The organism is Nostoc sp. UIC 10630, from assembly GCF_010747425.1.
In the GTDB taxonomy this organism is placed as follows: domain Bacteria; phylum Cyanobacteriota; class Cyanobacteriia; order Cyanobacteriales; family Nostocaceae; genus Nostoc.
The window spans coordinates 1-57,671 of sequence record NZ_JAAGOG010000013.1 but is presented as its reverse complement, the minus strand read 5'-3'; the positions used below and the strand labels follow the sequence as shown (position 1 = coordinate 57,671).

46 protein-coding genes and 2 pseudogenes (1 of these 48 running past the window's edge) are annotated in these 57,671 nt (G+C 41.7%); 22 read left to right on the top strand and 26 right to left on the bottom strand.

Annotation, left to right across the window (positions count from 1 at the left end):
• A protein-coding gene (locus tag G1O98_RS05770) for a PAS domain S-box protein (RefSeq protein ID WP_163927693.1) crosses the window boundary here: on the top strand, nt 1–3,661 show its 3' portion. Its footprint begins 80 nt before the window's first position; only the last 3,661 of its 3,741 coding nucleotides appear in the window; its start codon lies off the left edge, out of view; the stop codon is at nt 3,659–3,661.
• Nucleotides 3,662–3,840: 179 nt separating this feature from the next.
• Here the strand turns inward: G1O98_RS05770 and G1O98_RS05765 are convergent, their stop codons facing one another.
• From G1O98_RS05765 to G1O98_RS05745, 5 genes and pseudogenes are all read right to left on the bottom strand, one after another.
• Nucleotides 3,841–3,984 carry a hypothetical protein gene (locus G1O98_RS05765; RefSeq protein ID WP_163927692.1) on the bottom strand — a complete coding sequence of 48 codons (144 nt, stop codon included), beginning with the start codon at nt 3,982–3,984 and terminating at the stop codon, nt 3,841–3,843.
• 292 nt (nt 3,985–4,276) lie between these two features.
• Nucleotides 4,277–4,501, bottom strand: a pseudogene (locus tag G1O98_RS05760) (metalloregulator ArsR/SmtB family transcription factor); the annotation flags it as partial.
• A 26-nt stretch (nt 4,502–4,527) separates the two neighbouring features.
• Entirely contained in the window at nt 4,528–5,739 is a 1,212-nt protein-coding gene (locus G1O98_RS05755) for an aspartate aminotransferase (protein WP_163927690.1), read from the bottom strand.
• Complete coding sequence (locus G1O98_RS05750; RefSeq protein WP_163927689.1) at nt 5,736–6,926, bottom strand: iron-containing alcohol dehydrogenase family protein; 1,191 nt, start codon at nt 6,924–6,926, stop codon at nt 5,736–5,738. Before G1O98_RS05750 ends, G1O98_RS05755 begins: the two co-directional genes overlap by 4 nt.
• A gap of 599 nt (nt 6,927–7,525) precedes the next feature.
• Nucleotides 7,526–8,047, bottom strand: a complete 522-nt coding sequence (locus G1O98_RS05745) for a Ycf51 family protein (protein WP_163927688.1) — start codon at nt 8,045–8,047, stop codon at nt 7,526–7,528.
• 238 nt (nt 8,048–8,285) lie between these two features.
• Between G1O98_RS05745 and G1O98_RS38715 the strand changes: the two genes are divergently transcribed.
• Nucleotides 8,286–8,450 carry a hypothetical protein gene (locus G1O98_RS38715; RefSeq protein WP_167306184.1) on the top strand — a complete coding sequence of 55 codons (165 nt, stop codon included), beginning with the start codon at nt 8,286–8,288 and terminating at the stop codon, nt 8,448–8,450.
• 444 nt (nt 8,451–8,894) lie between these two features.
• Here G1O98_RS38715 and G1O98_RS05740 read toward each other — a convergent pair whose 3' ends face one another.
• Nucleotides 8,895–10,223, bottom strand: a complete 1,329-nt coding sequence (locus tag G1O98_RS05740; protein ID WP_163927687.1) for an O-antigen ligase family protein — start codon at nt 10,221–10,223, stop codon at nt 8,895–8,897.
• Entirely contained in the window at nt 10,205–11,047 is an 843-nt protein-coding gene (locus tag G1O98_RS05735) for a hypothetical protein (protein WP_163927686.1), read from the bottom strand. Before G1O98_RS05735 ends, G1O98_RS05740 begins: the two co-directional genes overlap by 19 nt.
• A gap of 330 nt (nt 11,048–11,377) precedes the next feature.
• Here G1O98_RS05735 and G1O98_RS05730 point away from each other — a divergent pair, with 330 nt between their 5' ends.
• From G1O98_RS05730 to G1O98_RS05710, 5 genes are all read left to right on the top strand, one after another.
• On the top strand, nt 11,378–12,442 hold the full coding sequence (locus G1O98_RS05730) for an NAD(P)/FAD-dependent oxidoreductase (RefSeq protein WP_163927685.1): 1,065 nt from the start codon (nt 11,378–11,380) through the stop codon (nt 12,440–12,442).
• 517 nt (nt 12,443–12,959) lie between these two features.
• Complete coding sequence (locus G1O98_RS05725) at nt 12,960–13,337, top strand: hypothetical protein (protein WP_163927684.1); 378 nt, start codon at nt 12,960–12,962, stop codon at nt 13,335–13,337.
• A gap of 101 nt (nt 13,338–13,438) precedes the next feature.
• Nucleotides 13,439–14,341 carry an SIMPL domain-containing protein gene (locus G1O98_RS05720; protein ID WP_163927683.1) on the top strand — a complete coding sequence of 301 codons (903 nt, stop codon included), beginning with the start codon at nt 13,439–13,441 and terminating at the stop codon, nt 14,339–14,341.
• 650 nt (nt 14,342–14,991) lie between these two features.
• Complete coding sequence (locus G1O98_RS05715) at nt 14,992–15,390, top strand: VOC family protein (protein WP_163927682.1); 399 nt, start codon at nt 14,992–14,994, stop codon at nt 15,388–15,390.
• 469 nt (nt 15,391–15,859) lie between these two features.
• Nucleotides 15,860–16,780, top strand: a complete 921-nt coding sequence (locus tag G1O98_RS05710; protein WP_163927681.1) for a bestrophin family ion channel — start codon at nt 15,860–15,862, stop codon at nt 16,778–16,780.
• A gap of 55 nt (nt 16,781–16,835) precedes the next feature.
• Here the strand turns inward: G1O98_RS05710 and G1O98_RS05705 are convergent, their stop codons facing one another.
• Entirely contained in the window at nt 16,836–17,483 is a 648-nt protein-coding gene (locus tag G1O98_RS05705; RefSeq protein WP_163927680.1) for an MOSC domain-containing protein, read from the bottom strand.
• A 372-nt stretch (nt 17,484–17,855) separates the two neighbouring features.
• Between G1O98_RS05705 and G1O98_RS05700 the strand changes: the two genes are divergently transcribed.
• Together G1O98_RS05700 and G1O98_RS05695 are read left to right on the top strand one after the other, a co-directional pair.
• The gene (locus G1O98_RS05700) at nt 17,856–18,692 is read left to right on the top strand and encodes an alpha/beta hydrolase (RefSeq protein ID WP_163927713.1); all 837 of its coding nucleotides are present in this window, start codon (nt 17,856–17,858) and stop codon (nt 18,690–18,692) included.
• A gap of 334 nt (nt 18,693–19,026) precedes the next feature.
• Nucleotides 19,027–20,913, top strand: a complete 1,887-nt coding sequence (locus G1O98_RS05695) for a serine/threonine-protein kinase (RefSeq protein ID WP_163927679.1) — start codon at nt 19,027–19,029, stop codon at nt 20,911–20,913.
• 73 nt (nt 20,914–20,986) lie between these two features.
• On the opposite strand, the gene G1O98_RS05690 is transcribed toward G1O98_RS05695, so the two are convergent.
• From G1O98_RS05690 to G1O98_RS05670, 5 genes are all read right to left on the bottom strand, one after another.
• Complete coding sequence (locus G1O98_RS05690; protein ID WP_163927678.1) at nt 20,987–21,775, bottom strand: ABC-2 family transporter protein; 789 nt, start codon at nt 21,773–21,775, stop codon at nt 20,987–20,989.
• A gap of 47 nt (nt 21,776–21,822) precedes the next feature.
• The gene (locus tag G1O98_RS05685) at nt 21,823–22,803 is read right to left on the bottom strand and encodes an ATP-binding cassette domain-containing protein (RefSeq protein ID WP_163927677.1); all 981 of its coding nucleotides are present in this window, start codon (nt 22,801–22,803) and stop codon (nt 21,823–21,825) included.
• A gap of 600 nt (nt 22,804–23,403) precedes the next feature.
• Nucleotides 23,404–25,047: an AarF/ABC1/UbiB kinase family protein gene (locus tag G1O98_RS05680; RefSeq protein ID WP_163927676.1), complete on the bottom strand. Its 1,644-nt coding sequence runs from the start codon at nt 25,045–25,047 to the stop codon at nt 23,404–23,406.
• 30 nt (nt 25,048–25,077) lie between these two features.
• Nucleotides 25,078–25,365: a membrane protein insertion efficiency factor YidD gene (gene yidD, locus G1O98_RS05675; RefSeq protein WP_163927675.1), complete on the bottom strand. Its 288-nt coding sequence runs from the start codon at nt 25,363–25,365 to the stop codon at nt 25,078–25,080.
• Nucleotides 25,366–25,443: 78 nt separating this feature from the next.
• Entirely contained in the window at nt 25,444–26,565 is a 1,122-nt protein-coding gene (locus G1O98_RS05670; protein WP_163927674.1) for a mannose-1-phosphate guanylyltransferase, read from the bottom strand.
• A gap of 115 nt (nt 26,566–26,680) precedes the next feature.
• Between G1O98_RS05670 and G1O98_RS05665 the strand changes: the two genes are divergently transcribed.
• Both G1O98_RS05665 and G1O98_RS05660 read left to right on the top strand, forming a co-directional pair.
• Entirely contained in the window at nt 26,681–28,201 is a 1,521-nt protein-coding gene (locus tag G1O98_RS05665) for an LCP family protein (protein WP_163927673.1), read from the top strand.
• Nucleotides 28,202–28,293: 92 nt separating this feature from the next.
• Complete coding sequence (locus G1O98_RS05660; RefSeq protein ID WP_163927672.1) at nt 28,294–28,800, top strand: pentapeptide repeat-containing protein; 507 nt, start codon at nt 28,294–28,296, stop codon at nt 28,798–28,800.
• 72 nt (nt 28,801–28,872) lie between these two features.
• On the opposite strand, the gene G1O98_RS05655 is transcribed toward G1O98_RS05660, so the two are convergent.
• A complete protein-coding gene (locus tag G1O98_RS05655) occupies nt 28,873–31,890 on the bottom strand; it encodes a GAF domain-containing protein (protein WP_163927671.1) in 3,018 nt (1,005 codons plus the stop codon).
• 393 nt (nt 31,891–32,283) lie between these two features.
• Between G1O98_RS05655 and murJ the strand changes: the two genes are divergently transcribed.
• The 3 genes from murJ to G1O98_RS05640 all read left to right on the top strand — a co-directional run bounded on the left by murJ (nt 32,284) and on the right by G1O98_RS05640 (nt 35,281).
• Nucleotides 32,284–33,888, top strand: a complete 1,605-nt coding sequence (gene murJ, locus G1O98_RS05650; RefSeq protein ID WP_163927670.1) for a murein biosynthesis integral membrane protein MurJ — start codon at nt 32,284–32,286, stop codon at nt 33,886–33,888.
• Nucleotides 33,889–34,270: 382 nt separating this feature from the next.
• A complete protein-coding gene (locus tag G1O98_RS05645; protein WP_163927669.1) occupies nt 34,271–34,783 on the top strand; it encodes an outer membrane beta-barrel protein in 513 nt (170 codons plus the stop codon).
• Between the two features lie 219 nt (nt 34,784–35,002).
• On the top strand, nt 35,003–35,281 hold the full coding sequence (locus G1O98_RS05640) for a hypothetical protein (protein WP_163927668.1): 279 nt from the start codon (nt 35,003–35,005) through the stop codon (nt 35,279–35,281).
• A gap of 342 nt (nt 35,282–35,623) precedes the next feature.
• Here G1O98_RS05640 and G1O98_RS05635 read toward each other — a convergent pair whose 3' ends face one another.
• From G1O98_RS05635 to G1O98_RS05620, 4 genes are all read right to left on the bottom strand, one after another.
• Nucleotides 35,624–38,491 (bottom strand): DUF3769 domain-containing protein, encoded by a 2,868-nt coding sequence (locus G1O98_RS05635; protein ID WP_163927667.1) that lies wholly within the window; start codon nt 38,489–38,491, stop codon nt 35,624–35,626.
• 195 nt (nt 38,492–38,686) lie between these two features.
• A complete protein-coding gene (locus G1O98_RS05630; protein WP_041566417.1) occupies nt 38,687–38,803 on the bottom strand; it encodes a photosystem II reaction center protein I in 117 nt (38 codons plus the stop codon).
• A 502-nt stretch (nt 38,804–39,305) separates the two neighbouring features.
• Nucleotides 39,306–40,007: an acyltransferase gene (locus tag G1O98_RS05625; protein ID WP_163927666.1), complete on the bottom strand. Its 702-nt coding sequence runs from the start codon at nt 40,005–40,007 to the stop codon at nt 39,306–39,308.
• A 649-nt stretch (nt 40,008–40,656) separates the two neighbouring features.
• Complete coding sequence (locus G1O98_RS05620; protein ID WP_159402498.1) at nt 40,657–40,821, bottom strand: hypothetical protein; 165 nt, start codon at nt 40,819–40,821, stop codon at nt 40,657–40,659.
• 542 nt (nt 40,822–41,363) lie between these two features.
• On the opposite strand from G1O98_RS05620, the gene G1O98_RS05615 reads away from it, so the two are divergent.
• On the top strand, nt 41,364–41,687 hold the full coding sequence (locus G1O98_RS05615) for a hypothetical protein (protein WP_163927665.1): 324 nt from the start codon (nt 41,364–41,366) through the stop codon (nt 41,685–41,687).
• Nucleotides 41,688–42,257: 570 nt separating this feature from the next.
• Nucleotides 42,258–44,822, top strand: coding sequence for an alpha-glucan family phosphorylase (glgP, locus tag G1O98_RS05610; protein WP_163927664.1), 2,565 nt, complete (start codon nt 42,258–42,260; stop codon nt 44,820–44,822).
• Nucleotides 44,823–44,890: 68 nt separating this feature from the next.
• Here the strand turns inward: glgP and G1O98_RS05605 are convergent, their stop codons facing one another.
• Both G1O98_RS05605 and G1O98_RS05600 read right to left on the bottom strand, forming a co-directional pair.
• Nucleotides 44,891–45,358 (bottom strand): DUF29 domain-containing protein, encoded by a 468-nt coding sequence (locus tag G1O98_RS05605; protein ID WP_163927663.1) that lies wholly within the window; start codon nt 45,356–45,358, stop codon nt 44,891–44,893.
• 37 nt (nt 45,359–45,395) lie between these two features.
• Nucleotides 45,396–46,136, bottom strand: a complete 741-nt coding sequence (locus G1O98_RS05600; protein ID WP_163927712.1) for a DUF429 domain-containing protein — start codon at nt 46,134–46,136, stop codon at nt 45,396–45,398.
• Between the two features lie 151 nt (nt 46,137–46,287).
• On the opposite strand from G1O98_RS05600, the gene G1O98_RS05595 reads away from it, so the two are divergent.
• Together G1O98_RS05595 and G1O98_RS05590 are read left to right on the top strand one after the other, a co-directional pair.
• Nucleotides 46,288–47,553, top strand: a complete 1,266-nt coding sequence (locus G1O98_RS05595) for a glycosyltransferase family 4 protein (protein ID WP_163927662.1) — start codon at nt 46,288–46,290, stop codon at nt 47,551–47,553.
• A gap of 250 nt (nt 47,554–47,803) precedes the next feature.
• Nucleotides 47,804–48,568, top strand: coding sequence for an ABC transporter ATP-binding protein (locus G1O98_RS05590; protein ID WP_163927661.1), 765 nt, complete (start codon nt 47,804–47,806; stop codon nt 48,566–48,568).
• A 92-nt stretch (nt 48,569–48,660) separates the two neighbouring features.
• On the opposite strand, the gene G1O98_RS05585 is transcribed toward G1O98_RS05590, so the two are convergent.
• Complete coding sequence (locus tag G1O98_RS05585) at nt 48,661–49,191, bottom strand: orange carotenoid protein N-terminal domain-containing protein (RefSeq protein WP_163927660.1); 531 nt, start codon at nt 49,189–49,191, stop codon at nt 48,661–48,663.
• Nucleotides 49,192–49,408: 217 nt separating this feature from the next.
• On the opposite strand from G1O98_RS05585, the gene G1O98_RS05580 reads away from it, so the two are divergent.
• Nucleotides 49,409–49,783 carry a hypothetical protein gene (locus G1O98_RS05580; RefSeq protein ID WP_163927659.1) on the top strand — a complete coding sequence of 125 codons (375 nt, stop codon included), beginning with the start codon at nt 49,409–49,411 and terminating at the stop codon, nt 49,781–49,783.
• Nucleotides 49,784–49,899: 116 nt separating this feature from the next.
• Here the strand turns inward: G1O98_RS05580 and G1O98_RS39730 are convergent, their stop codons facing one another.
• Nucleotides 49,900–50,535, bottom strand: coding sequence for an HAD-IA family hydrolase (locus G1O98_RS39730; protein ID WP_243458348.1), 636 nt, complete (start codon nt 50,533–50,535; stop codon nt 49,900–49,902).
• Nucleotides 50,510–51,507 (bottom strand): annotated as a pseudogene (queG, locus tag G1O98_RS39725) (tRNA epoxyqueuosine(34) reductase QueG). The gene G1O98_RS39730 and the pseudogene queG overlap by 26 nt, the downstream one beginning before the upstream one ends.
• A 308-nt stretch (nt 51,508–51,815) precedes the next feature.
• Here queG and G1O98_RS05570 point away from each other — a divergent pair.
• Nucleotides 51,816–52,247, top strand: a complete 432-nt coding sequence (locus G1O98_RS05570) for a ketosteroid isomerase family protein (protein ID WP_163927657.1) — start codon at nt 51,816–51,818, stop codon at nt 52,245–52,247.
• A gap of 95 nt (nt 52,248–52,342) precedes the next feature.
• On the opposite strand, the gene G1O98_RS05565 is transcribed toward G1O98_RS05570, so the two are convergent.
• From G1O98_RS05565 to G1O98_RS05555, 3 genes are all read right to left on the bottom strand, one after another.
• Nucleotides 52,343–52,768 carry an anti-sigma regulatory factor gene (locus G1O98_RS05565; RefSeq protein WP_012411419.1) on the bottom strand — a complete coding sequence of 142 codons (426 nt, stop codon included), beginning with the start codon at nt 52,766–52,768 and terminating at the stop codon, nt 52,343–52,345.
• A 3-nt stretch (nt 52,769–52,771) separates the two neighbouring features.
• The gene (locus G1O98_RS05560; protein WP_163927656.1) at nt 52,772–54,445 is read right to left on the bottom strand and encodes a SpoIIE family protein phosphatase; all 1,674 of its coding nucleotides are present in this window, start codon (nt 54,443–54,445) and stop codon (nt 52,772–52,774) included.
• Nucleotides 54,446–54,609: 164 nt separating this feature from the next.
• The gene (locus G1O98_RS05555) at nt 54,610–55,329 is read right to left on the bottom strand and encodes a response regulator transcription factor (protein WP_163927655.1); all 720 of its coding nucleotides are present in this window, start codon (nt 55,327–55,329) and stop codon (nt 54,610–54,612) included.
• A gap of 493 nt (nt 55,330–55,822) precedes the next feature.
• On the opposite strand from G1O98_RS05555, the gene G1O98_RS05550 reads away from it, so the two are divergent.
• Together G1O98_RS05550 and ftsE are read left to right on the top strand one after the other, a co-directional pair.
• Nucleotides 55,823–56,578, top strand: a complete 756-nt coding sequence (locus G1O98_RS05550; RefSeq protein ID WP_163927654.1) for a WecB/TagA/CpsF family glycosyltransferase — start codon at nt 55,823–55,825, stop codon at nt 56,576–56,578.
• Nucleotides 56,579–56,772: 194 nt separating this feature from the next.
• The gene (gene ftsE, locus G1O98_RS05545; RefSeq protein WP_163927653.1) at nt 56,773–57,519 is read left to right on the top strand and encodes a cell division ATP-binding protein FtsE; all 747 of its coding nucleotides are present in this window, start codon (nt 56,773–56,775) and stop codon (nt 57,517–57,519) included.
• Nucleotides 57,520–57,671: the final 152 nt, after the last annotated feature.

Sequence of the window (57,671 nt, the reverse complement as noted above, 5' to 3'; positions counted from 1 at the left end):
AGCGGCACTGCTGCTGACACAACTATTGCTACCAGTTTTTGATCCGAGCGTATTTACATTATTTTATGCTGCTGTGGCAGTCAGCGCTTGGTACGGCGGCATGAGACTTGGAGTATTAGCGATCGCATTATCTGTTACAACTGCGCTGTATTTTTTGCTGGAGCCAGTCTACTCGTTCGATTTTCTCAGCCTAAACGTTTTAGTACAATTAACCACATTCTCACTAGTATCCTTCTTAATTACCGCCCTCTCTTCAGAGTTGCGAAATGCCAGACGCAAGGCCGAGACAAGCCTGAAATTGTTGCAAAATAGCGAAATGCGGTTTAGTCGCCTGGCAAAATCCAACATCATTGGAGTCATTGTTACTGATATTAAGAACGGCTCCATCATAGAAGCAAATGATGCTTTTCTAAAAATGGTCGGCTATACGCGAGAAGATTTGGCGGCTAACCAAATAAAGTGGCGTGAAATTACCCCACCTGAATATCTTCTATCGAGTGAACGTTCAGTAGAAGAAGTAAGAACGACCGGAGTATGTAAACCCTTTGAGAAGGAATATATCTGCAAAGATGGCACAAGAGTTCCCGTTTTGCTCGGTTCTGTCCTTGTGCAAGAAACAGAAGAAACTGTCATTGGCTTTGTTGTTGATTTGAGCGAACGCAAACAAGCCGAACAAATCTTGCGGGAGAAGGAAGAACGTCTGAGGTTAGCTAACGAGCGTTTTCAGTTAGCAGCATCGGCGGTCAATTGTCTTATTTATGACTGGAATGTAGAACAGGATACTGTTGAAAGAACCGATGGGTTAACCCGGATTTTGGGCTATTCTCTTGATATTGCAGAACCAACAGGTAATTGGTGGCGAGAACTTGTCCATCCAGAGGATTTGCAACGCGTACAAGAGGAGTCGGCCATCGCTTTGGCAAATAGCGATCGCTATACTGCTGAGTATCGCATTCGCAACCAAGATAACCAGTACGTCTATGTACTGGATCAAGGAATAGTGGTGCAACGGGATGCTGATGGAAAACCATTACGCATTATTGGCAGCACTACAGATATTAGCGATGTCTATGACGAGCTTCGTTTACGCAAGCAAGCAGAGAAAGCAGTCCAAGAAAGTGAAGAACGACTCAGGAGTTTTGTCAAAGCAAATATAGTTGGCATTATCTTTGGTGATGTGAATGGTAGTATCACTGAAGCCAACGACGAGTTCTTGAGAATTGTAGGCTATACCCAAGCAGATATCCAGGCAGGCAGACTACGCTGGAGTGATATTACGCTTTCTGAGTATCAATATTTAGATGAACTGGCTATTGCTGAGGCAACAGTAAAGGGAACCTGTACACCTTATGAGAAGGAATGTATTCGCAAAGATGGTTCTATTGTCCCAGTTGTCGTTGGCTACTCCCTTTTAGGAGAATCTGGGCAGAAATCAGTTGCATTTATTCTTGATATTAGTGACCTCAAGCAAGCTAAAAAAGCGCTGAGTCAGAGTCAAGAGCAATTTCAAGCTTTTATGGACAATATTCCTGCCGCCGCATGGATTACGAATGCAGACGGGCGTATACTCTACCTCAGCCCAACTTACCTGAGCATATTTGATGTAGCAACCAAAAAAGCGATTAATAAAAACATTTTTGACCTATATCCAGCCCAAATCGCTCAACCCTTACTTGATAACATTCGAATAGTTGCCCAAACGAATCAGGTTGTTGAAACTATTGAGTCTGCCCCACGCACAGATGGCACTCTAGGGGAATTTTTGGTGTATAAATTTCCCATTGCAAATGCAACAGGGCAACGTCTAGTAGGAGGGGTTGCAGTTGACATCACCGAACGCGAACGCATCCTTCGTGAACGCCAGCTTGCAGAACTTGCTTTGCAAGAGCGCAGTGAAAGGCTCAAACTGCTCTCTGAAACCACCAGTGATTTGCTTTCAACAGAGCGTCCGTTGGATTTAATGAACAGTTTGTTTAGTAAACTTTCGGCGCAAATGGATTTACATTTTTACTTCCACTATCTAATTGAGACACACGAAAATCAGCAGAAACTTCGGTTAGTTGCTTGGAATGGCATTACTGATGAAGTATTTCAAGCAATTGAATACCTGGAATTTAACCAAGGGATGTGCGGACTAATAGCGCAAGAACGCCGTCAAATTGTCGTCAACAATGTGCTGAACTATACTCATCCAAATGCCCAGATCCTCAAGTCTTTAGAAATCACAGCATACGCCGGTCAACCGTTAATTGCTCAGGGAAAGCTGCTTGGTGTCCTTTCTTTTGCCAGTCGCACCCGTACCCACTTTACCTCTGGGGAGATTGCCCTACTACAAGCAACCTCCGATCAGATAGCGGTTGCTTTGGAACGCGCTGAGTTAATGACTTCGTTACAGCGACGCAAAGAAGAATTGATCCAAGCGAACCGGATTAAAGATGAATTTTTGGCGGTTCTTTCCCACGAACTTCGCACGCCGCTAAACCCGATTTTGGGATGGTCAAAGTTACTGCAAACTAAAAAGTATGATGAAGCAACCACCACTCGCGCTCTCGAAACCATTGAGCGCAATGCCAAGCTTCAGACTCAACTAATTGAAGACTTGCTAGATGTCTCTCGCATTTTACAAGGTAAACTGAGTTTGAATATTGCTCCTGTAAATCTGGAAACTGCGATCGCATCTGCAATAGAAACTGTGCGTCTAGCCGCCCAAGCCAAATCAATAAATTTGCAATTTACGATTTTAGATTTTGGATTAGAAAATTCTCACGGAAATTTAGAATCTATCGATTTTAACAACCAATCTGACGGTCTCAAATCCCAAATCCAAGTTACGCTTCCAGCATCCCAAAGGTGCGATGCAAAATTCCTAGTAACTGGTGATTCTGGTCGCTTGCAGCAAGTTATCTGGAATTTACTTTCCAATGCGATTAAGTTTACACCCCAAGGTGGAGAGGTAGAAATTAGTTTACAGTCTGTTGGTTCTCAGGTTCAACTTCGAGTCAGTGATACAGGTAAGGGAATTAGCCCAGATTTTTTACCATTCGTATTTGACTACTTCCGACAAGCTGATGGTGCAACTACCAGAAAATTTGGGGGATTGGGATTAGGATTAGCTATTGTTCGTCACATCGTCGAGCTACATGGAGGCACAGTTAAGGCAGAAAGTTTAGGCGAAGAACAGGGAGCAACTTTTACAGTCATGCTACCGATAATCAAGATTCACCCAGATAGCCACCAGATTTGTATACAACCTGATGATTTACCCAATCTAAATGGGGTGAAAGTTCTGCTTGTGGATGATGAGCGTGATACGCGAGAGTTAATTGCTTTCATTTTGGAGCAATCTGGCGCGGTGGTAAATCAGACAGCATCGGCTGTGGAAGCATTACAAACTATGCCTCAGTTCCAACCAAATTTGCTGTTAAGCGACATTGGAATGCCAGAAATAGACGGCTATATGCTGATGCGTCAAATCAGAGCGATGTCACCAGAACAAGGAGGGACAATTCCAGCGATCGCTCTTACAGCTTATGCTGGTGAGGCTGACTACCAACAGGCAATCGCCGCCGGATTTGGGCAGCATATCACCAAACCTGTAGAGCCAGCTAAATTAGTTCGAGCGATCGCAAACTTGATTTATAGTCGTAGCAACCTGCCTTAGATCTCCAAATTCATAGAGAAGTAGGGGATCTGGACACCGCGATTTATGCTTACAAACAAACATTACTTTTTTCACCATCTTGTTATTTCTTAATTTGTTGACAGAATAAGAATCTTTAGTTGCTCCATAAGTTTTTAAATTTTAGTTTGGGAGGGGAGCAATCTCCCCTTCTACATAGCTTATCGGTTATCTTTTGGTGAATTTAAATCAGAAAGGACTTTTAAAGCTGCGGGCGTAATTGTCGAAGCAAGAGGGACGTAAACAGAGTCTATTGCAGATAAGCCAACAGGAAACATTGCCAACAAAATGAGGGCACTGTTCATAAATAACTTGTTCATGGGTATAATTGAGCTAAGATTTATTTGAACTGCCTCAGTAATTAATTACTTGAGGCTTTTATTTGCGTAATTGTTAGTAGAGCAACTTACGCCAAAGTTTAAAAACTCGACACCTTTTTTATAAGTCCTGACAAAGAATCTCTGCTGATAAATTTTTCTGACTACTTACACTTTGTCGCTAATCGCAGCAGAGATGTGCTGATGAGATGACATCATTATGGTGAAATTATGACAAATATGCCTCTTAAAGGCTAAATGGGGGCAAATTCAAACTTTAATAAATCCATCGTCCTTCCTGACGGGTGTGAACTAAAGCAGTTTCCTTGAGGGTTTTCAGGTGAAAAGATAGTTTCGACTGATTTACCCCCAAGGCTTTGCACAAATCACATACACATAATTCTTGCTGTCGTAGCAGTTCCAGCATACTAATTATGAGTGGATCGGAAAGAGCATAAAAGCCAGCAGCAATTAAATGAGGAATAGTGGTAGCAGGGGTTTGCATGAATTAAATTTCGAGAAGAAATGCTATCAACCTGAAGCTGAGACTACACTTTCAGGTTGATAGCGAATACCAGCTTGCTTAAAGCGGTGTAAAGCTTCACCCAAGCGATCGCAGTCTGCAATCAAACTAATCCTGACATACCCTTCACCTGCAACCCCAAAGGCATTACCAGGGGTAACAACAACGCCAGTTTGCTGCAACACATTCAAGGCGAAATCTGTGGAACCCATACCAACGGGACACTTCACCCAAAGATACATTGTCGCCTTGGTTCTGGGGATATCCCAACCCAACTCTCCTAACCCGTCAATCAGAAAATCGCGGCGGGTACGGTAGCGTTGTTGTACTTCATGCAAATAGACATCTGGTAGTTGCAAAGCGGTTTCGGCTGCTTTTTGCAAGGCGGAAAAAATACCGTAATCCAAGTTAGTTTTTAGTGTCCGCAAACCTTGAATTACATGGCGGTTCCCCACCACAAACCCAACGCGCCAACCAGCCATATTGTAGGTTTTAGATAAGGTGTGAAATTCCACACCAATATCTTTCGCGCCGGGAATTTCTAGCAAGCTAGTGGGTTGATAACCATCAAAAGCTAACTCGGCGTAACATAAATCATGCACCAGCAAAATTTCATATTTGCGGGCAAAGGCGACGATTTCTTCAAAAAATTCGCGGGGGGCAGTGGCAGCAGTGGGATTACTGGGATAGTTGAAATAGAGAATTTTCGCCTGTCTTGCAACTTCATCAGGAATGGCAGCTAAATCAATTAACCAGTCATTTTCGGGTTTGAGAATCAAACTGTGGATTTTGCCGCCAGCGATCGCCGGGCCGCGAAAATGTGCAGGATAAGCTGGGGAAGGAACCAGAACTAAATCGCCAGGGTTAACGTAGGCGATCGCTAAATGGGTTAATCCTTCTTTAGAACCCAGCAATGGCAAAGCTTCGCTATCAGGATCGAGAACCACACCATAACGGCGATGATACCAATTAGTGATGGCACGACGAAAACTAGCAGTGCCTTCAAAGGGCGGATAACCGTGATTGGCGGGATCTTTCAAGGCTGCGATCGCCGCTTCAACAACTGGTGCTGGCGTTGCACCGTCGGGGTTTCCCATACCCAAATCAATTAAATCTAACCCTTGTTCCCGTGCTTTCGCTTTTAGTTCATCTAAACGGGCAAATACATAAGGTGGCAGTTTTTGTATGCGTTCTGCTGGGACAATCCAATTTAAACTCATTCTTCAACCTCGTCACTGATTCCCTTGGGCGAAACTCGATTCATGTCTTTACTATCTATAGGTGCAGTGGTGGAAACCATTGCTGCCATTAACTGTTCTGGCGCGACTTTAAATGGTAGTCGATGGATGTCAGAATTAGGAACTAGAGCAATTTCGGCGGCTGTTTGTAACTCACCTAATGTAATATTGCCCAATCCCAAATCACTTAATTTTTGGGGTAATCCAATTTCCGTGTAGAACTTTAATAACTGTTGTCGTGCTGATGCTGCTAGTTGATTGCCTTGTAGCATTTCTTCTAAACGCAGTTGCACCAAAATTCCAAAAGCAACTTTTTCGCCATGAATACTGCTATGTCCTGAAATATGAGTTAAACCATTATGCACGGCATGGGCAGCAACTGTGCGACACTGCGCCCCTCCAAGTCCTCCAACTACCCCAGCTAATAAAACACTTGCGTCTACGACTTCTCGCCAAACTTCACTACCTGGTTCCTTCAAGGCGGCGGCTGACTTTTGCAAGAGGATATCTCGCAAAACTCTTGCTTGTTGCACCGCAGCAATAATTAAGGTGTCTTGCAAATGCCCACTGCTAACAGAGGCTTCATACCATTTAGCGATCGCATCACCAATTCCAGCTACTAATGTCCGTTGTGGTGCAGTTTTAATCAAGTCATAATCGAGTATCAGTAAATCGGGACAACGAGACAGCCCCACATCGTAGAGAAATGCCCCATTTTCCGAATAAACATTCGACAAGGCACTCCAAGCTGCACAAGTAGCCCCTGATGTCGGAATTGTCACCACTGGTAACTGTAACTGCTGCGCGAGTAATTTCGCTGTATCTAAGGCTTTGCCGCCACCAACACCAATAATCACATCAGCTTTATGTTCTTTTGCCTTCTTCTGTAAAGATTTCAGGCTAGCTTCGCAGCAATCTGCACCATAAGAAGCTTGGACAGGATGTAACTGTTGCGTTTCTAAAACTGGTTGCAAATTCTTTCGGCTGATGGCGAGAGTAGATTCACCTGCCACAATCAAGGGACGACTTCCCAAACAGGCAATCTCTGCTGCGGCTGATTGCAATACCCCAGAACCACGGATGACTTTTGCCGGGGCAACTGTGAGCGTAAATAATAAACTAGAGGTTTGAGTAGACAAAGAAGGTTGAGTAGAAAGTTGATTAGACATATAATCTAGTTTGCCAAAACCTTGATATTTCTTAATCTAATAGACTTGCAACCAAAGATACTTGTTGCCATCTGGCAACAAACTTGCATCTGAATCAACTAGGTTTTAACCGATCTAATCGCTAATTGGTTAAGCCATTTAACGACGTTGCTTGAATCTGTGATGTCCATTAGCCTGAAATTCCGAACTATCAAAGTTTTGAATAACCGTATGATTAACTAACATTACCACTCTCAGATTCTCAAGAAAAGTGATTGAGAACTGAATCGTCTGTCGATGGTCATTTCAGCTATGGTATAGATGCGTTAGGGTTTACAGATCGATGTCCGCTCCCACGCCGTTTCCTTTGGCTGCAAAAAATTGTAAAAATGTCAATAGTGGCAATTACAATAACAACTGACAAATCACAACTGTGTAGTATCCATTACCCGCAGGCTGATCGAGCTTTTTCCACAGTAGAATCACGAAAGTGTGAATATCTTAATCTAATAATAACTATTAATGTATCGGTAAATACAAAAGAAATTATGTCATTCTGATAACAAGCATTGGGAATGGGGCATTGGAAAACTCTTTCCCATTCCCCATTCCCCATTCCCTTAAGCGTTAGATTTTGGCAATTGGGCGAATTTGTCTGTGTAAATTTCCACTGTGACTGGTGAATTTTGATGAGAAACTAGCGATCGCTTGGCCTCACCCAAGTAAATTGGTACAGAAACCCCTGTTTCCGGATGGATAATCACGCGGGCGCGAACTGTCAACTTGTCGTCTTCCCGTGTACCTGAACGACCATAAGAAAATAGATTACTAGCTGCTTGACGTAAAGTTGCTTCTAATTGCGTAGGTGTAATTTGAGGTGATGTAGTAATAACCGCTTGTGTTGAGCCATTGTCATAAACTAGAGTGTACTTCGTTGCTCCTGGAATCACAGCCCGACTCAAGGGGACTATCGACAGTGCAAATAAACCACCTGTCAGCACCAGCATAAAGCCAGTCGTACCCACCAGCCGAAAGCGGATGCCCCATTTGAAAATAAAAGCCAAAACTGCTAAGGCAGCGAATGCCAAGGTAGCTATACCTGACCATTGGGTGTACTGAAGAAAGTTAGCTGTTGTGAGCATAAGGTAGGTTATGGATGCGTCTTTTTTTTCGTCACCGACATACCCATTTTACTGAGAGCTTACACCATAAGGGTTATTGTAGTCTTTGATGGCAATCAGAATATTGGGTGCCTAGACGCGTACTTCTAGGTCAAAGCAAGCTACACGAAGCATCTTCAAGATTTGTATGCAGCTTATTGTCAGACATCGTAGTTTTAATAAAGTTTAAACTTGCTTTTAGCCTAAGTTTAGTGATGAAATGGAGCCAACCTCAGAACAATTGAAACAGTTATACAGAGTCTTGACTTGGCTAACGCAAATGTATCTCCCGATTTACCTAGTTACCTTAGATGAGCGAACAGATAACATCGTAGTAATAGCAGGTGAAGAAACAGTTGTAGTAATTAATCTACAGAGAGGTTGATTATGAATAAGTCTAACTTTAGAGACATGACATTATTGATATCGTAGTTATATCACAAGTAAGATTCCCCGTTCAATTCTCCGCTTTTCACTTACAAATAAAGAGGTTCTGGCAGGTTACAAAGACCTAATTTCATTTCAGTAACCATGTTTTACATTCCTTTATAAAAGCTCAAATTATTTCAGATATTCCGTCAAATCAATAGGTTTTTAGTTGTGCTTAACTGAAGAAAAATAACAAATATACAAAAGGGCATCTACAAGAGATGCCCGTCATGCAAGAAAACCCCAAAGGGTTGTCCTTACACCTTCCCAACAATCAGCAACATCGAGTGTGACTAATTAAGTGTTAGTCACACTCACATAGTAATCTTATTAACTAAAAACTTGAATTGTCCCCAGTGCATACACTGAAAAAGAACTAATAGCTATTATCCACGTCTAACTAATTTGGATGAGATTCAAGTCTGTATTGTTGCTTATAACGATGTACTACTCCAGAAATGGCAGCCAAAATTAACCATGAGAGCGCATTCAAACGAAAATCGAAGAGGGTTACATCTACTGTATTCAATAAAACCCAACCAATAAAGGCCAGAAGATAACTGAAAAATATCAATCTATCTTCTGTATTTATATATTTAGACTTTCGTAATAATTGCACGCCTGTAATCAAAATCCAAGCAAGTAAGCCACAAAACAAAAAAGTACTAGGAAAACCAGTTTCAGCAGATAACATCAAAAACAAGTTATGGGGATGACCCAATGGAGTGTGCATCTGCGCTTTGTAAAGTCCACTAAAACTGCGTAATCCCCAACCAGTCCAAGGATGTTCCTTGGCTAAAGACCAGGCAAACTCCCATTGAGTTTTTCGCATTAAAGCGACTGGTCTATCTGGATACATATCGTCATTTAACCTTGCCCAAAAAAAGGCAGGAACTACCCGGCGAAAAATTTGAGCGACTGGCGAGGGAGCAAAAGCTGCCAAAAGCACGCTAGAGACGATCGCAGCAACACCACCTACAAGAATGTGCCAGCCTTGGTAAAGTGCATAAGCTAAACAGGCAAAAATAGCGATCGCCCAGCCATTGCGCGAGTTAGTGAAAATCAAGGTAATGAAATTTGTAATCACCGCTACGGTTAGGAAGATCAAGGGGAGTGAATTCTTCCTAATACCCAATCCTTGATACAATCGCCATTGTTCTAGCCACAACCCTAAGCTAAGGATGAAAATTATTGTTAGATAAGCGGCAAAGGTGTTAGCGTGCAAGAAAAGTGAGGCTATGCGACCTGGTGGATTTCCTCCTGGTACGATCGTCCAACTCAATACAACCCACAAAATCTCTAATTTCAAACTCCAGCCTAAAAATAACTGCCCCAAGCCAAGAATTATTACCGGCATGGAACCGATCACTATAACCCAAGCCATTTGCCGCAATTGGACAAAGGTTTGAATGAGAGCACTATGGGCAACGAAAAGTAAAAAGAATGGTAATAAATTAAATAAGCCAAGGAAAGCTGCTGTTTTGTCATCGGCAAATCCAGCACTTACGATCAGCAACAGACTCAAAAGGGCAAATCCCCAGTTGAGGGGGCGGCGATTAATTTTGTGTGATTGTTTTAGCCAAGTTATTAATGAGACAAAACCAATAGTCACAGCCCCCAACAATGGACTCAATGGGAAGATTAACAATGCCCATAGAGAGTAATTCCAAGAAGATCGCCAGCGAGACTTGAAATAATCAGAAACCTTGTTCAAGCTGGCTCCCAACATTCCTCACGAGTGAGGCGAATTTGGGCTAAGGCGAAAATAGTAGGAATGATCCGACCATAGTTAGTGGCGATCGCTCTCCACCCTAAATCTGCAAAAAACCAAGTCCACATCATCGGCCCAATCACGGCAAACATAGTGCGTGCTGCCCCATAACGAGCTGCACTCACTGTCATACCCCGTTGCGCCATTTGCATAGCTACATAGCTTTGAAATTGCGTCGCAGCTGCTTCTGTGCCTGTAATCGCCGCTTGTTTTGCTACTTCATAAGTAGCAAAGTGGATGGCAAATTGACGGGCAATTTGCTTAAGTACAAGTGGTTGGAGAAGAGAAGTAACCGCGATCGCACCACCGCCTTTGAAAAGCAACCCCAAGGGGTCAGGTTGTAATAAAAGCGGTAGCGGTTCTTTTAGTTCTGATTGCACAAGGTGACGCTGCACTCTGAGAGTCAATTTTTGCTTTTCCTGTTCAGGTAATTTTTTCCATACCTGTCCTAAGAGATGCAAAAATACTTCTGCTTCTAAATCAATAGTTGGCAGCTGATGAGAATAGGGAATTTTTAGATACTTACATACTTGAACTAAGGCTTGTCGGTAAGTTACCTGGCCTGTGCGTCCGCGTAATACCGTCATCCCATCTGCCGCCAAAAAGCGAAAGCGCCCCTCTAGTGCATCTAACCAAGCTTTACGGTCTTGGCTTTGCACTTCGATGGGTTCGGGTGTGTGTACATAGTCTAGGGGATTGAACTTACGACTAAATAAAATTGCCGTTAAATCTTGCAATTCTTCTTCGGTCGCTAACTCTAGCGCCGCCCTCATTTCATCCAATTTCCCTTCCTCCCTTCCGTGCAGCTTTCTGTACCTTATTCTACTATTAGCTTTCAGCAGTCATTAGTAGTAATTTTGTCCTTTGATAATAACAGGAGGCAGGAGGCAGGAGGCAGGGGGCAGAAGTAACTCAATCTCATTTAATATAATCCTACGTATAGAAGGCAGGAGTAACCCACGCGCAACAGCATTGGACTTAGGTTGTAGACAGTATCTTCTTTTTAAACTGGGTAATGACTCAAAATTAAAGTAATCAATGATACTTCTTTCCTTTTGCCTCCTGCCTCCTGCCCTCTGCCTCCTGCCTTCTCTCTAAAGGACTATTGACTCATGACTGATATTGCAGTGATTGGTGCCGGAATGGCCGGTTTAGTCTGCGCCCAGCAATTAAGTCAAGCTGGATATTCTGTGTTAGTGGTGGACAAGTCCCGTGGTTTGGGAGGAAGATTAGCTACACGCCGCTTGCATGGAACTTGGGCCGATCATGGGGCTTGTTACCTGAAGCCAAAGGGTAAATTATTTAGACGTTTTGTGGAGATATTGCGATCGCGCCATATCCTCGAAGTTTGGACAGAGGAAGTTTACGAACTCACAGCAGGCGCTCCTTTATCTGAACCGAAAAACCGTAGTCCGCGATATGTTGCACCTGGGGGAATGAGTGCGATCGCTAAATCCCTAGCTCCAGGTTTAGAAATATTACTGAATCAGCGTGTCATTGCTATTACCCCAACTCCCGAAAAGAGTTGGCGGATCACTCTTGAATCTAGCAACGAAGAATTAACTGCAAAAGCTATAGTTGTCGCCATTCCTGCACCCCAAGCGGTGATGCTGTTGGAATCTTTAGGTGAAGGTGTATTAGATACAGCTTTTCTTGATAACTTGCGTTCTGTAGAATTTTATCCTTCCATTAGTGCGATCGCTGGATATCCTCTCACATCCGAATCACTCCCTCAGTGGAAAGCTCTAACTTTTGTAGATGATGCTGATTTAGCATGGATTGGTTTGGACAGTAGCAAGCGTCCTAACCCTCAACAACCACATTTTGTAGTGCAAAGTAGCGCTGATTTCGCCCAACGCCATCTAGAATCTCAAGATTTAGAACCTGCTGGAAAGCTAATGCTGCAACGAGCAGCTGAATCGTTGTCCCTTCCTTGGCTGAATACTCCCGAATGGATGCAGGTACATCGTTGGCGTTATGCCTTTCCTAGCCGTCCTTGGCACGAGGCTTTTTTGTCTACCGAAACTCCCTTACCCTTAGTTTGCTGTGGTGATTGGTGTGGCGGCAATCTTGCAGAAGGTGCGATGCTTTCTGGATTAGCAGCGGCAGATGAAATTAATCATCAGCTGCGTCATCAACCTTTAGATAATGTGAACTTTTTCAACGTTTTTGTCTGATCATTTCATCAGTAGTTAGACTGATTTTGCGCTCTAGTGAGTCGCTATTTATCTGACTTACTAAATCAATATGCAACAAATAAGCTTTTTAGATGAAACAGCAAATTTTGTAGCAAGCGTCAAATGTGATCTAAATTACTAACAAACCTTAACTTCATTAAAAACTTGTTCCTAATTCAAGATTTTTATTGCCGTTAATTTTGATCCCCTAGCCTTGATGCTGCATTTTATATAGATTTCTGCCTTTTTGGCAAAAATTTGAAACAATTAGGATTATAAATATAAAATGTCGCTAAACTCCCAGCATATTGGATGCTGTTTTAAGAAGTCATGCTGCTAATCAGTATAAACTCTAACTAAAATAAGCAAATCAAAATGTCTCAAATTCAACCAAGACAAAAGGCTAGTTACAGGGTCTATTGCATCTATCAGTTGAATTACTTTTAACTGATTCTCATCTAAAAAATTTGTTTTATCCACCAATCATTGACTTGATAAAAAAAGGAGTTTAAAAATTATGAAAACGGTAGTTAATTTAACACAGCAATCAGTAGTAGGGGAAATTGAAAGCGTTTTGGATACATATCCATACCATCCATATCAAAAAGCCTTTGCGATTCCTGACTTACGCCAAGAGCTTATTGCTTTCGTCCTCACCCGTCTTCCCTCTTTTGACGGCGCTATCTCTGAGGGGCATATTTCCCTAGCGGAGGCTGAACAAGGAAGATTAGCTTATTACAAATTGCCTCGTAAACCCTTAGAGCAGCAGCTCCACCTACAGAATTTGATTCACCAAGGCATTTGTTTAATCGTTCAAGAAAAGTCAGATTGGATTAACGATCATGTTTGTGAAATAGTTCAGCCAGCTTGTGAAGCCTCTCACTGGTTTGGTTAATAGTTCACAGTGAATTTTTAATTTTTGAGCTAATCTAACGGTGTTTAGTCGTGGGGTTAGCTCAATATTTTGGTAAGTATCCTGCTCTTGAGGTGTAAACTTTGACAATTAGATTCAAAGGACATTTCCAGGACATGAGAAAAATAACTGCTTTAATGTTGGTAAGTATTACCGTGACTGTCGGCGTGGGAGTATTAACGCCCAAAGTTACTAATGCCCAATTATTTTATCCACCAGCAAGCGATCGCCATTCATTAATGGTAATCGGTCAAGGAGTAGTGAAAGTGCCAGCAGATACAGCTGATATTGAACTGGTATTCAGTAGCGAAAGTAGCAATGGTGAGTCAGAAACGCAACCATCATCTCTACCGCAAACCCGTCGCATTTCCTCACCCTCCAGTCCCTCTTTGTTGGAACAACAAGACCGGGCTACCTCACCAACTCTATTCTTAAATTACAAAACAGTAGCAGAATCTTCACCAAGCAAAAAATCACTAACTAAAGCAACTCTCCAGCCTGTAGTTAATAGCCTAATTGCCAAAGGAATTAGTGCTGATAAAATTCAAGTACAAATTAACCCGAATTCCAGCGAAAATAACGCCAAAATACTGGTAAGGTTAGAAAAACCAACACGCGATCGCGTCCAGGAAATTGTTGCTACAGCGAACAAAGCGACAAGCCAAATTGACAATCTTTCTGTTAAGACTGTGGGCGTTGAGTACGCAGTAAATGACTGTCAGGCTTTGCAGAGTTCAGTTTATCAATCAGCGATGAAAGATGCTCAAAGCCGCGCTCAGGCTTTAGCAACTGCTATGAGTGTTAAACTTGATGTTCCTTCTGTAGCCGAACCATTTTACACATTATTTTATCCCTCATGTAGTTCTAAAACTGGAGTTCCTTTACCATCATTTGCTAGTTTTTTATTATCACCGACTTATAATCCAGATGCCCCAGCAGAAGTTGAGATGAAAAAGGATATTTTTGTGACATATACAACCAAGTAAGCATTTAAATTTAAGTGTGTCGCACTTTAATTTAATCAAGATGATAAGTGCGATCGCTTAACTATTTTCTTCTGAGCCGAATCAATAACTCCAATAATGAAAAAACTCCAGAAATGTTTGTGACAAATCTGGAGTCAGGAAAGATACGCATTTACCTATACCAAATTTTCACCGTGAGAGTATCCTACGTCATCAGGGTATACACTCAAATACAGTAAAGAATGTCTGAGGATTAACTGCTTTATTTACACAAATTTTCTGTTTGAATAGGACTTACGCACGAGTTACGGAATAAGGAACCACAGAGGCGCAGAGGACACAGAGAAATGAGAGTTGAAGTAACGCAAAACAGCCCCAGTAAATCTGAGGCTGCTTTGCGAGAGTTGTTTGCTAGGAGGGGGGTACATCAACAAAGTGATGCCCTATGTTAAATATAAATAATTCAGTATGCATCCCTATTCAGCCGTCTTTTGGCTTATCAGGATGATTTGAAAAATTGCGTAGGCGCAGCCTGTCGTAGACATCGCTTTTTCAAAAAGAAACTCCAGATGCACTTAAGGCATTCTGGAGTAGTAACAGGTTTCTAACATCAATCAATTTTTACATCTGCGATCGCCTGATGTCGTTAGGGTATATACTCAAATCTAATTATGTCTACTCATCCGCAAATAGAACAGCAAATTACCTTCTTTTACACCCATAATCTCAATGCCTCTACAGAATTCTACGAGCAAATGCTGGGCTTGGAGCTATGGCTTGATCAAGGAACCTGTCGGATTTATACTGTTAGTAACTCTGGATACTTAGGATTTTGTCAAGCAAGCAAAACATCGACTCCTCCAACCGACAAACAATCAAGTGTCATTTTTACCCTAGTAACGCCGCAGGTGGATGAGTGGTTTGAATATCTCAAAGAACGTGGTGTCAAATTTGAAAAGCCACCTACACTAAATGAAAAGTACAATATTTACCACTGTTTTTTTCGCGATCCCAGTGGTTATTTGATTGAAATTCAACGTTTTGAGACTAACCATAAAAAAAAGACATAACTAAATAAGTTATGTCTAAATATTCAATTTACAGGGCAGGATTTTTACAGATTAGAACTTTTGGATTTACTAGGGTATATGACACCGACTAATGCGGTATGACCATTACCCTGAGCCATCTACCTTTTCTTCTATCGATTTATCAGAGTGAGGCGCAGGATTTATGCAGCCATCGAAAAATATTTACATTTCTTTACAATTAACCACAAGCACTGGTGATTTTTATATAATGGCTGCTTAATCGCTGACAAAAAACTATTTGTATTAGTCCTAATAATAGGTATTTAACCGGACTCATATTGTATAACAGAAGCTAAAATACAATCATTATCGCAAATGTATCATGTTTTTTAGCAAGATTACTTTTTAAAGTATCCTGTTTGCCAATTTTGCTATTTATATAGTTATTATTTTTAAAGTATCGATATTTAATATATCGATTCGCTAAATATTCTCTTGGGGTGACTGCATGACAACCAAAAAAATTACATGGCTACGTACAACATTGCAATTTAAAGGTTCGGTCATGAAAGCAATCTACAAACATATTTTATTCTGTGGAGCTTTCGGATTTTTGATTTCTATTCTTTACCATTTTGAACTACCTGTATCTCAACCGATTTTAGGAAGTGTTATTCCTAGTATTGTTTTAGGTTTATTACTGGTATTTCGCACCAATACTGCTTATGAGCGATTTTGGGAAGGGAGAAAATGCTGGGGTTCTCTAGTAAATAACATCCGAAATCTGGCCCGGCAAATTTGGGTATCTATTGACGAAATAGCTCCAGAAGATAAAAACAATAAAATTACAGCATTAAATTTATTGGTAGCTTTTGCTGTGACAACTAAATTACATTTGCGAGAAGAAAAAGTCAATAGTGAGTTAGAAGATTTAATGCCATCTAGTAAATATATCAAATTGAAGATTATGAATAATCCTCCTATAGAGGTTGCCTTTTGGATAGGCGATTATTTACAGGAACAATATCATCGCAAATGCCTTAACAGTTACCAGCTAACATCTATGCAAGAATTATTAAACAATCTTGTAGATAATTTAGGTGCTTGTGAACGGATTTTAAAAACACCTATGCCATTAGCCTATGCCATTCATTTGAAGCAATTATTGTTACTATATTGTTTACTACTACCCTTTCAAATAGTAGCAACTCTGGGTTGGTGGACAGGTTTAATTTCGGCTTTAGTTGGTTTTACAGTATTTGGGATTGAAGCAATCGGCTTGGAGATAGAAAACCCCTTTGGTTATGATCCTAACGACTTACCTCTAGATACGATTTGCGCCACAATGAAACGGAATATAGACGATTTAATTACTCTGACTCCAAATGCGCGATCGCAGCCAGGTAATTTGACTTATGAGAAAAGTTGAGACTGTTTAGAAAACAACTAGAACGTTTTCTTAAGAATTTTAATATTCATGAGATTCATCTGTTAGGATTTTTAATTTGCTGCTGGAAATAGTCTCGCCAATCTATAGGTAAAGCCTCAACTTTTACAGCGCGGTGTAACAGTTCTAGGTCGTCTGTTTCGCGTGCATACAATCGGGTAATATCGGCAATAGTGACATTATTTGAGTCTCGACTGATTAACTCAAAAGTATCACCATTCCCTACTTGGCCCTCTTGTAGCACCGAAAAGTAGAACCCTGTTAGGCGGCTATCTAAAAACTGTTTAACTATATCAGCACGTCCAAACTTGATTCCTAGTTTATAACAAGGCATTCGAGGTTGAGTCACCATTACCTCTGCGCTACCAATCTGGAAGCAATCGCCAATATTAACGTCATCTTCTAACAGTCCAACTGTAGTCAAGTTTTCACCAAACATTCCCCAGGGTAAATCTATATCAGGTAACTTGCGCCGCCAATAGTCGTAATGCTCGAATGGATAAGCATAAACTGCTTTGTCTTTGCCTCCGTGGACACTCAAATCAGCTTGTCTATCTCCATCTAAGTTGAGCGCTTGCATCATTACCCGTCCCTCAACTGGTTCTTTAAAAATCCCCGTTGTAACTGTTTTACCCTTCCAAAGTACTTCACGAGGAAGTCCTACATTGACTGAGATAACTTGCATAAGTTAATATCCCCTGTTGCAAAAATTGGATTTTTAATTATATAAAGCAAACTTTACAAAATTCAGCACTCTTCATTTTCCACTTTGAGGCTAGGAATTGTTGGCAAAGAGTTAATAATCTTATAAGTGGCGCTACGCCCAGTCGTAGGTGTAGCACAATACTTTTCGGTTAAGGGGGAAAGGGGAAAGGGTTTGAATTTCCCTTTCCCCATTGCCCTTTAACCTTTCCCCAGACCAAAAGAGAGATTATTGGTTTAACCGAAAAGTATTGGGGTGTAGCACATCGCATAGGCTCATTCCTCCCTGCCCTCCATCATGTTTCGCAGTACTATATAAACGCGAAACGATCTCTTCATTGGTGGATGTGCAATGATGCCTGTACGTCAAACTTTATCAAAGCCTGATATCCAACTTTCTTACTTAGAGTGGAACCAAGGTCAAGAACCCTTACTGCTGTTACATGGTTTAGGCGACCATGCTTTAGTGTGGTCTAGCTTAGGAGATTATTTAGCAGCAGACTACCACATAGTCGCACCAGATATGCGCGGACATGGCGAAAGTAGTAAGCCTGAGAGAGATTATACTTTTGAAAGTGCGATCGCAGACCTTGAAGCACTCATGGATCATCTAGGATGGACATCTGCCCAGATTGTAAGTCATTCGTGGACAGGTAAATTAGCCGCTATTTGGGCAAGACAAAACCCAAAGCGTTTGCGGAGTATAATTCTCGTCGATCCCATTTTCATCTGGAAAATGCCCAGCCTTCTCAGGCTAACTTTTCCGATGTTGTATCGCTTCTTACCTTTTCTCAAAAGCATGGGCCCCTTTGCCAGTCATCAAGAAGCCGAACAGCAAGCACGGCAGTTAAAGCAATATCAAGGATGGAGTTCCTTGCAGCAGCAAGTTTTCCAAGCAGGGATAGAACAAAAACCCGATGGTCGTTGGGGTAGCAAATTTACTATCGCCGCCCGCGACGGGATTTTTGAAGCAGTTATGCAAGTGCCTGGTTTTACAATCCCCCTTGATACCCAAGCGTTCTTTGTCCAACCAGAACAAGGACTTAATCGCCAAGATTGGCAAATCCAGCCCTACAAAACCTATCTCAAAAAACTACGCATCTGCCAAGTTCCTGGCAATCACTGGCCATTTTTGACACAACCAAAGGCATTTAACCAAACTGTTGCAGCTTTTTTGGCAGAACACAGATAGAAAATCTCATTATTATTAGACGGGATTATCATCCGGCAACAGAAGAATGAATAGGAAGGATGTTTAGCGATAAGCGGCTACGCATCTGCGCTTCCCTTAAATCAGTTATTAGTTATCAGTCATCAGCATTCAGTGATTATTGATAACTAATTAGGACTTACACCAAACTACAATGCTGTAGGGGTAATATCCTGCGGGTACTCCGTTGGAAAATTCGTAGATTAGCCGCTTTGCGTCTACATGAATTGCCCCTAGCTGAAAATAAGGGTTTTGGCTATTGTTTGCGTAAGTCCTGCTAATAACTGATAACTGTTAAAGTACGGATAAGCCACTCATGAGCCTTTGTATCAATCCCGTTTGCCCTACACCAAATCACCCAAATAATGAACAAAACCGCTTTTGTCAAAGTTGTGGTTCCCATTTGGAATTGCTAGGACGTTATCGGGTGACGTGCCTGTTGAGTGACAAAACAGGGTTTAGTAAAGTTTATGAAGCATACGAACAAGATACTCCTAAAATCCTCAAAATACTTAAAGAGGATTTATCAGGTAACGCCAGAGCAGTAGAACTATTTCAGCAAGAAGTAACTGTGCTGGAACAACTGAATCATCCCGGCATTCCCAAACAAGATAGTTACTTCCAGTATCAAACCCGAAATGGTTTAGTGTTGCATTGCATTGTAATGGAAAAAATCGACGGGTACAACTTAGTGCAATGGCTAGAGCAGCAGCAGAATCGCCCCATTTCCGAAGACCAAGCTGTAGCTTGGCTAAAACAATTAGTGGAAATTTTGGATTTAGTGCATGGTAAAGAATATCTGCATCGAGATATTAAGCCATCTAATATCATGATTAGATCCCCCCTTGGAAAGGATTGGGGGGAATTGGTACTGATTGATTTTGGCACAGCCACTGAAATTGACAGAACCGACCCAGACCAACTTAGCAATAGTGACGGGATGACAGCACTTATGTCATCTGGCTACAGCGCTCCAGAACAAATGAATGGTCAAGCAGTACCGCAATCAGATTTCTTTGCTTTGGGACGCACCTTTATATTTTTGCTAACGGGACACCATCCCTTAGATATGTATGATATCCAGCAAAATGTATTGCACTGGCAAAATCATGCCATCGATATCTCACCCTTACTATTAAATTTAATTGATTGGCTCATAGCAGCAGATATAGAAAAGCGTCCTGCTAATGCCCAAGAAATTTTGCAGCGCCTAGAGTACATTGAAGAAGGCAAAAAGTTCTGCTCAGATGAGGATTCAACCCCACCTGTTGCGCCAGGTTCCCGCAAAGTAGAAGAGCCATTTGTAGAAGTTGAGGATTCAGAGCCAATCTCGCTGTTGTCGGAGCAGGAACCAGAAAATAGTATTCTTCCTGCCTCTGTTGTTGAAACTCAGCTAACAGAAACAACTCCTGAAAATATTAATTTAGTAATTGATTTGAACACAGAAGAGTTATCCCCGCAAATTCCTAAAACTTTATCATCCCCACAGAAAGAGCCAGAAGAAGTACCACTACTGAAATTTTTTGCAGGGTTGCTAGTAATATTAGGATTACTTAGTATAGTGGCTTTAGCAATGCGAAACTCAAAATTTATTGTGAATTCAAATTATGGGCAATCTCCTGAAAAGAGAGGTAAAATTGATTATTTTTCTTATCAAGAAGGTAGAGATAGCCAGGGGAGGAGAGCCGAATTTAATATAGCTGTTTTATCACTAGAATATAAATGGCTTTTAGGTAGCAATTTTCAAATTAAATATAATGATGAAATTATTAGTATAGACCTTTTAAAGTTGAACTTAGAACAAGAAGGGATACAAAAGATAATGGATGAACCTAGGGAAATTATCTCTGTAGGTACAGTTGCTTGTAAGGGTAATATAGCAGTTCAACAGCGAATGGCTCTAGAACGTTCTAAACAAATTCAATTTTTAGTCAAAAAATTATTTATTAATACACCAAGCGTCAAAGGTTATAGGATATTAAATTTAGGACAATTTCAACGGAGTAATTGTCAGGCAAATCAGGATTTAACTACATATCAGAGAAGTATTATAATTATTGGTGTGAAAAATAAATCCGTAGGTGTAATTCTTGATGAAGCACTACGGGATAGGTTAGAAAAGAAACCTTTTGCTGATTTTAAGTTAGAAGATTATTCCTTGGGGACGGCAGAAAACTTTAAGACGATACCAAGTAATTTATAAAATATAGCAAAGTATATCAGTGTATAGGTTTGATCAATCATAATATATTGCCACTTTAGTAATTATGAATCGTTTATGCTCCCATCCCAGAATACCTCTTCAAACCCGCACGCCAAAGGAAGCGATTCAGACCCAAAAACACTAATATCCAACCAAACATTGACCAAAATCCTCGCCCTATATCCACAGGTAGCCCTACCAAAAGACTCGCAGGAAAATCAATCAAATACGGAAAAGGCGTAAACATTACTATTGCCCGCACAGGCTCTGGAAAAACCTCTAAAGGTGCTATCAAACCAGATAAAAATAGATAAAACAACAACCAAAAATTTTCTAAAGCACTAGCCCGTTCTGTCCAAAAAGCGAACATGGCAAAAGTGTACTGAATTGTAAACCGCAAAGTAAAAGCTAGCGCCACCGCCAATGTAAACAGCAAAAATCTACTCAAACTTGGTACCCAAAAAGCTTGGGGATAAAGAATAAAAAATAATGCCACTAATAAAAAAGCAAACGATAGCCTAGCAAATCTTTCAGAAATATGCCCTGCAACATGATGCCATACTGGGTCGAGTGGTTGTAGCAACTTGGGCGAAAGCTTGCCTTCCACAACCTCTTTTTCAAAGTCCCAAATTACCCAAACAACTGTTAATTGTCTAACGATGAAAACCGTGATAAAGTAACGGGCAAAATCTACAGGTGATAGCCCAAACTGACCGCCTTGTGCTGCCTGTATCCAGATACCCATGAGGATAATCGGCAAAGACCCAGCCAAAACCCATAAAATTAGTTCTGCTCGATACTCAACCATATAGGCGTAGTATACTGACAGCAAAGTTAGGGCTTTTCTAATCATCTTTTTCATTTATAGTGCATTCTCCCCTTGGCAACTCTATATTCTGGCAGCGATCGCTACACAACACCTGCCTGAAAAACTCGCCCAATTACTTCTTCTACAGGTGGTTCAGTGACAGTTAAATCAATTACCTCCAAATCCGTCAAAATCTTAGATACCGTGCGGGTAAGCACCTCTCTAGATACCATAAAATGCACCGATCGCCCTTCTAAGAGTTGCACATCCCCATAAGTCATAAGTTTTTCCATTGGTAGAGGTTGGGCTAACTCTATATGGACTTCTCGGTAAGGAGCAAAACGTTCTAGTAGTCCATCTAAACTACCGTCATACATCAGGCTTCCTTGGTGAATCAACAGCACTCGTTGACACAAAGCTGTAATATCAGCCATGTAATGACTCGTCAACAGCACTGTAGCCTGATAACGCTGATTGTAGTCGCGCAAAAAATCGCGTACCGCCACCTGAGCATTTACATCTAGTCCCAGAGTCGGTTCATCTAGGAACAATACATGGGGACGATGCAAAAGTGCTGCTAGCAATTCTGCCTTCATCCGCTCACCCAAAGATAGCTTCCGTACTGGTTGGGTCAGTTTGCCTTCTAGGGAAAGCATCTCTGTTAATTCTCCTACCCGCCGTTGAAACTCTTTATCAGAGATGTTGTATACAGCAGCATTAATTCTCAAAGAATCCAGCGCTGGTAAGTCCCAAATTAGCTGCTGCTTTTGCCCCATTACCAAGGTAATTTTTTGCAAAAATGCTTCTTTACGCTGAAACGGAATTTGTCCAGCTACTTGAACTGTACCGCTAGAGGGATGAATCAGCCCCGTGAGCATTTTTAGTGTGGTGGTTTTCCCAGCACCATTTGGGCCCAAAAACCCCACTACTTCACCGGGGGCAATTTCAAAGGAAACATCCTGCACTGCTTTAATTGAGCGGTAGGTGCGGCGGAAAAGATGGGTGATTGTTCCTTTAATACCTGGGCTTTTAACTGCGACTGGATAAAATTTACTCAGATTTTTAGCAACGATGATTGACATATTTTTTATATTATAGGGCTCATATCTGATTTTTGAACAATATTTCAGATAAAAACCTGAGAAAATGGGCTTTTCAGTCTCAGTATGTTTTCAGAAATCAAATCGGAGTCCTATAGAACCACGGATGTATACAGACAGACGTAAATCATCGGTGTTTAACTAAACAGAATTCAGGAGCGGAGCCGGAGGCGGAGCGTCTCCGGTCAGAATGGGCTAAACCCTAGCTATCCGCTAACAGGATTGAATTTTGACCAATAAAGTGGATAGCGAGTGAGAGTTTTTTTGATTCTGACTTCTGGATTCTTCTACTGTGGTTCCAAATAGGAAAGTAGAGATTTTCGGCAGTGACATATCATGATTGACTGTGATGAAGAAAGGGAAAGGGGAAAAGGGGAAAGGGAACCCCATACTTAAAAGCAGGGGTTTCAAATATAGACACTGCTAAGTTATCGCACTACGTGCCTTAAAAATCTTGTTTTTTTATTCTCCATATTTAAAAATAGGGGCTTCATACCTTTTGGGGAAAAGAACATTAGTGTATTGCCCTTTCCCCTTCCCCTTTTCCCCTTCTTGGTGGGTATTATGCACAACACATAGACTTTACCGCAAACGTCCCGATCGCAATGTACTGATAATTAACCACAAACCCAATAAACTAGCAACGGCAAACAGGATAGTGCTTAAAAAAGATAGCTGAGTTGTCTGCGCTCTGGTGGAAATAATTGCTGCACCCATAATCAGCGAACCTACTAGTATACTAAAAGATAGTCGGTTAGCCGCATCGTCCATCGTGCGCCGCACGCCATCTAAACCCCGCAGCGATAGATTCCACTGTAAGGTTTCTGAGGTAACTCGGTCTAATAACAGTTCTATTTGGCGAGGAGATTGGAGAGACAGACTTTTAATATCTAAGGCTGTCCGTAATAGCGATCGCACTGGATTATCGCCCAATAATTGCCGACGAAACAAGTCTGTAATTAATGGTTTAACTTCATCGAAAAAATTAAGCTCTGGGTTGAATGTCCGCGCTACACCCTCTAAATTTGCTAGGGTTTTGGCATACAAACCCATATTGCTAGGTAATCTAATTTTATTGTTACGGGCTACTTGTAAAACTTCATAAATTATCTGACTGAAGTTGATTTGCGTTAAGCTGACATTGTGATACTTTCGCAACATGCGATCGTAATCATTTTCTAACCGCGACAAAATAACTGGTTGAGCAGAATCTGATAGCTGCAAAGTTAACTGAGCGCACCTTTGAGCATCTAAATCAACGATCGCTAACAACATCTCTGTTAATATCTGCTGTGTGCGGGGATCAAGTCTTCCCACCATCCCACAGTCTAAGAGAGCAACACGCCCATCTGTGAGATAAAACAAGTTTCCGGGATGGGGATCGGCATGAAAAAAGCCATCAATATATAGTTGCTGAAAAAATACCCGAAATAACAAAGTAGTTATTTCTTTACGCTCTACGGCAGGGTCTTTACCATTATTATTGTTTAAATCTGCCGACAAGAATGGTACTCCATCTAACCATTCCATCACCAGTAATTTTTCTGTGGTCAATTCCCAGTTAATCTCTGCAACCACTATTTGCGTGGGATCAAACCAGCGACTTTTAGATAAGTTGCGCCGCAGTTGGTCTGTAAAACCCGCTTCCCGTGTAAAATCTAACTCGGCTTCTAGGGCTTTGGTGAATTCTTCAGCAATGGATTTGATTTCGTAGGTTTGCCCAAATTCAGTCCGCGCCACTAAATCGGCAATACCTTGAATTAAAGCAATATCTTGGGCAATAGTCAGATCGATTCCCGGACGTTGTACTTTTAGAGCGACTTCTCGACCATCTGCTAATGTAGCGCGATGTGTCTGGGCAATTGATCCCGCCGCTACGGGGATCGGGTTAACTGTCTTAAAGGTTTCTGCTAGTGGACGTTTTAATTCTTTGCGAAGGATTATTTCTATTTCTGACCAAGGAACTGGTGGTACTTCGTCTTGTAGGGTTGATAGTTCCTCAATGTAGGCAGCGTTCAGTAAATCTGGACGTGTAGACATTAGCTGGCCAAGTTTGACGTAAACTGGCCCCAAGTCTACCAAGATATTTTTTAAAACCGCAGGTGTAGGTAACTGTGGTTCATCAGCTTTGCCACCAGTAAGTAACCTTCGCATATAGTCCCAGCCATTGCGAAGGAATACTTCAAGAATTTCTCGTTGACGGGGAACAGTTTGGGTGAGGAACATTTTTGTAAATAACTGCAAAGACGCAGGGAGTTAAAGAGGTAAACAACAGGGGATGACAATACAACGGAAGTTGGCTTTAGCTTTTAAAGTTTTGCTAGCTGCGCCACAGTCTTGGAATCTTTTTATGGATGATTGTACGGCTTCGTGGAGTTTCTGTTCACTCAGCATTCGTTTGACGTAATTAGAGCAGGAATCCCCACCGTGTAATAAGCGATGGGAACAACTAAATCCTTTGGAAGGAGAAATATATTTTTGATAGGCTGTAATAGACTCGATTGCCATTGTCTTGGCGAGAGGCTCAAAGCTAATAATGTTCATAACTGTCAGATAAAATAACAGACAGTCAAGTTATAATAGGAAAACAGACTTTTTAGCCTCTGCCAAGGGTTCTAACTTTTACAGCAGGTCAGTAAATCGAGAATCGCTTTGGAGAATTTTAAGGATCTGCTTAATTTCCTGGGTACGTTCTTTTTTAACAACGAGGGTGACATTGCGATCGCGCACAATCACCACGTCCTCTAAACCAATTGTAACAACTACATCCTCTGGATTTGAGGCATAAATAATCGCCCCCTGCGTATCTAGACCTACGTGGGTAGCGAGTTCTACATTGGGATTCTCTTCTGTTTTGAGTAACCGCTCGATCGCATTCCAATCTCCTAAATCATCCCAACCAAAATCAACTGGCAAAACGTATGCTAGAGTTGTCTTTTCCATTAGGGCATAGTCTATACTCTTCTTAGGCAACTGGGGATAGATATCAGGACCCTGTTGTTCTAAAGGTTCGATAATTTCTGGAGCATGGGTATGTAGTTCCTTGAGAACAACCCCTGCCCGAAAAACGAACATTCCACTATTCCAGCTAAAGCGCTCCGTAGATAAAAAAGTCTCTGCCGTTTCGCGGTTGGGCTTTTCAGTAAAGCGGTTCACGTGATAAGCTGGCAACTCATTAAAGCTACCTATCTTTTCACCTTGTTCAATGTAGCCGTAACCGGTTGATGGAAAAGTAGGCTTGATCCCCAGTGTAACGATCGCTGCTGTGCTTGCTGCCAGTTGCGTAGCCGCGCTTAATGTGTGTGCAAACGCTTCTTCGTTAGCAATCCAGTGGTCAGCAGGGAAAAAGCCAATAACAGCGTCTTCTCCATAGCGCTGTTTGATTTCTAAACTTGCCCAAGCAACGGCTGCGGCTGTGTCTCTGCCTTCCGACTCAATCAGTAAGTTTTCAACTGGTAGATCAGGTAATTGTTGTCGTACCCCTTCAGCTATCTGACTAGAAGTGATCACCCACAAGGAATCCCACCCCGTTCGGGTTCGCCAGTCGCTCATGGGGGAAACCCCCAAGACCGCGCTGGACTCACCGCCACCGAGTTTTATCAATCGATCGGCGGTTGCTTGTAATAAACTTCTAGAGCTACCATCAAGACTTAAAAATTGCTTAGGTCGGTCTTTGCGGCTCAGGGGCCAAAAACGTTCACCTTTACCACCAGCCAGGATTACGGGGAACAATAAAGTATTCATGTTGTCATACACGCCTACCGAAGAACATTATAAGTTTACAGTGAGCCTTTCCACTGGCAATATCTGTAGCTTGGATTAACATACTTTTAGGGAGTGGTTGAGTGGGGAGATAATTGTGATAAAACAAGTCGAATGGTCGGAAAATCCGGTTACATCTCAGCAAGTAATAGAATTCGAAACGGAGATGCGATCGCAGCAAATTCAACGCACGGAAAATCAGGTAACGCCTGCACCAGTAGCCGACTCAGAGGAGGAGGATGTCGAACTAAACCAGCCAGCCAATCCGAATCGTAGCGTCGTCGAATCTGTGGGCGCGATTCCCAATCAGCTTTACGAGAGACTGGGCTTAACCATGCCTCGTTGGTTGTTGTGGATCATGACGGTTGTCATCGGCATCATCTTATCTGGGCTGCTAGTCTCGACGTTAGCACTGTGGACTCCCTTGTGGAGCAATCTCGATCGAACAGATGAAGATTTAGGAACCAATATTAAAGACGAGTTAAAAATACCTCTACCAGGGGAGTTGTGGAGCAAACTTTCCCAGTATCAGCTTTCACGACCCATGAATATCTTAATTATGGGGATTGAACCAGTTAACAGTACTGTTGATGGTTCACCAGAAAGCTTTGCTGGCAAAAGCGACTCCATGCTGTTAGTACGGCTTAACCCTGGTGAAAAATCTGTAAGGGTGCTTTCCATTCCTAAAGATACGATGATTGCCATCCCCGAAAAGGGAGAGAAGGGATTAACTAAGGTATCTGATGCCAATGCTAAAGGCGGCCCAGTCTTGGCAGCACGGGTAGTTAGCCGTACCTTAAACAACGCCCCAATTGATCGCTACATCCGTATTTCTACTAGCGGCTTACGGCAGTTAGTCGATCAGTTAGGTGGGGTAGAGGTCTTTGTTCCCCAATCAATGACGTATAAGGACTCCAGCAGTCGCCTGTCGATTAATTTAGTCAGTGGCTGGCAAACCCTCAACGGCGAACAAGCAGAACAGTTTGTGCGGTTCCGCGAACCAGGTTTGGGAGATTTGCCAAGAGTGCAGCGTCAGCAAGCACTAACAGCAGCATTGTTGCAACGCTTAAATAGTCCTACCATCTTACCGAGGTTGCCTCAATTAACTCGCTTAATGCGAAAATACTTTGACACCAACCTGAAGATGGAAGAAATGATGGCGTTGGTGAACTTTGGTCTCAACCTAGATCGAGATAATTTCCAAATGACGGTATTGCCTGGTACGTTTAGCCGCTTTAGCAAAGACCCTGATAGCTATTGGCTAAATATGACTGGACAACAGAGCCTGTTGAATGATTATGTTGGGGTAAATGTACCTGGTCTGAAACCAGATATGCGTCAGGTTCCTAACCTCAAAATTGCTATTCAAAATGCCTCCAATCAACCTCAGCTAACTGAAAAAGTTATTGCTTATCTGAAACAGAAAGGCTTTACTAATATTTACAAAGTACCTGATTGGCCAGATACCCAACGTCAAACTCAGATTATTGTCCAAAAAGGCAATCGGCGAGTTGGTGTTGATTTGCAAAAAGTCTTAGGCTTGGGTCAAATTGAGGTGTCAGCGATTGGTGATTTAGAATCTGACCTCACAATTCGGATTGGTAAAGATTGGAAATAGTCATTGGTCATTAGTCATTAGTCATTAGTCATTAGTCATTAGTTAAATGACAAAGGACTAATGACAAAGGACAAAGGACAAATAATAAAGTTATGAAAAAGATTTTACTACGCTTTTTGGGTTGGATTGTAATTTTGATACTAGCATTTTGCTGGATAATACTTAATCCCAAACCGGCTTTTGCTCAACTCAACACAATTAACTACAACAATATAAATTTAGAAAATCGTGATTTTTCTAATGCTGATTTGGCAGGTGTGACTTTTGTAGCAGCAGAAATGCGGGGGACGAATTTCCAAGGAGCGAATTTAACCAACGCAATTCTCACTAAAGGAGTTTTGTTAAAAGCAAATTTGGAAGGCGCGAACTTGAGCGGCGCTTTAGTCGATCGCGCCACTATGGATGGTGCTAACCTAAAAAGTGCCATTTTTACAGAAGCAACTTTGACCCGCAGCCGTTTTTTCGATGCCGAAATTACAGGTGCTGATTTTACCGACGCTTTGATTGACCGTTATCAAGTGTCACTAATGTGTGAAAGAGCCGATGGCGTAAATCCAGTTACGGGTGTGTCAACGCGAGATAGTTTGGGTTGTAAGTAAAGAATCTCAGCGTTGAGTATAAAAAAGAGATATTTTACCGATTGACTGAGAATTGTCAAAAACCAGTCGCCTCTAATTACTGCTAGGAATTTCAATCAAAAACTCAGTTCCTTCTCCCGGTTTAGAATAACATTTAATTTGACCATGATGTTTTTCAACTACTATTTGATAGCTGATAGACAATCCTAACCCAGTACCTTTACCTGGTGCTTTAGTAGTGAAGAAGGGATCAAACATGTGCGATCGCACTTCTTCTGGAATTCCCAGACCATTATCAGCTATTCTAATTACAATCTGGTTATTAACGGTTTGCGTACTAATCCAGATAGTCAAAGGTATCATCGGACACCGTTGAGATAACTTCAAATACCTTTGCTGTATAGCTTTAAACTTTTCCTCTAATGCATCAATACTGTTACTCAACAGATTCATAAACACTTGATTTAATTGTGAGGGATAGCATTCGAGTAAAGGTAAAGTAGCATATTCTTTAACAATCTCAATAGCTGGGCGTTCATTATTGTTTTTGAGCCGATGCCCTAAAATCAGCAAAGTACTATCTAATCCCTCATGAATATCTACTGCCTTCAATTCAGCTTCATCTGTACGAGAGAAGTTTCGCAGTGATAGTACAATATCATGAATTCGCTCTGTTCCTATTTTCATTGAATCAAGAGTTTTGGGTAAATCTTCGATGATAAAATCCAAATCATTATTGTCAATTTTTTCTTGGACAGTTGGCGGTAGAGAGGAGTTTTGACGGTAAATTTTTACTGCATTCAGTAGTTCTTGAATATATTCATTTAAATGTATAAGATTGCCAAAAATAAAACTCACAGGATTGTTGATTTCATGAGCGACTCCTGCAAGTAGTTGTCCTAAACCTGCCATTTTTTCACCCTGAATTAACCTGGTCTGAGTTTGTTTTAATTCTTGCAGGGCTTGAGTCAGTTCTAAGGTTTGACGTTTAGTTTGTTCGAGTAATTCCGCTTGCTGAATCGCAATTCCAAATTGCACAGCTACTTGAGCTAGTAAATTTATTTCTTCCTCTTTCCAATAGCGCGGTTGCGAATTTTGATAAGCAACTAATAATCCCCATAATTTTTCGCCTTGTCGAATGGGAACAAAAGTTTCGTTGCGCGGCAGTTCATTATCATCGTCTGTGCCCTCAAAGGTTTTTATAATCATTGGTTGGGCTTGTGCAACAGGTTTCCAACCATCTTTAAAGGAATCTGCCACAAATTTACCGCTCCAATCTGCGTTGAAGCGGTAGATTGCAACTCGCTCGACTTCGAGCAATTCTCGCACTGCTTGAGTAGTGGTTCTAAAAATAGTTTTAATATCAAGTGACTGGCGGATTTTATCAATGGTTGCAGCCAGCAATTCTTGTCTTTCCATTGCTTTCTCGCGTTCAGTGGCTTCTGCTAACTGGACAACCTGCATTTGAACTTGCTTTAAATAAGAATCCTGTTTTAATGCGACTCCCAATTGCTCGACTATTTGACTGGCAAATTCAATTTCAGAGGGTTGCCAGTAACGAGAAGCGGTGCATTGATGAATACACAGCAATCCCCAAAGTTCACCTTTTTTCAATAGAGGTGCGACCAAATTTGCCCGCACTTGAAATTTTTCTAGAATTTGGATGTAGCAACCTGGAAACTTTGCTTGATAAATATCAGCGATCGCATTTACTCGACCCTGTGCATAAAGGGATACAAAGTTTTCACCGAAGCAATAATCATAAACTTTTTCTGCTATTACCGAGTTACACTCAGGTACAACATCCTCAGAAATAAATTCTCCTTCCCAATCTTTTTGTGGGTCAAACCGAAAGACTGCCACTCGGTCTGCTTGCAGCATTTTCCGTGCCTCGGTGACAGTTGTTTGGAAGATTGTATCTAAATCTAGGGACTCTCGAATTCGAGTAATCACGCTAGTTAATGTCTTTTGTTGCTCTGCTTGGTACTGAGCGTGTTCCAGCAACTTATAGTGTCGCAGTGCCACACCAATTTGTGTGCCGATTTTGGTTAGTGATTCGACTTCATAAGATTGCCACTGTCTAGGTGAGACATTTTGGTAAGCAGCAATGACTCCCCAAAGTTTGTCTCCTTGGAGAATAGGGGCAGTTGCAAAGGCTTTTGCCTGGAATTGCTCCAACAGAGTTACATGACAGTCTGTTAATCCAGCTTGGTAAATGTCATTGACTGTAAATGTCTCGTTGTTAACATAACGTCCGCCTTGTGTCTGTTGTAAATAAGTATCAAAAATTGTCGGCTGAACGCCAACTAAGGGAGTCCATCCTTCAGCAAATGATTCAGCAACAAAGTTACCACTCCAATCGGCATTAAAGCTAAAGATGGCAACTCGGTCAGCTTGCAACAGCTTGCGTATTTCTTGAGTTGTGGTTTTAAAGATGGTTTTAATATCAAGGGGTGAGCGAATTTTATCGACAATCTGAGCAATTACTTGGTCGCGTTGAGCCGCTTGAGCCAATTTTGCAGCTTGTAATTGCACTTCGTGAAGATGCTTTGCTTGTTGAATCGCAACTGTCAGATGGTCAGCAATTTGACGAATAAATTCAATTTCCGATTCTTTCCAGTTACGAGCCTCACTGCACTGATGAATGCAAAGCAATCCCCACAGTTCTTTCTGGCGCGATAAAGGGACAACAAGATTGGCCTTGACCTGAAATTTACTCAAAATTGCGGCATGGCAATCACTCAGTCCGGCATTGTAAATATCGGCTACTGCTTGGACTCGACCTTGTTGATAACTGGAAGCAAATTGTTCTCCAAAGCAATGGTCGTAAACTTTTACTTTTAACGCCGAAGTCCAACCAGGTGCAACATCTTCAGAAACAAATTCTCCTTCCCAGTCTTTTTCTAGGTCAAACTGGAAGACTGCTACACGGTCAGCATTTAGCAGTAGACGCACTTCTGTAGCGGTAGTTTGAAAAATCGTTTCTAAGTCAAGAGACTCCCGAATTCGCACAATTACACTCGCCAGAGCCTTTTGTTGATCTAGTTGCTCTTGAAGTTGAGCGCTTGACAATAGAAGTTGATTTTCTGTGAAATTTGAATTGGGTTCCATTGCTCTGGATTATATCGTTTTTATACAAGGGTTCCTAATACCAAACTTCATGAGTCAAAAATATGACAAACTGCAAATTTTTACAGTTTTCAACTATTTCCCAGAAGCTGGCTATTGTTATAGTTCCCCTTTCTTGATCTATCCTCGTAATGGTTTAAAAAATAATTTTGGCTTGTGTACAACAAAAGACATGAATAATTCAAGGTTTGTAGTAAGCGGCTCTAGCCCTTACTAAGAGCTAATTCGATTAATTTCGCTCTGCCCCCCGCAGGCATCGCACTTAAAATGACTATAAACTAATGACTGATTTGCCAAAATTTACCTGACAGACTGCGGAATTTCAGGTTAAATGTTTTAAAGTATGCACTCTGTAAGAGTTGTCGGGTATTATTCGTGACACAACAAGACCAAAAACCCTCTCGTTCTTTCGCTGGAATTGCTGGCATTGTTGCCGCAGCCACATTAATTAGTAAAGTCTTCGGTTTAGTGCGGCAGCAAGCGATCGCTGCGGCTTTTGGTGTTGGTGCTGCTGCTACCGCCTATAGCTACGCCTATATTATCCCTGGCTTTCTATTGATCTTACTCGGTGGTGTCAATGGGCCATTACACAGTGCAGTTGTCAGCGTTTTAGCCAAGCGGCGGCGAGAAGAAGCGGCTCCTTTAGTGGAAACCGTGACAACACTGGTGGCTGGAGTACTGTTGCTGGTGACAGTTGCTCAAGTTTTATTTGCGGATGCGATCGTTGATATAGTCGGTCATGGTTTGGAAGAGACAACCAGAGCGATCGCCATTCAACAACTCCGCATTATGGCACCAATGGCTTTGTTTGCCGGTTTAATTGGTATTGGCTTCGGTACTCTTAATGCAGCCAATCAATATTGGTTACTCTCCATCAGCCCTCTGTTATCTAGCATTACCGTTATTATCGGCATTGCTTTCATGACCATGCAATTGGGCAAGGACATTATCAAGCCAGAATACGCTTTGATTGGTGGTATGGTATTAGCCTGGGGAACCTTAGCAGGAGCAATTCTCCAATGGCTGGTGCAGCTAATTGTCCAGTGGCGGTTAGGGTTAGGTACGTTACGCCTGCGGTTTGATTTTAAATCCCCCGGTGTTCAAGAAGTTATTAGAATCATGACTCCGGCAACAATTTCTTCCGGGATGATGCCAATTAACTTTGCTACTGTGCTTTACTTCGCAAGTCCTATCCCTGGTGCAGCGGCAGGATTTAACTATGCCAATTTATTAGTGCAAACTCCGTTAGGGATTATTTCTAATATCATTTTGCTGCCTCTATTACCGATATTTGCCAAACTTGCCGAACCAGAAAATTGGGACGATCTCAAATTACGTATTCGTCAGGGACTCCTACTTAGTGCTGTAACCATGCTACCTCTAGGAGCGTTAATGGTAGTGCTATCTGTACCAATTGTCCAGGTAATATATGAGCGGGGTGCTTTTACGGAAGATGCTACGCAGCTAGTTTCCGAATTGCTAATCGTTTACGGGATTGGGATGTTTGCTTATTTGGGGCGTGATGTCTTGGTGCGGGTATTTTATGCCTTGGGTGATGGGCAGACACCTTTTCGCATCAGTACTTTTAATATCTTTCTCAATGCTGTGCTGGATTGGATTTTAGTTGGACCTTTTGGCGCTCCCGGTTTGGTATTAGCTACAGTAGGCGTAAATTGCAGTTCCCTGTTGATGCTCTTATGGTTGCTCGATCGCAAACTCAATGGTTTACCTTGGCGTGAGTGGAGTGTACCAATTCTGGGTTTGACTGCGGCTAGTGTTGTCGCTGGGGTAGCCAGCTATGGAACTTTGGTTGCTACTCAACAGTTGTTAGGTAAAACGGGTTTACTGGTTCTGTTGTCGCAGTTGTGTGTATCTGGCTTCGTAGGAATTGCGGTGTTTGCTGCGATCGCTTCCTGGATGAGAATACCAGAGGTGAATATTTTTATATCTCGCCTACGTCAACGCTTTTTAAAGAAATAACTGTTATTTAAATAGAATTCAGGAGTCAGGAGCGGAGCCGGAGACGCTCCGCCTCCGGTCAGAATGAGCTAAACCCTAGCTATCCGCTAACAGCATGAACTTGGAGTCAGAGAAAGCGGATAACGCAGCGTAAAGACAAGAGGGTGGTGGATCTGAATCTTCCACTTTCTTGTTCTGACTCCTGAATTATGAATCCTGAATTCTGACTCCTAAATTCTGAATTCTGAATTCTTCAATTAAATATTTCAGTTAGTACACCCAAGTGGGTGAGAAATAATTCAGCCAGTAGGGTGAACCAGGTGTGCGAGGTTACATTTTGTAAAAAAAGAGATTCTAGTACTAGAGAACATTGATTTTACCTAACTCTAGTGAGAAAAATTCTATGAAATTTACAAAATTAGCTGCCTCTGCACTTGCTGTTGCTTCCATTGTCCTCTCGGCAGGAATTGCTTCTGCTCAAACAGCCGGTACAAACGGTAATTATATTGGTGCTGGTGTTGCAGTTGGTGCAACCAGTGGCGGACAAGGAAACGATGAATCACAAATTGGCGGTAATATTCAAGGACGTTACGCCCTTCCCAATGCACCTGTTTCACTGCGGGGTTCTGTACTGTATGGTGGTGATGCTGCTGCAATTATGCCCATCGTGACTTACGATGCGCCGATCGCCAGAAACACTAACGTTTACTTCGGTGGTGGTTATTCTTTTGTAACTGACGAAGGTCAAAAAACCCCATTGGGGAATCAGAATGCACCTGTAGTTACCCTTGGTATTGAATCAGAAGTTAGCAATAATGTCATTGCTTATGGCGATACTAAATGGGGCATTGATGCCTACAGAAACAGTGATGCTGATGCTGTCAGCTTCCAAGCTGGATTAGGCTATCGCTTCTAGTGATTACGAGCTAGGAGACAGCCTATTCGCAAGCTAAAGGAATGATGTTTACCAGCCGTAATAGAATTTATTCTGTCATATCTGAGTATGGATGCTCAGATATGACATATTTTTAATCATTTTTATTTATGATTTTGATAACCAATTATATTGGCTATTATCAATAGTTTTTCTTAAAGTTAAATGGCCAATTTTAAATATGCATAAAAAATATTACTCATGGAAAAGATTAATGCCATTCCAGAAATACTGGGTGAAACAACTGATGTAGAATCTTGGCTAATTCGGGCTGGGCTAAGATTTTCAGACTTAGGTAACGATGCCGCCAGTATTGCAATCCGTAAGCAATGGCGAGAATATCAAGCCGCAGTTCAAAGATGCTGTGCAGTCCTACACCAACCACCTTCACGTGTTCAATTAAGCGGTGACTATGCCAACTTGAGAATACCTGGGGGCGCATCAAGCAATTGTGCGATTCCTCATACCGATTCTATGTGAGGCTGCACTTCCAACCCGATGCGGATTTATTCTTCCACAAGTAGAAATTTTAGCAACTTGATGATGGTTATTCAGAATTCTGAATCCTTCTGAGAGGATGTTTGAAAAGTCCTCTTGTCGGTATCAAAAGTTCTAGATTCTCCTAAATCCTCCGATAAATTGGGGGACTTTGATTCTGGTTCCCCCTTTTTTTAAGGCTACGCTGTACACACAAGTCAGATCCAGTTTTAGTTTTATCCCAATACGCTTGGCATAAGCCAGAAGGCCCTCATGTAGAGACGCGATAAATCGCGTCTAAAAGTGCCTAAAGTCACAGCAAAATACTTTTCAAACAACCTCTTATTAATAACTCTGTTGCACACCGTTTACTACTGGTTTAACTTCAGAAAATGGATCGGTGCCGCCACCCCAGTTAAAATCACTAATTCGGATGCTAAAGCCGCCTAATTCCAACACTGGATTGTAACGCAAGGTGATGCCATAGGTGCGACGGCTATATTCTAAAATGTAGTCAGTACTGGTTTCTCTACCAGTATCCAAGTTAACAGATGTTTGAAAGCCTAAGCGAAAAGGGCCGTAGATTTGCTGTGATATCCCAGCAGTCAAAACTTTGTTATCAACGGAGCGATCGAACAAAAAGGGTGATAATCCGTTATTTAAGCCTTGAGAGAAACTAATATTAAAGGCGGTATAGTCGAAAAAAGGGCGAGAAAAATGACCCACTTGTCCTTGTAAACCAATTCTCGCAGTTAGGGTGCTTTGGTTATCACCATTGCTGTAATAACTCGTAGTGCCAGTAAGCCCACCGATCGCTTGCAAGTAAGGAACTACAGGGTTAGCCGTGTATCGTAATCCCTCGGTGGCAGTGGGCGGTAATGGTTTTCCCTGCCACAGTAACACCCCAGTACTGAGGTCAGCACTAGCTTGGAAACGACCTAGTGAAATGCGATCGTTTTCGCGTATGGGTTCTAGTAAGTCTTGGCGATCGGTATTGGCATCGATATACTGAGCGCTTCCCTGATAGGTGAGGTTGATGCCACTTTTTCCTAAAGGAATCACAGGAGAGGTAATAATGCCCCCAAAACTGCTCTGGACAGTTTGAAAACCGAGAGTACCGTTGTAGAGGCGATCGCGGTAATTATATTGCACATTCAAGAGATGGGGAAGGGAAGTGCCTATTATCTGACGCAATCCCAAATTCACCCGCAAATTGTCTTCCACCTTGTCTAAGTCAAAACTGGTTAACTCCCCAGTTCCTTCAATTACTGCTCGTGGACTCAAAACAGAATTTACCTTTGTCTTGACAGCAAACAGTGAGCCTAAGTTACCTATACCTTCTTGCACACCTCTCTGTACTAGTAACTGAGGCGTGATAGTCCAGCTTGTCTTCTCTGTATCGATCACTGGAAAGCCACGCTCAATATACAAACCACCCCGCTTATCTCCATCATAGCCGGGAGAAACTATTGCAGGTGTAACGTCCCGCTCCCGGCGGTCAATCGTCTGCTGATTCACCGGAATTGGTAAGGAGATTCTTTGATCCAATACCAAACGCTGTCGCTGTGTTCTAATGCGGTCTACCAAGGGTGTTTCTCGTGTCAGAGTTACTGTATCTGCGCGTAACTCTAGTTCTGGAGGCGAAAAAGGATCGTTGGTGATGCGGACATCCCTTGCTTGCCAGCCTTGCGGATAGAAGTCAATGTGTTCAGCTTCAAATCTGAGCCGATTGACTACACCTCCTGTTTTCGGGGGTGAAAGGTTGCTAGCATCAGCCTGACCCCCAACGGTAAAATCAAGTTGTCCAGGGCTGCTTACACCAGAAAGGGGCTGATTGGCTCTAATGCGATCGCTAGGCGGACGTTTTGTTACTCCACCAGCAGTTGCATCTATGGGTGAGAAAGCAAAATCTGTTTGTGCTGAGGGCACATAAATTTCTCCTCTACCATTTAAGAGTTCTCCATTATCTTGAACAAAGTTATAGGTAAAGCGTTGTCCACGAAGTATCTGATCGCCCCTGGTTAAAGTTACGTTGCCTTCCCCCGCAGCAATTAAGTTGTCTAAATTAACTTGCAAGCGATCGGCATCCACCACCGCCCCATCAAATCGCACAACTACATTTCCAACAGCTGTAATAATTCGTCGTTGCTCGTCATACTCTTGCCGATCTGAAGTAACTTCTACAATTCTCGGTTGGGCTGGCGGTTTGCTAGCTGGTGCTTGTGGCTGATTGGTGGTATTTACTGGTGGTGTAGATGTTGGCGCTTGAGTTTGTTGTTGGACTTGGGAACTGAATTCTACAGTGATGGGCGTTGAGAGTTGCTTTGTCGGGTTACGAGACTGGAATTTTATAAAATTTTGTACTGATTGAGAACTTGGTGCAAGATCGGCAGCAGATAGAGAGATATTGTCTTTTTGTGAAGACTGTGGCGCAGTAACGTTACTTAGCTGTTTTTGCTGGCCTAACTTCTTAGCTAAAATTTCCGCCTTGGATTCGACTAACTTATTGCTGGTTGTAACCCTTGGGACAACTGGAATAGAAGGCGGAGATTGGGCGATAAGGGGACTTGGAGAGACCCTATAGTTAAATCGTAGAGAGTCCAAAAAGGTTTGTTTTTCTCTAGCAATAGAATTGGGATTTAGCGTAGACGCAAAGCGGCTTGTCGTTAGACCTCGCTCACCGAGTTTTTGAGAAGATTCATGTTTTGCACTTCGGGAAGGCTCCGCTCCAACTTTTTTTGGCAATGTAGTAGCTTCTGTTTGCGTCTCCCGTTTGCGTAACGCCGCTCTTAGGAGAAGCTCTGAGCGGCGGCGTTCGACGCTCGGACTTTGGCCATTAGAGGTTTTAATCTCCTGCGTTGGATAACCAAGCATCAGCGATTTCCCCAAAAGTTCAGCACTTCCAGAGTCGGTAATGGGGGAAATTTCTGGTGGGAAGGTTTCTGGTGGATGGGGGACAGAGGAAGTTTCGGCAACTACTGAGTCATCCTGATTTGAATTGATGGGAGTTGGCAATGGCGAATTACTCTTGGTGTCACCCGCAATCGACAACTCAGGCAAATCCTTGGACTGCTTGGATTTGTCTGTCTTTTCCTGCATTCCAGTTTCTACAACTGAAAGAAACTTTGTATGACTAGCAGATGAGGTGGGATTTACAGGTTGTAAAGATTCGAGGATAGGAGGCGGATTGGGTGGCAGAACTGGATGAAGCATATTTGAGCAAAATCGGGCTAACAAACAGCCAAATGACGGACGGAAGGATAAACATACATTCTGCCTTCCGACTGTCGCCTTCTGCTACCTACAGCAAGCTACCTGGAGGAAGAAACTTACTAAATTTCGCTTAGTAAGTTTCTGTGGCGTTTAGTATTTTCCGCCTTCCAAAGTCGCGGATGATTTATCGCCCTTTTACTCTAAGTCCCGACGGCCGGGGTTACGAGCAGGATCGTTCGACAAAAATCCGAAGATGAAGATAGTTACGAAGAAGGCAACAACAATATAAACAGCGATTTTTAAAGTCAGCATAGAAATATCTCCAACGGGTAAAACAAAGAAAGCTTTTCTTTGAGGATCTGCCATGCAGAAAAGATAGCTACTTTATATTACCCAAATCTCGTCCCTTTTTTAGAGGACTGTGGGGACATGGGACTGGGCACTTAGAGACTAGGGACTAGCAGTACCTACTCTACAGTTATTGAGAACAGTGCAAAATGTCAGTTGTCTGACTTTTAGATGCCCTTAAAAATAACTCAGAAACTGCTTACTCCAGTTCGTGACGTTAACTGACAGCAAAAGTTTCTTCCCAAAGGCAACATATTAAATAAAGGTTATGGGAAATAGTTGCCACAATACGGTTCGGTTAAAGGGGAAAGGGAAAAGGGGAAAGGTTTTGAATACATCCTTTATCCTTTACCCCCGCCCCTTATCCCCAGAGGGTATCCCACTTTCCCATTCCCCAGACCAGAAGGAAAGTAAAAAATGCTTATCCGAACCGTATTGATAGCTACCATGCCCCCTGTCCCATTCCCTATTTCTCAGTTTGAACTTTTACTAGGTCTTTGCCAATTCGGTTTTTGACTACTCGTGCAGGTATACCTACAGCAACAGAGAAAGGAGGAATATCTTTATTGACAACTGCTCCCGCACCAATAACACTACCTTTGCCGATGGTAACGCCATCTAATACCGTTACTCCATGACCTAGCCAACAGTCATCTTCAATCACAATTCCCTTGCGAGTAACACCTTGGTATTTAATTGGCTCCATCGGATCGGCAAAATTATGATTATTGGCATATATTCCGGAGTGGGCAGCAATCATGCAGTGTTTGCCAATTTTAATGTCTCCTGGCCCCTCAATACATACGTTTGGAGCAATGAAGGTGTCTTCATCAATATGTATACACGTATCTTCCAAACACCCTATATCAACGTTACGCTCAATAGCTACTCTATTGCCTAGATGAATTTTATTATTTTTGTGTCCTCTAGCATCCATGCGTACACCCTTGAAAATATAGACTCCACTGCCTATCTCAATACAAGAAGCACCGTTGAATTCAACACCATTTTGAATATAAACTGGGCTGCCTATTTGGGCAAAAATACTCCGATATCCTAAACTACGCAACTTTGGCCCCAGAATAAGTGTAGGAAGATCCCCTAACACAGTAGTTACTACAAGTTCTTGCACACGCTGCAATTTGGAAAAGTCTTGCTCGTTAGGCATGGCTACATATCTCTTCAATTAATTGTTGTTGACAGTATTGAAAGTTTTTTGCCTGTATCCTAATCTTCTGCCAATACTAAGAGATATCGTATTTCTTAATACGTTAAACTTAGTTGGCAGTATTACCTGAATTTACCCATATTTTTAGATGGTTTTCCATAATTTGGAAAACCTCCAGTCTGGCTTTAACTATGTGAGCAATTCTTGAAATTAGGTGTGTTAGAATTACCCACTTGATATGCACAACTACCTCGGATCTATAGAAGCTTTTGTACCAGTTAAGGCATGTAAAAACTTCGCTTCTTTTTCACCAGAGCAATTAACAAAAAATCTTAGTGCATTACAGGGTCAAACCCCAGACTACGAAATTGTCTGATGGGTAAATTGGTTGGTTTAGATAGGATACTGTTTTGGTTATCTGGCAAATTTGCAAAGCTTGTTACGCAACTAAGGATTGAGTTGTTTGCCTTGAGGCTACTTCCTATCAGGCGGTTTTAGTCTTTTAAAACAACTCAGTTCCACAAGCTATGTTGCAACAAAAAATACATTTAACTAGACTATATTCAAAAATTTAGATAAAATTTCTGCCTAGCATAACAATGTAATTATTGTTGGGTCTAATTGGGTATTATTGCCCCAAAAAACCCAATTAGGGTGGATTATCCCCTACATCAGCCATCACATTGAAGTTGACCATCGGTGCAAACAAGTAAGCGCTTCCCCGACTGCTATGACGGCTTTCTTGCAACGAATTTCTAGAGTATGCTGCTCCAATCATGTTGCACACAGATGATTTACAGACTAGCAAATTCATGCTTGTAATTACATGAATCGTTTTTAATAACAGTTGCTTTTAACAATAACACATTTTATTTTTAGTGGAACACTCTTAATAAATAAGTTGATTGGTGATGAGAATATTGTAAATTAGCTAACTTTTTTTATGGAGCTATCGCTACTCTTAAATAATTTTATACACTTAGATAAAATTCCTGGAGGATGGTCATTTTAAAAATGATCACAGATGTTAATTGTCTTTTAGTCTATATTTCTACCTTTGCTTGTCCAATTAATTTAATAATTGGGCGTTCAACTCAGAATGATATCTACTATACTGATGACACCCTGTTCGTTAAAAAGCTGAAAATTTTCCTCTTCCTTATTACTTATATCTAAAAATTTGTAAATCACCCATTCGGGTGAGCCAAGCGGGTGATGCGTGCTTGGTGTTACTCATTATAAATTTTATTGTAAAGAAAGCTAAAATTTAGCTTAGTTTCCAGGAGAAGTCCACAAAACAACATCAAATTGACCACATTGAGGTATCGGTTTTAACTCACACACTTGGTTCAAATTATGGCTTTAATTAAAGAAATTGTCCAAGAAGCTCTAAATAGCGGCTATCTGAGTGTTGTAGCCGAAGAACAACTGCGATCGCAACTTCAAAGTAATTATGACTCAGAAGACCTAGATGCCTGGATCATTTTACAGCGAGCTATTGTAGCGGGTGATATCAAACAAGAGTCGCGCCGAAAAAAAGCTTCTCTTTCTCCTAAAGCCAAGGACGCTTCATCAAGTATCAAACTTGCTTATCAAATGGCAGCGGAGATTGCTTATGCAGCTGCTGTAGCTTTGTCAATGACAAAAAATACCAAAGATCAGCCTTCACTAGGTTCATAAGATAACACGCTAAGAATTTATTTTCCTGATTTAGTATCCAAAATTTATACCAAGTAGTTTGCGACGCTTTTCCTAGTTAACTCCTTGGTATTATTTTTACGCATTCCTCTTTTAAGTGATGTCTACATGGGTTACTTTGTATCACATCTTTTCAAACTAATCCCTAACCTAAGAATCATAGCTGCTTATTTTTTAGCACAATTTTATTAAAAAATAATTAAAAATTTAACCTTTGTGGAAACAGCTACGAGGAAATTTCACCCTTAGCCAAGACAGTAGAACTGATCCCCGGAAGCAATACTAAAAAAAATATAAATTATTTATTCAAAACTAGATTTTTTTCAGTGATACATACCACTCAATGATTAAATCTTAATATACCAAGTATATGGCTGAGAGTAATGCATAGAATTAGAAACACCTTGGTGTAAACTTTAGCAACGATGTTAAAAAGAATTCTCAATGCTTAACAAAGTCATCGCTTCTTCACAAACTACAGTATAAAGAATTGGCAACATTGGTAAAGACAGTAAACAATAACCATAACTAAACTTGGAGTTTTGCCAACCTATGCAGCCAATTCGCACATTTAACGTATCCCCTTCACTACCACCGCGACTCGAACCACTGCGGCGGTTAGCATATAACTTGCACTGGGATTGGAATGTTGAGAGCAAAGATTTATTTCGTCGCTTAGACTCTGACCTATGGGAGTCTAGCCATCACAATCCAGTGTTGATGCTCGGTACTATCTCGCAATCGCGGCTTTTGGAAGTTGTCGAAGATGAAGGCTTTCTAGCGCAAATGGATCGAGCTGACCGTCAGTTAGACGATTATTTACAAGAGCGCACCTGGTATCAAAAACAACGGGAGCAAAAACCAAAAGAATGCTACGCCTATTTTTCGGCGGAATTTGGACTTGTCGATTGTTTACCCGTCTATTCTGGGGGCTTGGGAGTTCTGGCGGGAGATCACCTCAAATCTGCTAGTGACTTGGGGCTACCGCTTGTCGGTGTAGGTTTGCTGTATCAGCAAGGCTACTTTGCTCAGTATCTGAATGCTGATGGCTGGCAGCAAGAACGCTACTTGCTCAATGATTTTTATAATATGCCCTTGCATCTAGAGCGTAATGCCGATGGTTCAGAGCTACGGATTGCGGTAGATTATCCAGGACGCAAGGTATACGCTAGAGTTTGGCGCGTACAGGTGGGAACTGTTCCCTTGTATCTGCTTGACACCAATATTGAACCCAACAACACTTACGACCACGACATTACAGATCAGCTGTATGGTGGCGACATTGATATGCGTATCCACCAGGAAATCATGCTGGGGATCGGTGGTGTGCAAATGCTCAAAGCTTTGGGGCTGAAAGTCACCGCTTACCACATGAATGAAGGCCACGCCGCCTTCTCTGCCCTAGAACGCATCCGCTTGCTGATTCAGGAAGAAGGGCTGAGTTATGCCCAAGCTAAACAGGTGGTGGCTTCCAGTAATATTTTTACTACCCACACGCCAGTACCAGCAGGGATTGACTTATTCGCTCCCGACAAAATGCTGCACTACTTGGGGTACTATGCAGAGATATTTGGGTTGCCCAAAGAGCAATTTTTAGGACTGGGGCGCGAGAATACAGGTGATTTATCTGGGCCTTTCAGTATGGCGGTGCTGGCTTTGAAAATGGCAACATTTTCTAACGGTGTTGCACAACTCCACGGGGTAGTGTCGCGGCAAATGTTCCAGGGCTTGTGGCAGAAAGTACCAGTAGAAGAAGTGCCGATCGCAGCAATTACTAATGGTGTCCATGCTCGGAGTTGTGTGGCAAAATCGACTCAAGAATTGTACGATCGCTACCTCGGTCCAAATTGGTCATCAGCACCACCAGATAGCCCATTGTGGGATCGGATGGATGCTATACCCGATGAAGAATTGTGGCGCAATCACGAACGCTGCCGCTTGGATATGATTTTGTATGTACGGGAGCATTTGGTTAAGCATTTAACAGATCGCGGCGCTTCCGCTTCCGAAATTATCCAAGCCCAAGAAGTTTTAGATCCTTACGCTTTCACCATCGGCTTTGCCCGTCGCTTTGCCACCTACAAACGCGCCACCCTCTGGATGCGTGATTTGGATCGGATTAAGCGGCTTCTGCTGGCTAACAAAGACCGGAAAGTGCAATTCGTAATTGCTGGTAAGGCACATCCTAAGGATATTCCCGGTAAAGAACTGATCCGCGAGATCAATCACTTTATCCGCGAACAGCATTTAGAAAAACAGGTAGTGTTTGTTCCCAATTACGACATTCACATCTCCCGATTGATGGTTGCGGGTTGCGATATCTGGTTAAATACACCGCGTCGTCCACGGGAAGCCTCTGGTACCAGTGGTATGAAAGCGGCAATGAATGGATTACCAAATTTAAGTGTACTAGATGGCTGGTGGGATGAAGCTGATTACGTCCGCACAGGTTGGGCGATTGGACATGGAGAGAATTACGACGATCCTAACTACCAAGATGAAGTGGAAGCAAATGCTCTCTACGAGTTGTTAGAGAAGGAAGTTGTACCACTATTTTATGAACACCGGGATACTGATGGTTTGCCCCGTCCGTGGGTTGCCAAAATGAAGGATGCAATTCGGTTGAATTGTCCCTTCTTTAATACAGCGCGGATGGTAGGAGAATATGCACAAAGGGCTTATTTTCCGGCCAGCGATCGCTATCATACCCTGACTGTTGATAACTATGCCCCAGCTAAAGAACTAGCTGCTTGGAAAGAAAAACTGGGCGAACACTGGTTCAACATCAGAATCAAAGATGTTGATGTATCGGCAGCTTCAGACATTGAGGTGAACCAAACTGTTGCTGTCAAAGCCAAAGTTGACTTAGCAACCTTGACCAATGATGATGTGCAGGTGGAGTTATATCAAGGTGCGATCGATGCCAATGGTGAGATTGTCAACGCTGTAACAGTGGTGATGGATTACCAAGGTGAGGATTCACAACAATTGAGTATTTACACGGGTAATATTACCTATACCGCTTCTGGTTTACAAGGCTTGTCTTTGCGTGTATTGCCGAAAAATCCAAATCTGGCTAATCCTTACGAACCAAGGTTGATTGCTTGGGCAGAATAAGAGTGCTGAGTAGTTAATAAATACTCAAGAATAGGCGTTGCTAACTTAATTTAGCAACGTCTTTTATATTACAAGTTTTCAGGTAAGTAATTAATATCTAGTAGCTGTTCTAAGGTATAGGTAGAATATTGAGGTAAGTTATCTAGTTTGCCTTCAGTTTTATCAATTACATATCCTAAAGCATCATTATAAATTGATGCTAATTCTTTTTCTAAAAATTGATATAAATTCGTTGTCAAGTTACGTTTTAATTGATTCCTAAAACTTCTAATTTCTGCTTTCCAATGTCTAGAATTATATTGATATTCCTCTGTCCAATATTGCAGTAGCAAAAGATATCTAATAATTTGTTCTAATAAACTAGCAACTTTCGCTTTGTCTCTACGACCCAAACTTTCTAGCTCCTCAATTAAATTTTCTAAATCTAATTCTTCTAAATGGTTAGCTTTCAAGAGTTTGATTGTTTCCTCTAGCCAGAGATGCTCGTCAATTTCATAAAGTTGTTGCAAACTCAAATTAGAATTAACTCCTTGCATAAAACCTCTTTGAGTTAAATCTTACGACATTACAATTTTAGGCTAATATTCTTTGGGGGATGACAATGTAGCCAGTGGTGCGATCGCCTAATACTAAGTTACGTTGTTCTCCCCAATACCACCAGTATGCAGCAATGTAAGCGCAAATTAAGCTGTCTAGTTTATCTTCGGTTGCTTTGAGGGCTGCGCCTGTGGTTGGGATTTCTAGGAGGAACGAACCGCAGAGGCGCAGGGAACGCAGAGGAGGGGAAAGAGAGGGGAGGATATCGAGAAGATAATTTTGAAGTTTGATTAGTTCTAGGCGGCGCTCAGTGAGTCTTCCTTTTTTATATTTGAGGATGCGTTCTAAGTTGAATAGGTTAACGATTGCTGGGTGGGGAAAGACTTCTATTTGATATCTGCTTAATTTTTGCGGTTGAATGGTGGGGGCGTGGGCAAAACCGCGTGATTCTAATTCTAAGCCAAAGTTGATGGTGCGATCGGCGAAGGGTAGGTTTTGATTAGCTGGGTAGCAGCCTGCATGATATTTGCCAAAGTACTTGTGGCTGAGTTTGTCGGGGAGACGACTCCCGCTAGCGTTGGGTATGAGGGTAGGTGCATCTACGGCGATGATTGCTGGTTCGTCTGGTTGAACGCTTTGATCGATCCAGGTAAGGATGTCTGCAATAGCCTCTTTGCGGTCTAGATCGAGTAGTTGCAGTTGTCCATCTATCCATTCTAAACAGCACAATCCACTTGGTTGCGATCGCCAGCCTAAATCAATGCCAATAAATTTCATTGTCATAACATGAATTTGCGATTATTTTCGCATTTTCAGGCTACCATTTACCTAAATTTACTTGCTAAAAATTGTGAGAAATAATCTTATAATCTGAAATAGCTTGTCTTAATTTATTTTATCTGGCAATAAATTAATCAAGATTATTCCAATGAAAATATTATTTTTACATCCCAATTTTCCCTCACAATTTCGCAACCTAGCGACAGTTTTAGGTAAAGATCCTAATTGCAAAGTCGTCTTTGGAACAAATCGTCGTGAAGGCGAAATACCTGGCGTTTTTAAAGCTATTTACACTCCTTCTCGGGAAGCTGCTCCCCAAACCCACCATTACGTTCGCAACCTAGAAAATGCTGTTCTCACCGCGCAGGCTGTCTATCGCGTGTCCGAAAAATTAAAAGCTGAGGGTTTTGTTCCAGATATAGTCTATGGCCATTCTGGTTGGGGGCCGACTTTATTTATGAAAGATGTTTTTCCCAAAGCAGAATTATTGTGTTATTTCGAGTGGTTTTATCACGCTCACGGTTCGGATGCAGATTTTGATCCCAATGAACCCCTGAATGCTGATGATGAATGCCGTATTCGCATGAAAAATGCACCGATTTTGACTGATTTATATAGCTGTGATCGCGGGCTTTCTCCCACTAATTGGCAGCGTTACCAGTTCCCCAAAGAATATCATAGCAAAATCACTGTACTTCATGATGGTATTGATACCAATTATTTTGTTCCCAAGTCAGACGCAAAGTTAGTTTTACCAAGAATAAATCTTGACCTTTCTTATGTCGAAGAGTTGGTAACTTATGTGGGACGGGGAATGGAACCTTATAGAGGATTTCCAGAGTTTATGGAAACGGTGGCACTAATTCAACAGCGAAGACCTAACTGTCATGTAGTAGTTGTGGGAGAAGATAGGGTGGCTTATGGGAAGAATCTCCCCGATGGTCAGACTTATAAACAATTAATGCTAGAAAAATTAAAATCATCTTTAGATTTATCGAGGCTGCACTTTACAGATAGACTACCTTACAATGAGTATCTTCAAGTTTTGCAAGCTTCTTCTGCTCATATTTATTTAACCCGTCCTTTTGTTTTATCCTGGTCAATGTTAGAAGTAATGGCAGCAGGATGTTTACTAATAGCTTCTAAGACTCCGCCAGTATTGGAGGTCATCCAGGATGGGGTAAATGGATTGTTGGTAGATTTCTTTTCTCCCCAGGATATTGCTAATCGAGTTGAAGAGGCGCTGAATCATCCTCAAGAGATGAAAAAAATTCGTGCGAATGCGCGAGAGACAATTTTGAAGCGTTATGATTTAGCCAAACTGTTACCACAGCATTTGCAATGGATATTTGCTGGTAAAAATTCTGATAGCTTACAAAAGCGCTCAGTTTCTAAAGGATTTGGAAGAAATTAGATGTTATTGGTCATTGGTCATTTGTCATTGGTCTCTTGCATAAATATTTTTTTGTCTCACGCGAAGGCTCGACGAAAATCGTGAAAATAACGATTTTTACAAGATAGTTTAATTTTATTGTGCCAACTTAACTGATCAAAGGAATTAGCGATCGCTAATTCCTTCCCGACAATTTACCTTGTGAGGATGGTTACTATAGTTACAACTGGAAAAAAAGTAACTTACCAGCCCAAGATTACCTATAATCTTTATGACAAACACTATTTCAATTACCGATTCCCTGCTTCCTAATCCTCTACCGAAACCAGCAATCATTCGACTAGAAAACATTTTCAAGATTTATGGTAGTGGCGAAACAGAGGTACGAGCGCTGAATGATGTCAACTTAATTGTAGAACAAGGCGAATATTGTGCAATCATGGGCCCTTCCGGTTCTGGCAAATCCACAGCCATGAATATTATCGGTTGTTTAGACCGTCCGACAACCGGACATTATTACTTAGATAATCTTGATGTAGCCCAAATGGACGATCGCTCATTGGCGCACATCCGTAATAAAAAACTGGGGTTTGTGTTTCAACAATTCCACCTATTGCCTCAACTAACAGCATTAGAAAATGTGATACTGCCAATGCTGTATGCTGGTGTGAATCCAAAAGAAAGAAGCGATCGCGCCACAATTGCATTGACGCGAGTCGGTTTAGCAAATCGCCTCAACAACAAACCAACTCAACTATCTGGGGGACAACAACAAAGAGTAGCGATCGCACGAGCCATTGTCAATCGTCCTGTAGTACTCCTAGCCGATGAACCCACAGGCGCACTTGATTCGCGCACAACCCAAGAAGTCTTAGATATCTTTAGCGAACTCAATGCCAGTGGAATCACCGTTGTCATGGTGACACATGAGCCAGAAGTTGCCCGTCAAACCCAGCGCATCGTTTGGTTCCGCGATGGTCAAGTGGTACACTCTAACCTCACCCCAAGCGACTTGAGTAACCTTACTGTGTCATAACTTAATAAAGTCCGAGTTCGCCCTTGGCGTTTGGTAGGTGGACGAAAGTTTGTATCTAGTCGCCAAGGCTGATAAATGCGGTTTTGATATGATTACAAACTCGATGTTTTACCAGTTTCTGCTTGTGTTGCGATCGGCTTGACATCGGTGTAACCCATTTCACCAGCTATTGTCCGAAACACCGAAATTTGCTCCTCAAAATCTAGTCCTTCAATTTGGGAAACCAGATCATTAATTGCCTTACTTGGTTGGTAGCTAGCTGGTAAACCAACCACCTGATTTCCCATAGCTACTGCCCAAGCATACCAAACTAACAACTGATTGTTTTCTTTTATCGACCCATAAGCACGAGAGTATTCTGTATCTTTGCGGTTAACAATATCCCGCATAATATCTAGTTGCTGCTCATCTGATAATTCAAAATAGTCTCCTAACAGAAGTGGTGCTAATTCTGGTTCAGCCGCAGCAGGTACAGCTGGCGTAATCGAATCACCCATTTTTTTATAAACAAAATAGAACCAGGCTAATTTGGCATCGGTATCTAAGGCATTAAACGCATCCACTAATTTTTGAGTTTCATTGCTCTGGGCTTGAGAAATAGTTTTGTCGTAACTTGCAGTCATAATTTTGTCCCCAAGTAAATTTAATAGACCAAACTAAGTGTTACCAGAGTTTTCTCATCAGATTCTAGTACCGATAGAAGGAGTTAACTTTATTGCAAATTGCAGCTTTTATCTATCTTTTAATAGAGGTAAAAGTCTCTCCCAAGGAAGCAACAAGCGGCATATTGACTTGTTACAATCGCCCTAGTAATAAAAATTTACCTTAAGGTTTTTAATTATGCCTGATGAAGTAAAGCCCAATTTAAATGAAGCTCCCACCCATGATGCTCAATTAGCTGCCGAAAGCATAGCTAGTGGTGAAGAACAAGCGCCAAAGGTCGATTTTGATGCTGATTATGCAGCTGCACAACAATTTAGCGTGAGTGAAGTTGATCGCACTGCTAAAGGTTCAGCAGCAGCCGAAACAGCTACAGCACCTAAATATCAAACCTCTAAGCCAGAAGAGACAAAAATTGAAGCGCAGTCAACTGGTAATCCTGACGATTATGCAGAATTAGCCAAAGAAGTTGGGAATTCTAGAACTGAAGGTGTAACTAATGTCAGTGATGAACTAGTACAAAAAGCTTTGGAAAAGGGTCAACCGAAAAAGTAAATTTTCCTAATCCAACATTTAGACATCTGGTGAAAAAAATGTAGAGACGTAGCATAGCTATGTCTCTACAATAGTTATGGATAACGCATATTTAATTTATGGAGATGTGTATATAATTAATAACCATTCATCACTTCTAGCAGTTCGCTAGGTTGGTGAATCAAATAATCTGGATTTTGTTTAGCTAGTACTTCTGATGAGTTAAACCCCCAAGCTACTGCAATTACTTGGATATTTGCTTTCTTTGATGCTTCTATATCTCTGGTTTCATCACCAACATAAATAACTTCTTGGGGTTTGAGTTGCTTTTGCCTCAATACATTATTGATTATGGTTGTTTTGCCAAAAATTGTAATTCCTGAGTAGATGAACTCAAACAGGTGATTTAAATCATTGATTGTGAGAAATTGGGTAACGTTATCTTTAGAATTAGAAGTGATAATACCCAGTTTATATCCTTGATTTTGCAGCTCTATTAATGCTTCTTTAATTCCCGGAATTGGTTTTAATTCAGGAATTTTGTCTTTTAATTCTCCTTTAACTTTTTTAACTAAAAAAGGTATTTTAAATAGAGAAACTCCTGAGTACTTAATAATTTCCCTAGATGTTAAGTTTTTAAGGAGGGCTAATTGCTCTGGGCTGATGTGTCTATAACCAAAGTCTACAGCTAGACGATTGGCAATACTTACAAGGGCATCTACTGTATCAGCAATTGTGCCATCAAAATCAAAAATAATTACTTTCGGGGTCATTATTTGCCTGGATGCGTCAAGATTAGCTAGGGCGTTGCGTCGTAACATTTCTGGCTTAATCCGCCGCAAGGCAGATGCTGGAAATCGTTTATCCCACTCCTGGTCTGAGATTTGGGCTAATTCTAGCAGTTTGGGAGCAATATTCCCAGGATAAGGCTGAAACTCTGGAATATCAGTTGCTTGGGCAAAACGTTGATTCCAAGGACAAACATCTTGGCAAATATCGCAACCAGCAACCCAGCCTTGTAAATGAGGTGCGATCGCCTCTGGCAGTTTTTCGTCCCGATTTTCAATTGTATGATAAGCGATGCAGCGATTAGCATCCACAACAAAAGGCTGAGTAATTGCACCTGTAGGACAAGCCTGAAGACAACGAGTACAGCTACCGCAGTGTTCTGTATGCGGGCGATCGCTCTCTAGCTCCAAATTGGTCAACACTTCTCCCAAAAATACCCAAGAGCCATATTCTCGTGTAATCACATTACCATTCTTGGCAATCCAACCAATTCCGGCAAGTTGAGCCAATACTTTATCTTGTACTGGGCCAGTGTCTGCATAATAACGAACTCTTACACTTTCATCTAGTGATTCCAGCCATGTAGATAGCTGCTTGAGTTTTTTATGCATTATCTTGTGATAATCCCTTCCCCAACCATAACGGGAAATTTTGGCATATTCCTCGCCTTCTCCTGACGGAGACGCTACGCGAACGGGACGTTGGTGTGGTGTGTAGTAATTTAGCGCCACACACACTAGCGATCGCGCTTCTGGCATCACTAAGCGGATATCTTGACGTTTTGGGTTAGTCATCCATTCCATATCGGCGTGATAACCCAGTTCAATCCATGCTTGTAACCTCTGCGCTTCTGTGGCATCTATGCTATCTACAGCAGCAATTCCAACTTTGTGAAAGCCCAACTCGCTGGCTTTTTCTTTCACCACACTACTGCTTGTTACGGAATACTGACTCATTTTTTTAATTGGATTTTGCCTAAATAAAGGCAAATAAATTATACATTACCTAGTCACTACCTTTAATGAATATTTGTTACTTTTCCTACGTATCAATTTGATCGAGAAAGGAAGAAGGCAAGAGGGTAGTATTCCTCCTGCCTTCTGCAATTTTTGCAACACCAATGTAGAGACATTCCATTGCAACATCTCAACTTCCATCGTGAGGAAGATTTAGCAATATGTAGCAATCTATCTCAAAAGCAGCTTTCTTTTGAGCGATTTTTGTATTGAAATGAATATTCAGTTAGCATAATACAGAGAATTTTATGACTTCTGCTGAATTTATATCCCCAGCGCAGTTGAAAGAAGAATTCCAGATTGAGGGAATTACAGAAACAAGCGTACTGCGTTATTTTCAAACCTTAAATGCTGGAGAATTTGAGGCAACTGCTGCCTTATTTGCGGTAGATGGTGTGATGCGTCCACCCTTTGAATCTGATATTGTGGGGATAGATGCGATCACAGCCTACTTAAAACAAGAAGGACAAAACGTTAAAGCTTACCCCAACACGGCAATCGCCGAGACTTTAGAAACCGGTGAGATTCAAATTCAGGTAGCAGGCAAAGCCCAAACTTCCTGGTGTAGTGTGAATGTCTTGTGGCTATTTATCCTCAACCAACAACGGCAAATTTTCTATACTAGAATCAAACTTTTAGCTTCTCCCCAAGAGTTACTTTCTTTACGTCGTGAAAAGTAGTAAATAAGTATAATTGTTGAGGAAATGTTTGATATTACCCAAAACAAAATCTAGGCATCAAAAATTCCTATAAATAACTTTTGTCTATTTGATGTCTATTTGACTAATTCGGGTAAAGTAGCTTGTAACTTGAGACAGTTTGCACCATCAATCTGCAACTCATAGTCTACTTTATCCATTAGACGATTCATAATCAGCCAACCATAACCACCTTCTTGTTTTTCCAAAGGGTTGGGAGCGTAGTAGTTAGACATATCAAAGCCTTCGCCGTAATCCCAAACTTCTAAGGCCAGATCCCGGTCTTTCACTTCCAAACGCAGTAAAATTGGTAAATTTGGTTTATCCTTGTGGGCATGACGGACTGCATTTGAGTAAGCTTCCACCAAAGCCAATCTCAAACGACTTGATTGCCGTGACCAATCCACAGATTCTCCTAGCTGAATTTTCAAACATCCCAGTAACCAGTTTTCGACAATATTCAGAAAATTCAAGTCACTTGGTACATGAAGCTCACTTTTCATCACTTATAAAATCTCCAGTGAAAGTATAGTTTGATCGTCTTCTTGAATGTGGTTATCTGCCTGGATGCGAGCTAGTAAATGGTTGAGAGAAAGTGGTTGTTCTTCTTGTTGTAACAGTTGCCAAAGACCATCTTGGTTCAGCATAGAACGGTTAACTGCCTCAGCACTAGACCCGTTTTTTACTGTTAAATCAGAATCATTTGAGATCGTTGCTTCTGTAATACCATCACTGGCGAGTAATAATGTGTCTCCAGTAGCGAGAACCAAACGACCAGACTGTGCCTGCCACTTGGGTAAGATTCCCAAAGGAACGCTGCGGACTTTCAGGTAATTAGGATTGTCGCCTAAAGCGTCTTGGCGTGACCATAACAGTGGATAAATATGACCGGCATTCGTGTAGACTAGTTCCTTAGTATTAGGGGTATAACAGGCTAACACAAGAGTAATGAAATAATTGTTGCTAATTAAATCTTCACTCAGAGCATGATTAAGGTTTTGCATAACCACATTCGGCTCGGCTGGTGTTTCTTGAGATAATTCTCGGCGCAAAACTGAAATAATACTAGCCATAAATAAAGCAGCTGGGACACCCTTACCAGAGACATCACCTACTGCTAACCACAAGTCCCCTTTGGGATGAACAAACACTTCAAAGAAATCGCCTCCTACTTCCCGCGCCGGGTAGCAGCAGGCTTGCACTTTTACACCCTTAATATCAGGTAAACTTTGGCGTAGTAAGTTGTATTGAATTTGCCGAGCCACCTCCAACTCATTATGAATCTGCTGTTGCTTTTCTTGGAGACGCTGGTAAAGTTTTGCTTGCGAGAGAGCTAAGGCTGCTTGTTCGGCAACACCTGCAATTAGTTGGATGTCTTCGTCTTGCCAAGGACGATCGCGTCCCCATTGGTGGAGAGCCAGCACAGCCAACAAATGCTGCTGGTAGCTAAGTGGCACAACCAAATGGTGACAGGGGTTGCCCTCGTATATTTCTTGAGTAAGTTGATAATGACGGGTTTCCAGAACTTTTTCAATTAAAATACTGGGGTCGAAGAAGCAATCTAATGCATTGGATTTAGGATCGTAGTATGAAAACTCATCTTGGATCAGGCGATCGCCCTCTACTGGTCTGAGCAAGCAACTGCTAGCGTCAAATGTTTGTCCAATGGTTGCGACAATTTTTTGCAGCATACTGTCGTAGTCTAAAGACTCACGAATTGCGGTTGTTACGGCATTAAACAAAGATTCTCGCCGTAGGGCCCGACGCAACTCTTGCGTGCGCTTCTTGACTACACGATATGTATCAGTCGCTTGCTCAACTAACGCCCTGAGTTTATCTGGATTCCACGGTTTGGTAATATACTTGAATACCTGACCAGAGTTAATGGCATCCACTAAATCTTCGACATCAGTAAAACCAGTCAACAAAATCCGGATCGTGTCAGGAAAGCGCTCTACTGTCCGACTAAAAAATTCCGTTCCATTCATTTCTGGCATTCTTTGGTCAGAAATAATCACCGCCATTTCGCCAAATTGATCCAAGATTTCCAGAGCGCCAAAAGCATGATTGGCTTTATACACTTGAAAATCTCGTCTAAAAGTGCGGTAGAGTAAATCTAGGTTATCTGGCTCATCATCTACCACCATGAGCTTAAGTTTTTCGACCCCTGTCTCAGCCATATTTGACTTTACTTTTGAGATGTTTGAATGGCGATATAGTGTGATGTTTATCCCACATAATAAATCACAGAAAATCAGAGAAGCCATTCACTTTGAAAATATCACTTTCTCAAAGTTATGAGTTTCCCTTGATCGTTTTCAATTGCTCCACATCAAAATTACCTTTACCCAACTAAACCAGAACGCAGGGCGCGGACTGCTGCTTGGGTACGGTCATCGGCACATAGCTTATTCAAAATATTGCGAACGTGAGTTTTAACAGTCCCAACAGTGATGTAAAGTCTTTCCGCAATTAGTGCATTACTACAACCTTCGACAATCAACTGTAGCACTTCTAATTCCCTTTCTGTCAGGGTGTAAGGTTGAATTCCTTCCAGATTCTCGACATAATCAAGGTTAGAGGCAATAGTCTTGGCATCTACAAAAGCCGATTCCAACTTTTGAGGATTTTGTTGTGCTTGTTGTAATACAATTCGAGCGATCGCTGGATCGATCCAGGCGTTGCCATTGTAAGTTACTCTCACTGCTTCCAGCAAATTATCAAATTTGATATCTTTCATACAGTAAGAGTCTGCACCAGCAGCAAAAGCTGCCAACACAGCTTCTTTGTTATCCCGCAGCGTCAAAATTAACACTTTTGTAGCTAGCTGCTGCCCATTTGCAGTAGATTTTACCTCCCGTGTTAGTTCAATACCATCTTTATCTGGTAAACCAATATCTACGATCGCAATATCAGGTTGTACCATTTTTAACATCTTTAGCCCCTCGGCAGCATTGGCAGCTTCACCTACAACTTCAATCTCATCCTTTTGGATGAGCGCTGTCCGAATACCCACGCGAGTGAGGTCATGATCTTCAATTAAAGCAATACGAATTTTACTCATAGCCAACTTCAGCCCGTTACACTACCTTAACCATAAAGTCGAGTTTCGTGACATACTCCCACACTAACTGTAAGCAGTATAGTAGGAGCTTCTGTTCCCGGAACCAGAGTTGCGAGTTGAGCTTTTTTATACTGGGTTAATATTACACTTTCACAATAAAGTTTGCACTGATCCAGCCCAAGTACAAGCGCTCTGAGAAATCCCCACTTTCAAAATCGCAGGCTTGTAGAGCCAATTTTTAAAATGGGCAGTATGTCAAGCTTTCTATTGTTCCAAGGCACTGGGGATCTTTCCCAATACTTTTCGGTTAAGGGGGAAAGGGGAAAGGGTTTAAATTTACCTTTACCCCTTACCCTTTTCCCAGACCAAAAGAGAGATTGTTGGGTTTATTCGAAAAGTATTGGGATCTTTCCTGCCTAAGTTCTAATATAAAAAAATTTGATAAACTTAACATTCAAGTAAATCTGGCGTGAGGGTTACTCAAGAATAGGCTATGTCTAAAGGCAATCAAGCATTTTCAGTATTGGGAATACCAGTTCATGTGATGGCTAACTATCCAGGCTGGTTGTTAGAAAGCCTAGAACAAGGCAGAGGAATTCATGTAGTAACGCTCAATGCAGAAATGACTATGCAGGCAGAGCAGAATGAATTACTCGCTCAGATAATTAAAAATGCTGAACTAGTTATTCCAGATGGAGCCGGGGTTGTTCTGTATTTACGGTTATTATTATGGCAAAAAGTTCAGCGTTTTCCGGGAATTGAATTAGCAGAAAAACTTTTGCAAGAACTTGGACAACAGAAGACAGGGGCAAAGGTGTTTTTTTATGGAGCAGCGCCTGGGGTGGCCTCAACTGCGGCAGATTTTTGGCAGCAGCAAATTCCAGATTTGAATATAGTAGGCACTCACTCAGGCTACCATTCCCCAGAAGAAGAAGCGCAATTGCAACAAACTCTTGCTCAATTGCAGCCACAAGTGATTTTTGTCGGTTTGGGAGTGCCACGTCAAGAGTTATGGATTGCCGAAAACCGCCATTTGTGTCCTCAAGCAATTTGGATTGGCGTTGGTGGTAGTTTTGATATTTGGTCGGGAACTAAAACTCGCGCTCCCGCCTGGTTAGCAAATAATAATTTGGAATGGTTGTATCGGCTATATCAAGAACCTTGGCGTTGGCGGCGAATGTTGGCTTTGCCTGCTTTTGCTGTAAAAGCTTTTGTTTATCGTTTGACAGCAAAAGATGCAATTAGTTAAGAGTGGAGAGACACGATTAATCGCGTCTGTACTGGGTGTTATTACTTAGTTAATACTGAAGTCTTCAAAAAATTTTAAATTTTCTTTGTTGAATTTTAAATTCCCAGGCAAAACCTGGGAATCCTTATTTTGATAGGCAATGTCACATCTAAGTCGGCAAATTGTTTAGTTGTGGTTATGAGGAAAATTTAACAATGCCAGTATTAACAACTCAAGTTAAAACAGATAAATCCGTTCAGAGAGAGGACTCTGCAACTCAACAGCATGGTAGTAATACTACTGCAAAGGTGACATTGCAATCTGTAAGCAAGACTTATGCTAACGGCACTCACGCCTTGTTGAATGCGAACCTTGAGGTAAAAAAGGGAGAATTTCTGTTTATCACCGGGCCAAGTGGTTCTGGTAAATCAACGCTCTTGAAACTGTTGTATGGCCAGGAGTTGCCTACACAGGGAGAAGTAATTGTTGATGAGTGTAATATAGCGGGTTTACGGGGCGATCGCTTGTCATTATTCCGGCGACGGATTGGCATTGTGTTTCAAGACTACAAACTGATTAGCCAACGAACAGTAGCAGAAAATGTGACTTTTGTGCTGCAAGCTCAAGGGTATACCCGTAAAGAAATTCAACGACGTTTAGAACCAACTTTAAAGCTGGTGGGTTTGCTGAGTAAAGCTGATTGCTTCCCAGATCAACTATCTGGGGGAGAGCAACAACGGGTGAGTATTGCCCGTGCGATCGTTGGTACACCACCACTACTGTTAGCAGACGAGCCTACTGGAAATCTCGATCCTGATAATTCCTGGCAAGTAATCCAGATTCTTCAGAAGTTAAATTCCTTTGGAGCTACGGTAATTGTTACCACCCATGATGAACAATTGGTACGGCGGTGCAATCATCCGGTAGTGCAAGTTACTAATGGACAGTTGTCTCGAAAATAAAAATTGGGAATTGGGAATTGGGAATTGGGAATTGGGAATTGGGAATTGGGAATTGGGAATGGGAATTAGTTATTAGACAAATGACAAATGACAAATGACAAATGACAAATGACAAATGACAAATGACAAATGACAAATGACAAATGACAAAT

Coding starts and splice junctions, on each gene's coding strand:
- glgP (WP_163927664.1), top strand. CDS start 42,258: ATGCAGCCAATTCGCACATTTAACGTATCCCCTTCACTACCACCGCGA.
- G1O98_RS05715 (WP_163927682.1), top strand. CDS start 14,992: ATGTCTACTCATCCGCAAATAGAACAGCAAATTACCTTCTTTTACACC.
- G1O98_RS05645 (WP_163927669.1), top strand. CDS start 34,271: ATGAAATTTACAAAATTAGCTGCCTCTGCACTTGCTGTTGCTTCCATT.
- G1O98_RS05605 (WP_163927663.1), bottom strand. CDS start 45,358: ATGCAAGGAGTTAATTCTAATTTGAGTTTGCAACAACTTTATGAAATT.
- ftsE (WP_163927653.1), top strand. CDS start 56,773: ATGCCAGTATTAACAACTCAAGTTAAAACAGATAAATCCGTTCAGAGA.
- G1O98_RS05560 (WP_163927656.1), bottom strand. CDS start 54,445: ATGGCTGAGACAGGGGTCGAAAAACTTAAGCTCATGGTGGTAGATGAT.
- G1O98_RS05655 (WP_163927671.1), bottom strand. CDS start 31,890: ATGGAACCCAATTCAAATTTCACAGAAAATCAACTTCTATTGTCAAGC.
- G1O98_RS05640 (WP_163927668.1), top strand. CDS start 35,003: ATGGAAAAGATTAATGCCATTCCAGAAATACTGGGTGAAACAACTGAT.
- G1O98_RS05700 (WP_163927713.1), top strand. CDS start 17,856: ATGCCTGTACGTCAAACTTTATCAAAGCCTGATATCCAACTTTCTTAC.
- G1O98_RS05690 (WP_163927678.1), bottom strand. CDS start 21,775: ATGAAAAAGATGATTAGAAAAGCCCTAACTTTGCTGTCAGTATACTAC.
- G1O98_RS05565 (WP_012411419.1), bottom strand. CDS start 52,768: ATGAAAAGTGAGCTTCATGTACCAAGTGACTTGAATTTTCTGAATATT.
- G1O98_RS05635 (WP_163927667.1), bottom strand. CDS start 38,491: ATGCTTCATCCAGTTCTGCCACCCAATCCGCCTCCTATCCTCGAATCT.
- G1O98_RS05710 (WP_163927681.1), top strand. CDS start 15,860: ATGACAACCAAAAAAATTACATGGCTACGTACAACATTGCAATTTAAA.
- G1O98_RS05685 (WP_163927677.1), bottom strand. CDS start 22,803: ATGTCAATCATCGTTGCTAAAAATCTGAGTAAATTTTATCCAGTCGCA.
- G1O98_RS38715 (WP_167306184.1), top strand. CDS start 8,286: ATGGAGCCAACCTCAGAACAATTGAAACAGTTATACAGAGTCTTGACT.
- G1O98_RS05595 (WP_163927662.1), top strand. CDS start 46,288: ATGAAAATATTATTTTTACATCCCAATTTTCCCTCACAATTTCGCAAC.
- G1O98_RS05625 (WP_163927666.1), bottom strand. CDS start 40,007: ATGCCTAACGAGCAAGACTTTTCCAAATTGCAGCGTGTGCAAGAACTT.
- G1O98_RS39730 (WP_243458348.1), bottom strand. CDS start 50,535: ATGACCCCGAAAGTAATTATTTTTGATTTTGATGGCACAATTGCTGAT.
- G1O98_RS05555 (WP_163927655.1), bottom strand. CDS start 55,329: ATGAGTAAAATTCGTATTGCTTTAATTGAAGATCATGACCTCACTCGC.
- G1O98_RS05585 (WP_163927660.1), bottom strand. CDS start 49,191: ATGACTGCAAGTTACGACAAAACTATTTCTCAAGCCCAGAGCAATGAA.
- G1O98_RS05725 (WP_163927684.1), top strand. CDS start 12,960: ATGAAAACGGTAGTTAATTTAACACAGCAATCAGTAGTAGGGGAAATT.
- G1O98_RS05630 (WP_041566417.1), bottom strand. CDS start 38,803: ATGCTGACTTTAAAAATCGCTGTTTATATTGTTGTTGCCTTCTTCGTA.
- G1O98_RS05750 (WP_163927689.1), bottom strand. CDS start 6,926: ATGTCTAATCAACTTTCTACTCAACCTTCTTTGTCTACTCAAACCTCT.
- G1O98_RS05570 (WP_163927657.1), top strand. CDS start 51,816: ATGACTTCTGCTGAATTTATATCCCCAGCGCAGTTGAAAGAAGAATTC.
- G1O98_RS05590 (WP_163927661.1), top strand. CDS start 47,804: ATGACAAACACTATTTCAATTACCGATTCCCTGCTTCCTAATCCTCTA.
- G1O98_RS05745 (WP_163927688.1), bottom strand. CDS start 8,047: ATGCTCACAACAGCTAACTTTCTTCAGTACACCCAATGGTCAGGTATA.
- yidD (WP_163927675.1), bottom strand. CDS start 25,365: ATGAACATTATTAGCTTTGAGCCTCTCGCCAAGACAATGGCAATCGAG.
- G1O98_RS05705 (WP_163927680.1), bottom strand. CDS start 17,483: ATGCAAGTTATCTCAGTCAATGTAGGACTTCCTCGTGAAGTACTTTGG.
- G1O98_RS05550 (WP_163927654.1), top strand. CDS start 55,823: ATGTCTAAAGGCAATCAAGCATTTTCAGTATTGGGAATACCAGTTCAT.
- G1O98_RS05660 (WP_163927672.1), top strand. CDS start 28,294: ATGAAAAAGATTTTACTACGCTTTTTGGGTTGGATTGTAATTTTGATA.
- G1O98_RS05755 (WP_163927690.1), bottom strand. CDS start 5,739: ATGAGTTTAAATTGGATTGTCCCAGCAGAACGCATACAAAAACTGCCA.
- G1O98_RS05600 (WP_163927712.1), bottom strand. CDS start 46,136: ATGAAATTTATTGGCATTGATTTAGGCTGGCGATCGCAACCAAGTGGA.
- G1O98_RS05580 (WP_163927659.1), top strand. CDS start 49,409: ATGCCTGATGAAGTAAAGCCCAATTTAAATGAAGCTCCCACCCATGAT.
- G1O98_RS05620 (WP_159402498.1), bottom strand. CDS start 40,821: ATGAATTTGCTAGTCTGTAAATCATCTGTGTGCAACATGATTGGAGCA.
- G1O98_RS05680 (WP_163927676.1), bottom strand. CDS start 25,047: ATGTTCCTCACCCAAACTGTTCCCCGTCAACGAGAAATTCTTGAAGTA.
- G1O98_RS05730 (WP_163927685.1), top strand. CDS start 11,378: ATGACTGATATTGCAGTGATTGGTGCCGGAATGGCCGGTTTAGTCTGC.
- G1O98_RS05615 (WP_163927665.1), top strand. CDS start 41,364: ATGGCTTTAATTAAAGAAATTGTCCAAGAAGCTCTAAATAGCGGCTAT.
- G1O98_RS05740 (WP_163927687.1), bottom strand. CDS start 10,223: ATGTTGGGAGCCAGCTTGAACAAGGTTTCTGATTATTTCAAGTCTCGC.
- G1O98_RS05695 (WP_163927679.1), top strand. CDS start 19,027: ATGAGCCTTTGTATCAATCCCGTTTGCCCTACACCAAATCACCCAAAT.
- G1O98_RS05765 (WP_163927692.1), bottom strand. CDS start 3,984: ATGAACAGTGCCCTCATTTTGTTGGCAATGTTTCCTGTTGGCTTATCT.
- G1O98_RS05670 (WP_163927674.1), bottom strand. CDS start 26,565: ATGAATACTTTATTGTTCCCCGTAATCCTGGCTGGTGGTAAAGGTGAA.